This window comes from Draconibacterium orientale, assembly GCF_900111425.1.
GTDB classification, from domain to species: Bacteria; Bacteroidota; Bacteroidia; order Bacteroidales; family Prolixibacteraceae; genus Draconibacterium; species Draconibacterium orientale.
Window position 1 is genome coordinate 1 of the sequence record NZ_FOHT01000014.1, and the last position, 57671, is coordinate 57671.

Sequence of the window (57671 nt, forward strand, 5' to 3'; positions counted from 1 at the left end):
TGTGCTGTGAAAGTAAATAGGTTCATCTATATCGTTTTAACTACCTTAAAGATAATGAAATAAATCAAATTATGAGTATTTACGGATATTCAATAAAGATAATAAGTAAAAGGAGGGCACTTTTAATGATTTAGAAAATAAATAAGAATAAAAAACCCGGCAGTTGCGCCAACAATTACCGGGCAAATTAAATCTCGGGTGTAAAAACACCGTTAATTATAACTTTAATACTTGAATTTATGAAAAAAAATGCAACTTGTTTTTTTCTGTATTTTAACAGGAAAAAGAAATTATTGCTCGCGATGAAACTTGTATTAATTCTTCTGCTAACAAGTTTCACTCATGTTTCAGCCAGTACTTCATCGAATGTCAGCGATTCTGATTCAAATCGGGATAACACAGAGGTGTCTGATGTTCAGCAAAATGTAGTTTCTGGAAAAGTAACTGACAACAGCGGGGCGCCTCTCCCTGGTGTTACCGTTGTGGTAAAAGGAACAAACAATGGGGTAATTACCGACACCGACGGGAGTTACTCATTAAGCGATGTTTCGCCTGATAATACCCTGATATTTTCTTTTATCGGGATGCAGTCTCAGGAAGTAGCCGTTGGTAATCAAACGGTTATTAATATAACCATGGAAGTTGATGTAATTGGTATTGAAGAAGTAGTTACCATCGGGTACGGTGTACAGAAAAAAACTACCGTAACCGGTGCAATCAGTACCGTTAAAGGGGAAGAATTAGCCAAGGTACCGGTTCCAAATATTTCGCAGGCGTTGGCCGGTAAATTAGCCGGTGTTAGTATGCGTCCTAACGGAGGGCAACCGGGTTTCGATGACCCTGACATACATATCCGCGGTGTTGTTACCACAGGAAACAGCGATCCGTTGGTTGTGGTTGATGGGGTAAAGCGAGATAATATTCGCCAGGTTGATCCGGCCACCATCGAGTCGGTTACAATCCTGAAAGATGCGGCCGCAGTTGCTCCATACGGTATTGGTGGTGCCAACGGCGTAATTCTTATAACCACCAAGAAAGGTACAGCCGGCAAACCTGTGGTTCGCTTAACTTCGTCTTATGGAATTCAGAATCCAACCTATTTGCCGGAAATGCTGAATGCGCAGGATTACATGGCGCTACAAAATGAAGGTTATTACAACTTAACACCAAATGGAACAACTCCTCCTAATAATCCGGATTTAATTGCCGATTATCCGAATTTACACCGACAGGATCCGGATTTATATCCCGACTCAAAATTTATTGATCACTGGAATACAAACGTACCGGTACAGAATTACAACCTTGAATTTAGTGGCGGTTCATCAAAATTTAATTACCACGCAGGTTTGGGATATTATGATCAGGCAGGAATTGTAGATAAAATCAATTATAAAAGGTATAGCTACAATATCAGCCTTGGATTACAGGCAACCAATACTACCAAAGTAAGTATGTCAATTCACGGATCGATAGAAGATACGGATGAACTGGATCCCGGTGAAAGTACTCGTGGAGGGCACCTTTTCAGAACATTTTACAAATTTGTACCTATACAAACATTGCTTTATTCTGATGGCGAACATTGGGGCGAATCATCGGCAAGCTCTCCAATTGCAGCTTTAAAATCAGATGGTTATACGCTGATAAACCGAAAAACCCTTTTAACTTCCATAACCGTAGAGCAGGAATTGCCTTTTATTGAAGGTTTGAATTTTAAAGGCGTTTTTAGCTACGACCCTAATATTCAACGAACAAAACAATGGCACCTTCCATTTATTTATCATGTAATTGATTATTCCACAACGCCCTATTCATTTACCGAAGCACAAACAACACAGGAAGGATGGTCTCCGCTGTATAGCTACCTTAGGATTGAAGAAGAAAGGTGGTCTAATTTTACCTATCAGGCTTACCTGAATTATGCCCGTACATTTGGCGACCACAGTGTAACCGGTTTGCTTGTGGCCGAAGCGAGAGAGTCAACAAGAGATAATTTCTGGACACGCAGAAACAACTTTGCCATATTAATTGATGAAATGGACTTTGGTAGTTCCGATAAAAACGATTACGACAACGGTGGAGCTTCGGCAACCGGTAGCGAAATTGGTTACGTTTATCGTGTAGGCTATAGCTATATGGATAAGTATTTGCTCGAAGCATCGGGCAGATATGACGGGCACTACTACTTTGCGCCGGGAGAACGCTGGGGATATTTTCCAGCATTTTCTGCTGCATGGCGTGTTTCTGAAGAAGGTTTTATGGCCGACAAAGGAAATATCAATAACCTGAAACTAAGGGCATCATGGGGGCAATCGGGTATGCTTGCCGGTGAGGCTTTCCAGTATCTGGCAGGTTACAGCCTTCGCGGAAATGCGTATGCATTTGGAAATGGTTCGCTTGTTCAGGGATCGGCCAACGAAAGTGAACCGAACCCTGAAATTACCTGGGAAGTTTCAACCAAAATGGATATTGGTTTCGATTTAAATATGTGGGACGGGCTTTTGAACCTGGAATTTGACTATTTCCACGAAAAACGTACCGGTATGCTTCTGGCTCCGCAGGTAACACTCCCTGTGGAGTATGGACTCGATTTGTCGGAGGAGAATAAAGGAGAAATGAAAAATAACGGTATCGAAATAAATGCATCAAGTGTTTACAATGTAAACGACGATATGGTTATTGGACTTTCAGCCAACTTTAGTTATGCCAAAAACCAAATGGTAGAAGTATTCCAAAGCGATGCGCAGGCAAATAACCCCAACCGTACATTGGTTGGTCAACCTTTTGGAACACCTTACGGATATAAAGCGTTAGGCCTTTTTACCACCGCTGAAGATACCAATGGCGATGGAATAATAAATTCGGCTGACGGATATAATGTTGAACAGTTTGGCGAACTTCATCCCGGTGATATTAAGTATGCCGACTTAAGTGGCCCTGATGGAGTACCTGATGGAAAAATCGATTCGAATGATGAAACAAAAATTGGTTATCCGGTTTATCCGTTAATGACTTTTGGTTTTACCCCAACTTTGGAATGGAAAAACCTGGATGTTGCCCTATTTTTCCAGGGAGCTGCCAAAGCCAGTATCAGAACCTATCAGTTTATGACAGTGCCTTTTGAGAACAACGGAAGTAACACATCGTATGAATATTTTGATAACCGCTGGACTCCGGAAAATCAGAATGCAAAATACCCGAGGGCTACACCATCTCCTTACAATAATAATACCCAGCAAACCGATTTCTGGATGGTAAATACCAATTACTTACGACTAAAAACCGCTACCATTGGTTATACCCTGCCCAACAGGATAACTGATAAATTGGGTATTGGAGATGTTCGTTGTTATGTAACAGGCCAAAATGTGTTTACAATTAGTAAGCTTAAGCATGTTGACCCGGAGATGGGATACGATTTAAGAGAAACCGCCTATCCGGTAATGAGGTCAACTACATTTGGAATTGATATAACTTTTTAACTTATAATACGATACATCATGAAAAGAAATATAAATAATATACTCCGCTTAGGAATATTAACCTTGTTTATACTAAGTATATCCGCTTGCGATCAGGAGGATTTTCTGGAAAATATTGATAAAGCAAACCTTAGCGATGCTACACAATGGGCATCAGATGGCAATGCCGATATTTTCTTAAATGACGTGTACAGCCAGCTTCCAAATAAGTGGAACTCTGAAGAGAATTTAGATTATTATACCGATGATTATAATATAAGTCACTATTATACGTCATCTAACTGGAGACAGGGTGTATGTATAGCGCCATCATCAAGTACGACTAATCCCTGGGGCGGAACTGAGGGACCAACTGAAAGAAACTATTCGTGGGAAAATTTCTTTGTTTACATCAGAAAAGCAAATACTTTCATTCAAAAGATTGAAGAGAATAAAGAAAACTTTTCTACCGATTGGTACAATAAACGTATGGATGAAGCCAAATTCTTAAGAGCATTTTTCTATAGTGAAATGTTTATGCATTATGGTGGCTTGCCTGTTATTACTGTTCCACTCGACCGAAATGCGATGACAGAAGAAGAATTGCTCTATCCGAGAGAATCGTTTGGTGCTACATTTGATTTTATTGTTAACGAGCTGGAAGCAATCGTTAATAACGGATATTTACCTGTGAAATACAATGCAGGAGATGGAGAAGCCGGACATGCTACAATTGGTGCAGCTCTGGCATTAAAAGGTTGGATGGAACTATTTGCAGCCGGCGAACTCTTTAACAGCGGCACGCCTTATCTGCCAGATCCGGAAAACATCGTTCATTTTGCATCTCCAAGAGCGGGATTGTATGCCCAGGCTGCTGCTACAAATAAAAAGTTTATCGATCAGTATGGCGACGGTCAGTATTACGAACTGTTTGATGATATTGCCAACTTTTGGAGGGCTGCTAACGAATATAACTCTGAGGTAATCTGGGACAGGCAAATTGTTGCCAATGTTTCAGGTATGGGAGCCAATTACGAACGCCGGGGAGGCCCAACTTATGTGTTAGGCCAGTATATGACCTGGGGAAATTACAATCCAACACAGGAATTGGTTGATGAGTTTAAAATGGCAAATGGAAAAGATATCAACGATCCAACTTCGGGTTACGATCCACAAGATCCTTATGTTGACAGAGAACCACGGTTTTACGACTTTATCGTTTACGATGGTGCACCATATAAACTGGATTGGATGCCCGAAACCGACATTATTTATACCCGGATTGATGAAACCTACCCAAATCCGGATAAAACCAACCAGATTGATTTGGCCGGTAAAACTGATGCGGGCGACTCGGGCTATTATCAAAAGAAAAAGCTGAATCCTGATGCACCTCCTGCCGATGATGCCAGCGGACAAAACTTTGTTTATTACCGCTATGCCGAAGTACTGTTAAATTATGCTGAAGCACAAAATGAGGCTGTAGGCCCCGATGCGTCGGTTTACAGTGCTATCAATAAAATAAGAGCGCGTGGTGGTATTCCTGATCTCGAGCCAGGACTGTCGCAGGAAGAAATGCGTGAGGCAATTCGAAGCGAACGTCGTGTTGAACTTTGTTTCGAGAGTAAAAGATACCATGATAACAAACGTTGGAAAATTGCCGAACAAACAATGGGTACCCAGCGTCACAACATGGTGATTAGAAACACGGTTCCAAGCGATAATTCAGGTGTTTGGGTATATAGTGTTGAGGAAGAAGTAAAGTGGACTGCTGCTTTTAATCTGAAACAATATATGACACCTATTCCTCAGGATGTTATTGACCAAAATCCTAAAATCGTACAAAATCCGGGATATTAAACTTTTTTGCTCCAGCTGTAAAACAGCTGGAGCAAATTTTAATCTATACAACTAAACAATAAAAATTGAATTATGACAAATTTTTCAAGAAGAAGGTTTCTTCAAACCAGTTCAATTGGGGCCGCAGGTATAACTGCGTTGCCATTATTACAAAGTTTTAAGGCTGGAGCCAACGATACAATACGTGTTGGATTTATTGGCCTTGGTCAGCAAGCCATGAACTTATTAAACGGATTCCGTCACATAAAAGGAGTTGAAGTAGTGGCCGGAGCAGATGTGTATGGTATTAAAAGAAAACGGTTCGAAAAACAGGTTAAAGAATATTACCCCGATGGAGAGGTGACCACCTATTTGGATTACCGCCCTATTATTGATCGTAGCGATATTGATGCAGTGGTAATTGCAACTCCCGACCACTGGCACGCAATAATTGCTATTGATGCCTGCAATGCCGGTAAAGACATCTACCAGGAAAAGCCAATAACTTTTACCATTAAAGAAAGTATAAAAGTTGCCGAGGCTGTGCGTCGTAATAATGTAATTTTTGCCACAGGAAGTCAGCAACGTTCCGACAGCAATTATCAACATGCCGTTGGTATGGTGCATCGTGAAGCCTTCGGAAAACTCACAAAAGTACAAGCTTATGTAGGTCCGGGCCCCGATCCGTACGATTTACCCGCAGAACCAATTCCGGAAGATCTGGACTGGAATCGTTGGTTGGGGCCACTGCCGCATAGTATTCATTTTAATTCGGCACTTGCATTGCCAATTTCAATCGATCCGCCGGTAAAAGAAAGAGGCTGGGGGCGCTGGAGATATTACAAAGAAACAGGTGGCGGTTTTACCTGCGACTGGGGTGCACACAATTTCGATATCGGTCAGTGGGCACTGAAAAAAGATCACAGCGGGCCGGTTAAAGTGATACCTCCGCGCTACCAGGGAGCCAAATACCTGACCTATGTATATGATAACGGCCTTGAAATGGTAAATGAGCCTTACGACGATCGAAAAACACTTGGGCTTAAATTCTGGGGAGAAGACGGATGGATTGAAGTGTCAAGAGGGCAGATTGCAGCTTCCGACAAGTCCTTACTGCCTCCTGACCAGGGAGAAAAAGATGCAGGACTTTATGAAAGAAGCGCCGGACATGTGGAGGACTTTATCAATTCAGTACGGGCACGCCGCGATCCTATTGCACCGGTAGAAGTCGGTCAACGAACTGTTGCTTGCTGCATATTAGGAAATATTGCCTACGAATTAAACCGTCCGGTACTCTGGTCGCCCGAGGCTCAGTATTTTATCAACGATCCTGAGGCCGAAAAACATTATCACCGAGAATATCACAACGGATATAAATTATAACCATAAAATTATTCGAAATGAATTCTTTATCCAGAAGAAAATTTGTACAAACTACAATAGCAGCAGGAGCCGGAGGGATCCTGCTGCCTAAGAATATGGCAAAAGCAGCTGAGGCACAAACTACAGATTCGCTAAAAGGCAAAAAAGTGCTTTATGTATGGGGAGGCTGGCCGGGTCATGAGCCTGAGCAGTCTGTTGAGGTATTTGTTCCCTGGATGCGATCTGAAGGAGCTGAGGTTGAGGTTTCTAATTCGCTTGATTCCTACCTCGATAAAGATCTGATGGACTCCAGGGATCTTATCATTCAAATCGTCACCATGTCTCAGATTACCCGGGAACAGGAGAGTGGCCTTTTAGCCGCCGTTAAAGAAAACGGAACCGGAATTGCCGGGTGGCACGGCGGACTGAACGATTCGTTCAGGAACAATACCGAATACCAGTTTATGATTGGCTCGCAATGGGTAGCACATCCCGGTAACGTTATCGATTTCAGGGTTAATATTGTCGATCATGATGATCCGATAACCGCCGGCCTCGACGATTTCGATTTACACTCGGAACAATATTACATGCATGTTGATCCGAACGTGAAAGTACTTTCAACAACAAAATTTATTGCAGGTCATGCGCCGTGGGCCGACGGCTGTGTAATGCCGGTAGCTTACAAAAAATATTATGGCGAAGGAAGGGTCTTTTTCTCCTCTTCGGGCCATGTAATGGCTGATTTCGAAGTTCCTGAAGCTTTGGAGATTATGAAAAGAGGAATACGATGGGCCAGCGAAAGTAAATACCAGCCCAAAGAAGATTGGGTGAGTCCGGCCTACCAGTAGTTGAATAAGAACTTTAAAAACGTAATTAATGAGAAATATTGATAGAAGAAGGTTTCTTCAATCTGCTTCTGCTTTAGGTGTTGGTGCGGCATTAATTCCAAACTTATTGAGCTGTTCGCCTTCGCAAAAAGTTAATATAGCCATTATTGGAGTTGGTGGGCGAGGTCGTGAAAACTGGAGTAAAAGCAGGTATGAAAATATTGTTGCTTTATGCGATGTAAACGACGAAAGTGCAGCTGAAGGTTATACTGTCTTCCCGAAAGCCAAACGATATAAAGATTTCCGGAAAATGTTCGACGAAATGGCTAATGAAATTGATGCCGTTATGGTATCAACACCCGATCATAGTCATTTTCCTGCTGCAATGGCGGCCATGCAATTGGGCAAACATGTTTTTGTTGAAAAACCACTGGCTCATAATGTCTGGCAATTAAGAACATTGAAAAAAGCAGCAGAACATTACAATGTAATTACGCAGATGGGCAATCAGGGGCATACAACTGATGGTATCCGGAAAGTAAAAGAATGGTACGACGCAGGAGTAACAGGAGAAGTAAAAGAAATATTTGCCTGGTTTAACGGACCCGAATTTGGCGAAGGAAAATATTTCACCAAACCAGGGCAATACCCGCCTGCAGAACAAGCTATTCCTGAAAGTCTGGATTGGGATTTGTGGCTGGGGCCTGCTGCTGTTCGCCCTTATAACAAAGTTTATGTTCCGCGTTCGTGGCGAGGATTTTATGATTTCGGTAATGGCGAATTAGGCGACTGGGCCTGCCATACGCTGGATGCTCCGTTCTGGTCATTAGAATTAGGAATGCCTACTATTGTTGAAACTGAATTCCATTCGGGTTCTCCTGATGGTTTTGTGCCCGATAAATCGATAATCCGTTTTGAATTTCCGGAAAGAGGTAATAAACCACCGGCAGTTCTGAAATGGTACGAAGGTGGATTAAAACCGGAAAACAGACCTGAATGGGGAATTGATGAATTGCCGCCTTCGGGAATGATTATGGTTGGCGAAAAACAAAGTATAATTACCGGTGGCCGGCCAAATAACGCCATGCTGATTATGTCGGATGAAGAGTGGGAAGATTGGGTTGCCAACAAAATGCCTGCGCCTTCAATTCCCCGAATTGAGGGAGGGCCGGTTAAGGAATTTCTGGATGCCATAAAAGGTAATGGGCCAATGCCCGGTTCGAACTTCAACTATGCAACCGGCCTGACAGAAATGGCGCTGATTGGCGTTCTTGCTCAGCGATTTAATATACGTATTGAATACGATGCAACGAACATGAAAGTAACCAACCACCCTGAGTTGGATCAATTCATTAAAGAGCCCGTTCGTGAAGGTTGGGAATACGGTGAAGAACTTTGGTAAATTCTAATTAAATCTAAGTATATGAATAAAATCAGAACGTCTTTGTTATTTAACACCAGCTGTCTGGCACTGGTAGTTACAGCCCTTTCATTCGGAACCCGTGGTGGCTTTATTACTCCGTGGATGGAAGAATTTAATCTCGCGGGGGCAGAGGTTGGATGGATAGTTGGAACCGCTTTTTGGGGATTTACACTTGCCATGGTAATTTTTGGTCCCCTGATTGATATCTTAGGCATCGGAAAAGTAATGGCAATTGCTTTTGCCTGCCATATTATTGGCCTTACCTGGACCATTTTTGCTCAGGGCTTTTGGTCGCTTTTCTTTTCAACCATGTTTATTGGTATTGCAAACGGAAGTGTTGAAGCCGCAGCAAACCCGTTGGTTACGGCCCTTTATCCGAATAATAAAACGGCAAAGCTGAATCGCTTTCACATGTGGTTTCCGGCCGGTATTGTAATCGGAGGCCTTATCGTTTTCTTTTTAAACGAAATTGGTATTGGGTGGCGTATTCAAACAGCCGTAATGTTAGTGCCTACATTGGTGTACGGTATATTATTCTTCGGTCAGAAATTTCCGAAAACGGAAAGGGTTACCGTTGGAGCATCGTACAAGGATATGCTTAAAGCCTGTGTGTCTCCGTTATTTCTGTTTATGGCTTTTTGCATGTTGTTTACAGCTGCCACCGAATTAGGAACCAACCAGTGGATTGCGGCGTTGTTTAATAATTCGGTAAGTAATTTATTTGGCGAAGGAATTGGTGCAATCTTGATCCTGGTTTGGATTTCGGCAATTATGGCTTTAGCCAGATTAGTTGCGGGGCCGGTTGTTCACCGTTTATCGGGTATTGGAGTGTTGCTGTTCTCTGCTGTTTTTTCCGGAATCGGCCTTTATTTAATGAGCATCTCATCCGGTGCAGTATTATTTGCGTCGGCTACGGTTTTTGCATTGGGCATTGGATTCTTTTGGCCGAATATGTTGGGAGTAGTTGCCGAAAAAGTACCCACAAGCGGGGCTTTGGGATTAGCCATAATGGGAGGAATTGGCTTCCTTGGAGGAGCTATTGCTCAACCCGTATTGGGTAAAATTTATGATGTGCAAACTACCAAGTTTGGGGATGATTTAGCTGCAGGTGCAGCTACACTCCAGTATGTTATTATTCTTACCGCATTTCTTTCGCTGGCTTTTTTGTACTTGTTTTTAAAACATAGAAAAAAGAAAGTTGTAGAAGCTTAGAAAAATACTTGACTTAAATAGTTTGATTAGTTTAGTTAGTATTACTTCAGTATTGGCATTTGATTAACCATCATTATTGCCAATACTGTTTTTTTTAAGCCAGTGCTGAAATGAATGTGTCTTTACGCAATGTTTTTGTCATTAACTATTTAAGTTTTTATTCGAGGCAAGTCATTGTTGTTCAGCGAAATGTAAAAATAGAAAAAAATTCTTTCTCGTTGGCTGAAGGATTACAATGATGATATTGGCGGTGAGCGAGCTTTGAGAGGAGAGGCATAGTCACAAGCCAGCCCCTCCTATGTGAAACTCGTTAAATTCTGCTCCATTGCAAATAGCAAGAAACATTTGTATGTCTAGTCTTTTTTCTTTTGTTCTAAACTTCAATCTTTCTTAAAAACCCGGTACGAATGCGGCATTAAAGTAATACTGAATTTGCTGGTTTTTTCAGCATCTCTCATCCGGCGGCTAAAGAAGCTTGGTATTTCTTCGGGGAGTTTTTCAATCGTAACTCCTTCGGAAATATCGGAGATGGCGGAAAGATCTTCGGTGCTAACCAGTTGAATGGTTACAGGTTCATCCAAAAACGACTCAATTATAAATGTATCATTGTCGTAAACAAAAAGGCTTACTTTGGCCGGTCCTTCAATGTACATTCCCAAATCTTTGCTCATAATCTGGCGAAATATATTCAAAACACCATCGGGCAAATCGTAAAGGTTTCCAAAATCGTCGGGAATAGTTATCACATACAGGTTTCCTTTAGAATATTGCGTGCGAAGCAGCATTGGATAACCGCTAACACCATTTGTCAGCGGACGTCCGGCACTAACAATTTCCCAGGCATCGTTGGTTTGATACAGCACCTGAGGAATCAGGATGTCTTTTTCGGTTTTTCCGAAGAAGCCAAAATCGTTAATAAGTGCGTTCTTATCGCCTGCACGCAACTCGGCAATGTCGGCAATGTCGTTTTCTATGGCTTTTAACAAGCTGCTGGTAATTACTACATCGCCGCCTTTTTGCAACTGCTTTTTCATTTGGCTTACAATATCGCTATCGTATTTGGCTTGTTCAGTAAGCAGTATTACTTTCTGGTCTTCCGGAAATTCGGAGTACATATCCATAGGCAGGCCAATCATTCCGAGGTAATTTTGCAGGAAATCGTCGCCCAGAGAATGATAAGGTTTGTATGATTTAATCCCGATTGGCTTACCCAGTTGGCCAACAACTTCATCAGCTTGTTCCAAAGCTACAGCGGCCACACGGGCTATGGTCGATGGTGTTACGGTTTTACCATCGGGCAACTGAATGGGTTTCATCATTTCGTCGTAATCAAAACTGGTGCCCGTACCTTGCCACTGTTTTCGGTGAATTTCGGGACGCAGTTGCACGTCGGTTAGTTGATTGTAGGCAAACAACATAATTTCCGGTGCTTTGGCAAACATCGTAAGCCAGAGTTGTTCGGCGTAGCGGTCCATTCCCATGTTCGAGCCGCCGGCATCAACCCATCCACCAAAGTTGTAGCCCGGGCGTAAGTTGTCGAAATAGCGAATAATGTTGTAGCTCAGGTAGTTTTGCAGATGTTGTGCATACGACGGATCGCGTGTTTCTGTGCCTGTCCACACTCCATCAAACAGGTGTGCCCCGTTTTGCAGGTCAAACCCAAGCCCCTGAAAATGATCGTACCAATTGGGGTATTTGATGATCACTTTTACATTGGGATTCACTTTTTTAGCCGGTTCCAGAACCAGTTCTTTTCCGGCTTTAGTCATTAGTTTTGTGCGGTACTCCGTCCAGCTCATGTCGCCTTTGGCTTCAATCTCGATATCGGATTTACAGCTGGTAAAAAAGAAATCGTCGAGAATAAAATCGTCAAAATGACGGGCAGTGTGTTCGGCAATTTGTTGCACAATTTCCCGGTGTTCAGGATTGGAATAGCAAAAGGTTTCAAAATTGTTCGATTCGTCGATGGTGTAGGTAATTCCTCCTCCAACTTCCAGACCTTTATCCAAAAAATATTGCTTTGCCTGCTCCAGTGTTTCATCAGGAACGATTAGTAAATCGCGATGAGTTTCCAGGTAAATTTTATCGATTTTTACCTGGTTCGAAATGATGGTCCAGGTGGAGTCGAGCCAGTTCAGGTCTTTCATTTTTTCTACCTCGTAAGCCCTGACATACACCGACACTTTATAATTTTTGTAGTTCCCGGCTTGCGAAAACAGTGTAACACCGGCGAGTACAAGTAAAATAATAATTCGTTTCATAATAGGTTTTTATTGGTTTTAAATGCGGAGCTTTTTAGCATCCATGTTATTTTCAGCTTATTCTTCTTTCAGAAGTTGTTGAGCAGCCAAAGCCAAAAACATATAATGCGACGAGCCGCCGCCAAGCACATATTCAACCTGTTGCCACAGGTATGGAAACTCCAGCAGTTCAGGGAAATCGGGGCGAATAAGTGCCGTACCCGACACAACGCCACCCGGAATGTACGACCAGTCGGCACGATTTAAACCATAACCAACAGTTGCCGAGCGCGCACCAATTCCCGAAGCAAACGACGAAGTGTTGGAACCCGGATGGCATCCTAAAATAAAATTCAGCGCATTATAAATGTATTCCGGGCTAAAAATATCGGGGTAGGCCGTGTGTAAAAAGTATTGCTTGAAACCGAAGGACTGGATATCCCATCCTGCTCCCCAGATACGCGGGCGATAAGGGATTCCGTAAGGCGTTTCGGCACCTTGCTTTTTAATTTGTTCGTTGAGGCCACTCATGGCTTCCCTGATTGCTTTGGTAAAATCAGGATCGTTGATCTTTTTCTCGGCGCGGCCAATGTACCAGCCAACAAATCCTATTGCTTGTGTAATAAATTCGGTTTCGGAAAGCAGGTAATTTTTGTACAGGTCATCGCCGGTGGTAAGGTATAGTTCGGTGGCGGCGTGTATTTTGGCTGCTTTGGAACGTCCGTTGGCATCAGTAACCTCAAATAAGGTTTTGGCACAATCAAGGGCCTGTGTGCTGAGCGTATCGTTAAATCCTTTCAGCACTCGCGCTGTAGCAGCCATTTGTGCGGCAGTGGTTAATTCGCGGTATGGATTGTCTTCGGTAAACACCCAGCGGTCGTCGTCGTTGCCCGGCTCGTTGTCGGTCATTGCCGCCGCATCGCCCAGCATAACATATTGCCGTAGGTTGTTGCAGATAATACCGCGGTAAAGACGGCCCAAAGCCCGGTATCCGCCAATTACGGTAAGTGCGCCGTTTTCTATCTGTTGTAAAATGTCGGCTTTCCCATCGGGCTGGTGGATTTCAGTAATTCGCTTTTGCTGATCGATAGAAGTTACATCATAATCCACCCCAAATGCTTCGTAAGCCAGTGCCAGAATATAAGCTTCGCCAGCCTGCGATTCTACACGCAGATCGAAGTCGCCGGCATCGTGCCAGCCACCAATATTTAATCCCGGAACAACGTCGCCGGGTGCATAATCAGTTAAAGTTGACGCTCCCTGCACATAACCATCGATGTGGTTAAAATTAACCGGTGCCATTCGTGCATCGTCCATGTGGCAGTCGTCGTGCCAAACACGGTATTTTTCATTTACCCGCATATGACACATCTGAACGGGCAGAAAATATTCCAGAACAGGCTGCCAAACCCCGCGGTCGTAAACCGCATCATCAATCCGAAAAACCGGAGAAGCAGCATTGCCGTAACGCACCTGGTAAAGTCCCGGAGCATCTATTTCCGAGAAATCGAATTTCAGGTAATTATAACGCAGAAACTGTCCCCATTCTTCACCGGGTTTACTGAGTACTTCTTCTTCTTCCGAAGCCGTAATTTTAAACAGCACCGGAATTTCTGTTTTTTCAGTGCGTTTATCGAGCTCAATAACAGCTGTTTTTTGTTGATTGCAGGTGTAGCCAATTTGCGAAGTTTGAACCACAGGTGTGTACTGCCAGTCTTCAACAACATTGGGTGTAATGATCCATTTTATGGCGGCTGTTGTTTTTCCTGCGGGAATTTCGCTGCGAACCACAAACCAGCCGTTGTTGTGATTCATACGACCGTCGTAGAGCTTTAAGGCCGCTCCCTCACTTGTAATGCCGAATTTCCCGTAAGGATCATCGGGGCGTACCACAAAGTGGTGCCCCTGAGCATAAGGCTCAGCAACAATGTCATCGGCAATAATCGGGCTGTATCCTTCGCCGGCAAGGTGTTCTGCCGAGGCTTTTCCATCAGGATTAAAATTGCCCGGATGTTTAAAGTTCGATGGCTCGTAACGGGTTGGTCCGTTGGCTTGCATAGGGAAAATTCCGGTTTTATCGTCCATAATCCAGGGCTTTCCGAATAATGCTCCCGGAAACAATTCCATATTAAAACCCACTTTCCCCAGGTAGTTTTGCGGAACGGGCTGCTCCAGGTCAACGGTAACGATAACAGAACCGCCTTTGCCTTCAACATTTACCGTGTAGTTGATTTGTAAATCGGGGTAAACCATTGGATTAAATCCGGTAATGTGGCGCGATGAGTCGGGGAAACTCAACTGTGCAGTAATTGTATTTTTTTCCTGGTTCGTAACGCGGTCGTGTTGTTTCGGCACCGGCTGCCATTGTCCGGGCATAGGCTCCAGTCGGATGTCGCCATTTGTGGCAATCCGGTTTCCGTGCATAATAAGCGATACGCCGCCCTGGTGGCCTTCCGGATAAATATCATCGAAAGCCATTACATCAACTCCCTGGTTTTGAAAATAACCGGATGAAATAAGTTTAAATTCCTGCGCGTTGAGGTTCGTAATCGTAAATACTACCAGAAAACAAAATAGGAAAGAAAGTTTCTTCATAATTCAGATTTTAGGTTATTGGTTTTTTACACTAAACAGATTTATTATTTGTTCTGCTTAACAAATTTATAAAAAATTGTAAATAGTACAATAAGGGGCGTCGAAACTAAAAATGAATCGAGGTAACTATATTGTATATAAATAAAAACAGATCATATGTTTTGAATTGATAATTTATATTGTAGTTGTTACAAATAGGCGCAAAATACAACTTTTTAGAGGTGGTTAGTTGTCAGTGGTACAGTTGTTTATGGTTTATTGGTAAAAGATGCCTGGTTGGCGGGTTTACAGGAATGGAAGCGCAAATAGCATTTCTTAATGAGAGGCCTAAATGCTGTTTTGATACACTGCCAGCAGTCAAATTTATCTAAACTTAAAACTAAAATATCTAAAATTATAAGTCGGATTTACACTGATAATGTAGTTTTGACAATTACTAACAAACGATTTATCAAACTTGAAAGAATGGACTGTAAAAAACTATTATCATTAACCGTATTTTCTCAAAATACAAATTTCGCTTGTGATTTCCGGTTATTCAATAAAGAAGGACAAGTGATACCTGGCTGTAAATTTAATTCGTTCATATTGTCGTTCACCTGATTTGTTCTGTTAGGGGTGTTAAGCATATTATAACACAACCATTGTGCAAATTATGCGTGTTTAACGAAGTAGAATGAAAAATCGGGGTTTTAATCTTTTTGCATCAAATTTATTACTCCTGTTTTTCCGGAAATTTCATTAAGCACCGAAGTTTAAAAAGGTTTAGTTGAACGTACGATGCAGTGTTGGTGATGTTTAGACTCCTATCGTCAGATAAAACTCAGAATGAATGAAAATATAACTAAGAGCTTGGGGCTATTTTAGGGTGTATTCCGCCTGTATAAATAACCGCTATCTTCTTGGATTTAATTCAAATTTATTAATCAAAACTATTTATTTATGAAAAAAGGCAAATTATTTCAGGTTGCACTAATGATGCTGCCTATGATGCTCCTAACTCTCTGGAGTTATGGACAAAACGTCAATTTACGGGGTACTGTAGTTGATGGTTCCGGAAGTCCGCTTCCGGGCGTTACCATTGTTGTAAAAGGCACCATGGAGGGAACTATTTCAAACACCGATGGAAGTTACTCTTTTTCAGATGTTCCGGGTGATGCTACACTTGTATTTTCTTTTATAGGAATGAGAACTCAGGAAATTTTGGTCGATGGGCAAAACACGATTAATGTTACCATGGAAGAAGCGGCAATTGGTATCGAAGAAGTAGTTGCAATTGGTTATGGGGTTCAAAAGAAAAAGTTAACCACAGGTGCCAATATTAATGTTGGTTCCGATGATCTCATTCAGCAAAGCACAAGTGAAGCGCTTGATGCAATTCAAGGCCAGGCTCCCGGTGTTAATATTGTCCAGAATTCCGGTATGCCTGGGGAAGGATTTAAAGTAAATATTCGTGGCCTGGGTACAATTGGTAACTCTCAGCCATTATATGTAATTGATGGAGTTGCAGGTGGGGATATAAATAATCTGAGTCCTGCCGACATTGAGTCGATTGATATTCTTAAAGATGCTGCATCGGCTGCAATTTACGGTTCACGTGCTGCAAATGGTGTAATTTTGGTTACAACAAAGCAGGGCCGCAGAGGTGATATGCAAGTAGCCTATGACGGTTATTATGGATTTCAGCAAATTGAAAATCTGGAACAGCCACTCAATGCGCAGCAGTTTATGGATATCTATAATGAAGAAAGAGTTGTTTCCGGTAGAGATGCGATAGACTTTGCAAGTACAATTCCCGATTTGTATCAGAAAATACAAAGTGGGCAGTGGAATGGTACCAACTGGTTAGAAGAGGCATACAATAAAAATGCGCCAATACAAAACCATGCGGTAAATATTAGCGGTGGTTCTGAGCAATCTGTTTTTTCAATGGGTTTCTCTTATGCTTCTCAGGAAGGTGTTTTGGGTAAGCCGGTTGAACCTAACTACGACAGGTACACTGTGAGGTTAAACAGCGACCATACAATTTACAGGAAAAATGATCTGGATATAATAAAAGTAGGTCAAACCTTCAATTACAGTTACAGCAAAAAAGGCGGTATTGCCATTGGTGGAATGTATTATAATGATGTACGTAACTTGTTAGTAGGAAGCCCACTGGTTCCCGTTTATAATAGTGAAGGAGAATATTATGCTTCTGATGATTTGGCAGCCTCGGGTTTGGTTGGATTATCATCAAGGATCTATAATCCCATTGCACAGATGCATCTAAACAGAGGGATGAATGAGTCCAGAAACTATAACATCAACAGTAATGCATATTTGGAAATTCAGCCGATAAGAAACTTAATATTCAGAAGCAGTTATGGATACCGGTATAACGGGAATAGTTATCGCAGCTATCAGCCGGAATACAACTTGGCCGGAGACGTATCCTTAACTCCCGGACGCATCACGCAGTCTTCAGGAAACGGACACAGCTGGACCTTTGAAAATACCTTGAATTACAGGTTTAATTCGGGCAATCACAATATTGACGTTCTTGTGGGACAGTCTATGGAGAAATGGGGCCTGGGAACAAATATGAGTGCAACAAACGCCAATCCAACATTTCTTGGATTTGAGCATGCTTACCTGAACAATACCGATGGATTAACTACTGGTGTTACTAGTATTTCGGGCGGCCCGCTTAGCAGAGGGCAGCTTGCTTCTTTCTTTGGCAGGGTAAATTACGACTATGCCGAAAAGTACTTGTTGACCTTAGTAATGAGAGCTGATGGTTCTTCTAATTTTGCAAGTGGAAATCGTTGGGGTTATTTTCCATCTGTTTCAGCAGGCTGGGTAATGACAGAGGAAGGATTTCTTCAAGATAATGGTTTTGTAGATTTTCTGAAGTTGAGAGTCAGCTGGGGACAAAATGGTAATTCCCAAATCGATCCATTCCAGTATTTGGCACTCGTTGGATTCAATAAAGACAACAATTATCGCTTTGGCAGTAACAGAGACGTGATGCAGCTGGGGGGATATCCATCTATATTACCTAATCCTGATGTTAGCTGGGAAACTTCAGAACAATTGAATGTTGGTGTGGATGCAAATTTTTTGGATTCACGACTTCAGTTGGTTTTAGACTATTACAAAAAGACAACAAAAGACTGGTTAGTTCGTCAACCGTTGCCTGCAATTTTTGGAGCACAGGCTCCTTATTATAATGGTGGAGATATTGTGAACAAAGGGGTCGAGCTTTCTTTGCGATGGAATGATCACATTGGTGAATTTAACTATGGAGCACATTTTAACATCGCCGAAAATAAAAATGAAGTTACCCGATTGGGTAATGCAAGCGGATTTATACAAAGTGATGGAAGTATAATTTCACAGGGAACGGATCCAGTATGGCGCGTTGAAACCGGATTTCCTGTAGGTTATTTTTATGGTTACAAAACAGCCGGAATATTCCAAAACCAGGAAGAAATTGATAACTGGACACAAGGTTATCTGCAAGAAAACCCACAACCTGGAGATGTAATTTTCTTAGACACTAATGGTGATAATACTGTAACTCCTGATGATAAAACAATGATTGGTAATCCTCATCCTGATTTTAGAATAGGATTTGGAATCAACTTTGAATACAAAGGGTTAGATTTTGCCGTTACGGCCAAAGGTGCATTCGGTCATCAGATTTTGAAATCGTACCGCTCATTTGCCGACAACGAATTTCATAATTACACCGATCGTATTTTAACCCGGTGGAATGGCGAAGGTACTTCCAATCTTCTGCCACGCTTAACTGCCGGTAACACTACGAACAGAATCAATATCTCGGAAATTTATATTGAAGACGGAGATTTTGTCAAAATCCAAAACGTAACGCTGGGATATGATTTCAAAAAATTGATGCCAAATATACCTTTAGGACAGGCACGTTTATATGTTACCGCACGTAACCTGTTTACATTTACCGACTATTCAGGCATGGATCCTGAAGTAGGATACGGCAATGAGCAGCCTTTTGTATCAGGTATTGATTTAGGTTTTTATCCTTCACCACGTTCATATATGATTGGTGTAAATCTTAAATTTTAAAAACTAATAAATGAGAAATGTTATGAAAAAAATAATATATTATTTGATTGCAGTTTTATTGCTTTGGGGGTGCGAAGATTTTCTGAGCATGGATCCGCTTACTGATAAAACGTCAGCCAACTTTCCTCAAACAGCAGACGATGCTGAACAAATGATGGCTGGAATTTACACTATAATGAACAATATACAGAGTCAGGTCGACCGAAGCCCATTCTTCATTTGGGAAGTTGCAAGCGACGAAAAGCTTGGTGGTGGAGGAATGAATGATATTCAGGCACAGTCGTATGAAACCTTCCAGTTCTCGGACAATGAAATGTTGTTAAATTCCTGGAGTGTTTTGTATCAGGGAATACACAGGGCCAACTTTGCTATAGAGAATATGCCGTTGCTCGGAGATGAGGTTGTTAGTCCTGAAAAAAAGGCCCAGTTTACCGGAGAAGCAATGTTTCTACGCGCCTGGTACTATTACCAGTTAAATACGGTTTTCGACGAAGTTCCACTGAAAATTACCACTGAAAATGTGAATTTGCCCGCAGCTTCTGTTGATGAAATTTACGGACAAATTGCTTCTGACCTGAAAAATGCCATTGAAATGCTTCCGAATGTACCCTACAGCCAAACCCAGCAGGGAAGAATAACTAAATGGGCTGCACAAGCCTTAATGGCCCGGGTATTTCTTTTTTATACCGGTTTCTATAACAAAAATGATATCGCATTACCGGAAAGCGGAAGCGTTACAAAACAAAACGTTATTACATGGCTGGAAGATTGCTATGCGAATAGTGGTCATTCTTTGGTCGATGATTTTCATGAACTTTGGCCTTATACCAATTCATTGTCAATAAATGATTATCAATACATTCAGGATTACATGGCAGAAACAGGCAAGAGTCTCACTTATGCAAGTGATAATGGCGCCAGAAATCCGGAATCAGTTTTTGTTCTTCAGTTCTCAAATTTTGCAGGATGGGGTATTGACAGAGGTTATTCTAACACCTACCAGTTATTTTATGCTTTAAGAGGGCTACAGAATCTTGAAAATACCTATCCGTTTGCCGGTGGCTGGGGACAAGGCAACTCCGTGCCGGAGTCGTTGGTTGAGCAATGGGAACAAGACGAGCCCGACGATGTAAGACTTTGGGCTTCTGTAATGGATATTGAGAAAGAAGTTGTTCCATTAGGCTATCAAAGAGGACAATGGGACTTTGTTCTCGAAAGTAATTACTGGGGTAAAAAGTACAATGGAGTTACTGCCAGAGGAAGTGATGGTAATTTGAAAAATGATTATGGCGTAATTATGTATGGAACATCTGACAACAATCAGCTGTCTCATACCGATGACTTGGTCTATATCCGTTTTGCTGATGTCCTTCTCATGTTGTCAGAGCTGAAAGAAGATGCAACATATATGAATGAAGTAAGAGAACGTGCTGATTTGCCTCCTGTTACCTATTCATTAGAGAATATTCAGAAAGAAAGACAGCATGAATTGGCATTTGAAGGCATAAGATGGAATGATATGAGGCGCTGGGGTGACAGTTACACGAAAACTGCCCTGGAATCACAGGTAGGAGTAGCAGTTTATAACTTTGGAGCTCCAGCTACACATTCAGCCTTACATCCTGACGGATACAGTTCACGCTACGATGCAACAAAAGGCTTCTTCCCAATTCCTCAGAGTCAAATCGACCTTTCCGAAGGCTTACTCGAACAGAATGAAGGGTATAGTCAGTCAGGAGAAGGATTGTATAGAGGTTGGCAAAATTAACCGGAGAAAGCGATATGGTTAGTGAAAAAAACATTATGTGATAAGAATTTTGCCTACAAATAATTAAGAACTTGATTCTTTATATAGCATTGTAATTATATGATTTAATTATAAAAAGCGTCACCAGTATGGTGGCGCTTTTTTTATAACAGGCTTTGCATTCATTTGAGATCAACCGGCTAAATTCCCTCAATTTATCTAAAATTAGAAACAGAATATCCATAATCAGAGGTTCATCTACCCCCCGATGCATAATTTTACCTAAACCAAAACCATAAGACCAGAATGTTGTGTGTAATAGTAAAATGTACAGACAAAATGATTTCCGAGATAGTATCATTCAATATAAAATCGAAGCAGCAGGCCACTATGTTGTTGAAAGAACACCAGAAGTGAGGTAGTGCAGAAATTATAAACCTTATAGAATCTAATTAAAAGAACTTAACAATATCATGAAAAAAATTACTTCCTTATTACTTCCAATTTTTGTAATCATTTTCAGTTTTGGAGTACATGCTCAGGTTGAACAGGCTCCGGCCGGATTCGACGTATTGCAAAATTCCATCGCACATGGAAAAATAGACACAGTGGTGTACACCTCAAAAACAGTAGGTACTGAACGAACCACGCTGGTTTATACCCCTCCCGGCTATTCGGCCGAAAAAAGCTACCCGGTTCTTTACCTTTTGCACGGAATTGGCGGCGACGAATTTGAATGGCTGAACGGTGGCCATCCCGAGATTATATTAGATAACCTGTATGCCGAAGGAAAAGTGGAGCCTATGATTGTGGTGCTACCAAACGGGCGTGCCATGAAAGACGACAGAGCTGAAGGTAATATTATGGCTCCGGATAAAGTACAGGCTTTTGCCACTTTTGAAAAAGATCTTTTGAATGATTTAATTCCTTTTATAGAAAATAAATACCCTGTTATTGCAGATCGTGAACACCGCGCCATTGGCGGTTTGTCGATGGGAGGCGGACAGTCGTTGAACTTCGGGCTCGGAAACCTCGATGTGTTTGCCTGGGTTGGCGGATTTTCTTCGGCACCCAATACCAAACAACCTGCTGAGTTGGTTCCCAATCCAGAAGAAGCCAAAAAGCAACTGAACCTGCTGTTTATTTCGTGTGGCGATAAAGACGGACTGATTAGTTTTAGCAAGCGAACACACGATTATATGAGCGAAAATGATATTCCTCACTATTACTATGTGATTCCCGACGGTCAACACGACTTTAACGTTTGGAAGGATAGCTTGTATAATTATGCGCAGTTGCTGTTTAAGTAGCCAGTCAATGTGCCGCACAAATATTAACCGAATAAAAAAGTAGAATAAATCGATCCATTAAAATGAAGAAAAGAAATTTCAGAAAAAGTTTAACTGCTCAGCTAATTGCTTTAGCCATGTTGTTTTCATTCGTTGCAAGTGGTGCTCAGCCCACAAAAAAAGCTAAAAGCACAAATTCACCTGTGTTTTCCAATTTTGTATATCAGGGCGATGATGATGTATATAAAAAATACCCCTTGGAAGAAGGAGAGTTTTATAGCCCGATTTTGCAGGGCTGTTATCCCGATCCGGCAATAACGCGCAAAGGCGACGATTATTATTTGGTTTGTTCGTCGTTCGCCATGTTTCCGGGCGTTCCGATTTTCCACTCAAAAGACCTGGTAAACTGGACCGACTTGGGAGGCGTACTCGATAATCCTGAAACATTCGATACACACGATTGTGGCATTAGTGCAGGTGTTTATGCTCCGGGTATTACGTACAACCCGTATAACGATACATTTTATATGATTACCACCGCATTTACAGGTGGTTTGAATAACATTATCGTAAAAACAAAAGACCCTAAAAAAGGGTGGGGCGACCCGATTAAGCTGGCTTTCGGTGGTATCGATCCATCGATTTTTTTCGACGACGATGGTAAAGCATATATCGTGCATAACGATGCGCCCGATCCTGGAAAAGAATTGTACAACGGTCACCGTGTAATCAAAATCTGGGAATACGATGTGGAGAAGGATCAGGTTATTGAAGGAACCGATAAAATAATTGTTGACGGTGGTGTTGATTTGTCCAAAAAACCAATCTGGATTGAAGCACCGCACCTGTACAAAAAAGATGGAAAATACTTCCTGATGTGCGCCGAAGGTGGAACAGGCGGCTGGCACAGCGAAGTTATCTTTAAAAGCGACAGCCCGAAAGGACCATTTATTCCTGCGCCAAGTAATCCGATTTTAACGCAGCGCCATTTTCCGAGAGAAAGAGAGAATAAAGTGGATTGGGCCGGTCATGCCGATATTATTGAAGGACCAAATGGCCAGTGGTACGGCGTGTTTTTGGCTGTTCGACCTAACGAAGAGCAACGCGTAAATACAGGCCGCGAAACCTTTATTTTACCGGTCGACTGGTCGGGAGAATTTCCGGTGTTTGTTAACGGGCTTGTTCCCCTGGAGCCCAAACTGGATATGCCAAAAGGTGTAGAGAATAAAACGGGCAAGGACGGCTTTTCCCCGAATGGAAACTTTACTTATGAAGAAGATTTTTCGTCTGACAATTTGGATAAGCGCTGGATTGGCTTGCGCGGACCTCGCGAAGCTTTCATCGAAAAAGCAAAAAACGGTATTCAGATAAATCCGTTTGAAGCGAATGTAAAAGAGGTAAAACCAACTTCTACTTTGTTTTATCGTCAAATGCACAACAGCTTCTCGTATGCTGCTACCCTTGATTATAAGCCTGAATCGGAGAAAGATTTGGCAGGAATCGTGGCCTTGCAGAGCGAAAATGCAAACTATGTATTTGGCGTTACCAAACAAGGTGACGACTATGTATTGGTTTTACAACGCAATTTTAAACGACGTTTCCGTGGTGAAATGGACTCAAAAGTAATTGCAAGCACAAAAATCGAACTCAGCCAACCGCTGCGTTTGCAGGTTTCGGCAAAAGGCGATAAGTACGAATTTTCGTATTCTACCAACGGTGCCGATTTTGTGCGCCTGGGAGAAACTGTTTCGGGCGATATTCTTTCTACCGATGTAGCAGGTGGTTTTACAGGTTGTTTACTCGGATTGTATGCAACTTCGGCTAACGATGCCATTCCTGAATAGGACCATAAATTTGTATGAATAAATAGTTCTGGTGTTGGGCCAAAGTTCGTCTTTGGCTCATCGCCGGAATAGGTTTTTTAGAAAGGCAGTTTAATACTTAACTAAACAAGATGCAAACCAATAAAATTATATCAACCGGACTAATCCTGTTGTTTTCTGTTGCAGCTTTGGCACAACAAATGACTGTAGTATCTCCCAATCAGAAACTTAAAGTTGAGCTTTCGCAATCAGAAAACAGCGCGTTTTCAGCATGGTTTTTAAAAGTAGATTACCGGGCTGATGAAGATTTTACTTCCGTTCTCCCAAAAATCGATTTGGGTTTACTTCGCAACGATCAGGATTTTTCAAAGAAATTGCGCCTTACAAAAGTTGAATCAATCCAATTAATTACCGAAGAATATACCGCCTTACACGGAAAACGTTTGCAGCGAAAAAATACGGCCAACGAAATTACCTTCTGCTTCGAGAATGAAAATAAATCGAAGCTGAACGTAGTTGTTCGGGCCTGGAACGATGGAGTTACTTTTCGTTACGAATTTCCTGAAAAAGAAGGGGCTTTTGTTATTCAGGATGAGTTAACCGCCTATACCATTCCCAATAAAACAAAGCGCTGGCTCGAAGAATTTGACCTTTCAAATGAACGGCTTTATGCCAACAGCGACAGTGCTTCGGTTCAGCAAAACTGGTCGTACCCGGCACTTTTCGAAAGCCCGGAAACGGCTTGTTGGTACCTCATTCATGAAGCCGATGTGGATAGAACGTACTGTGCAACAAAACTGAGCAACTACAGTGTTGCCGAACAATATAAAGTTACGCTTCCGCATCCCGGAGAAGGCGAGGGCGAAGCTTTGCCACAGATTACATTGCCCTGGAAATCGCCCTGGCGCGTAATTGTTATCGGCAGTTTGGCCGATGTGGTTGAATCAACGCTGGTTGATGATGTGTCGAAACCTTCAGTTCTTGAAAACACCGATTGGGTAAAACCCGGTGTGGCTTCGTGGAATTACTGGTCGCATAACCACGGAACAAAAGATTTTAAAACCGTTTGCGAATTTGCCGATCTGGCTGCCGAAATGAACTGGCCATACACATTGCTCGATTGGGAATGGGACCAGATGGGAAATGGCGGTAACCTGGAAGATGCGCTCGAGTATATTCATGCGCTGGGCATTAAACCGCTGATGTGGTATAATTCGGGCATGTTTAAGTGGATTACTTCAACTCCTGTCGACCGGATGAAAACGCATGAAAACCGGATGGAAGAATTTGCCAAACTAAATAAACTGGGAGTTTACGGAGTGAAAATTGATTTCTTTTTAAGCGAAAAGCAATACATGATCGACTACTACCTCGATATTTTAGAGGATGCTGCGCAGTTTAATATCATGGTTTATTTTCACGGCTGTTTGGTGCCGCGTGGCTGGCAGCGTACTTACCCGCACCTGATGACTTACGAGGGAGTTCGTGGTGCCGAATGGTACAACAATGGCCCGGAATTGACTGCTGCTGCGCCCGAACACAACAACGTATTGCCGTACACAAGAAATGTGGTCGGATCGATGGATTATACCCCGGTAACATTTACCAATTCGCAATATCCGCATATTACATCTTATGCACACGAGCTGGCATTAAGTGTTGTATTTGAATCGGGCATCCAGCATTTTGCCGATCGCCCCGAAGGATTTCAAAATTTACCCGATGCTGCACGTACCTTCTTAAAAGAAGTGCCGGTGGTTTGGGACGAAACAAAATTGCTTGATGGTTATCCCGGTAAATTTACCGTAATCGCGCGCAAAAAAGCCGAAAACTGGTACGTTGGCGGCATTAATTCAGATGGAAGAAGAGAAAGACATCAATCGCTTGATTTTGATTTTTTGCCCGACGGGAAAAAATTCAGGTTAACCCTAATTACTGACGGAGAACACGATACCGTTTTTTCAACGCAATACATGGTGGTTGATAACACCAGTTCTATAAATGTGAAAATGCTTCGCAGAGGCGGTTTTGCCGCTGTGCTTAAACCTATTAACGACTGATTTTCAAAAGAAAATGATTACAAATAGTATCAAAAAAACGATTTTGCTTGTGGCCATAACGCTGGGCGTATTTTCAGCATGGGCCCAACAATACCCCTATCAAAACCCCGAATTAAGTTCGGAAGAACGTGCAAAAGATTTGGTTTCGCGATTAACGCTCGAAGAAAAGGCGATATTGATGTGCGACCAGTCGGATGCTATTCCGAGGCTCGGGATTAAAAAATTTAACTGGTGGAGCGAAGCTTTACATGGTTACGCCAACAACGATAATGTAACCGTTTTTCCGGAACCCATTGGAATGGCGGCATCGTTTAACGACGAATTGCTGCTTGAAATTTACGATGCTGTTTCGGATGAAGGACGGGCCAAATACAACGAATGGATCAACGCCGGAAACGAAAACAAACGTTTTCTGAGCCTTTCAGTGTGGACGCCAAACGTTAACATTTTCCGCGATCCGCGCTGGGGACGTGGCCAGGAAACCTATGGCGAAGATCCATATTTAACTTCCAGAATGGGCGTTTCGGTAGTAAAAGGATTGCAGGGGCCGGCCGATGCCAAATACCGGAAACTGCTGGCTTGTGCCAAACACTTTGCCGTGCACTCGGGGCCGGAATGGAGCCGCCACGAGCTTAACCTCAATAACATTAGTCCGCGAGAATTGTACGAAACCTATTTACCCGCCTTTAAAGCACTGGTTCAGGATGCCGATGTGCGCCAGGTAATGTGTGCCTATCAGCGCCTCGACGATGAACCTTGTTGCGGAAGTACCCGGCTGTTGCAACGCATTTTGCGCGACGAATGGGGCTATCAGTACATGGTAGTTTCGGATTGCGGCGCGGTTACCGATTTTTTTACCACACACAATGTGTCGTCCGATGCGGTGCATGCTGCCTCAAAAGCTGTTTTGGCTGGTACCGATGTGGAATGTGTGTGGGAGAATTATCCGTTTATGAATCTTCCCGAAGCGGTTGACCGTGACCTGATAAAAGAAGAAGATATCAATAAAAGTGTAGTGCGTTTGTTAACCGGGCGTTTTGATCTGGGCGATTTCGACGACGATGCCATTGTGCCTTACGCTCAGATTCCGCCATCGGTTTTAAACAACGAGAAACACCGCCAACTTGCACTCGACATGGCCCGGCAAACCCTGACTCTTCTTCAGAATAAAAATAAGGTGTTGCCTTTATCAAAGAAGTCAAAGAAAATTGCTGTGATTGGCCCCAACGCCAACGACGAGCCTATGTTGTGGGGAAATTACAACGGTACACCGGTGCGTACCATTTCAATTCTGGAAGGCATAAAAACCAAACTTCCTGAGCGCAACATTGTGTACGATAAAGCTTGTGATTTGGTAGAAGATAAAGTCACCGAAAGTTATTTCGACCAATGTAGTTTTGAAGGCTTACCGGGAATTAAGGCAAGGTACTGGAACAACCCCGACCGAAAAGGAGAGGTGGTAACAACTGACCAAATTGTAAATCCGATTAAAAAGACCACAGCCGGACAGCACGAATTTGCTTCGGGTGTTAAGCTTGAAGGTTTTTCGGCCGTTTATGAAACGGAGTTTGTCGCCAAATCGAGCGAAGAAATTGTGTTTAAAGGTGGTGCCACCGGACATTATGAATTGCTGGTAAATGGCGAAACAATTTCGGAGTACGACAACTGGCGGACACTTTCTTCTCGAATTCCTTACCCGGTGGAGGCCGGGAAAAAATACAAAATAGAAATCCGCTACGCACAATTAAATAACTGGCAGGCCAATATCGAATTCAACTTTGGAAAAGAAGTGGATGTGGATTATACCGAACTCATCAAAAAACTACACGGTATTGAAATCGTGGTGTTTGTTGGCGGGCTTTCCGGAAACCTGGAGGGCGAAGAAATGCCGGTTTCGTATCCCGGTTTTAAAGGAGGCGACCGCACAAATATAGATCTTCCTGCGGTTCAGCGAAACTGTTTGAAAGCTTTAAAAGAGGCTAGCAAAAAAGTGGTTTTTGTAAACTGCTCAGGTTCTGCAATCGCTTTAACACCCGAAACCGAAACCTGCGATGCTATCCTTCAGGCCTGGTATGCCGGCGAATCGGGCGGACAGGCCATCGCCGATGTGCTTTTTGGCGATTACAATCCTTCGGGAAAACTGCCTGTTACTTTCTACAAAAGTTCTGATCAGCTGAACGATTTTGAAGACTATTCGATGAAAGGACGCACTTACCGCTACATGGAAGATGCCTTGTTTGCCTTTGGTCATGGCCTCAGTTATACCGATTTTGTGATTGGTGAAGCCAGCCTAAGCAAATCAACGATCAGTGCAAATGAAAGCATTCAAATAACAGTTCCGGTTGCCAATAAAGGAACTTACGACGGAACAGAAATCGTTCAGGTGTACGTGCGTAAAGTAGATGATATTGAAGGCCCCATTAAAACGTTGAAAGGCTTTAAACGCCTTGAAGTAGAAAAAGGAAAATCGAAAGATGCCGTGATTGATTTACCGCCATCTTCTTTCGAATTTTACGATTGGGCACAACGCGAAATGACTGTTACACCGGGAGAATACGAGATTTTTTACGGCACCAGTTCGGATAAAAAAGATTTGAAGACTTTAAAAGTGAATATACTTTAGAAAATACCGCAGATGATGAATTCAAAACAAAAAATACTTACAAGCTTTATTGCACTTACGCTGTTTTTTTCAGCGCATGTTTTTGGGCAAAATCCCATCGTTCAAACCTATTACACTGCCGACCCGGCACCGATGGTACACGATGGAACTGTGTATTTATATACAAGCCACGATGAGGATTCAACCGTAAATAACTTTTTTACTATGTACGACTGGCGTTGTTATTCGTCAACCGATATGGTAAACTGGACCGATCATGGAGCAGTGGCTTCGCTGAAAGATTTTGCGTGGCTCGATAAAACAAATGGCGCTTGGGCCCCACAGTGCATCGGGCGTAACGGAAAGTTTTATCTGTACGTTCCCATTCACGGAGAAGGCATTTCGGTGCTGGTAGCCGATTCGCCAACCGGCCCCTTTACCGATCCGCTCGGAAAACGATTAATTGAAACGGATCATATCTGGCAGGACATTGATCCTACCGCGTTTGTCGACGATGATGGACAGGCTTACCTCTACTGGGGAAATCCAAAGTTGTGGTACGTAACGTTAAACGACGATATGATTTCATACGACCAAAGCATTGGGCAAAACGGAGTAGTTTCTGTTGAAATGACTACCGAAGCGTTTGGTTCGCACAAAGGCCGCGATGGTAAACCCGGCCCTTCTTACACCGAAGGCCCGTGGTTTTACAAACGCAACAATTTGTACTACATGGTGTATGCCGCTGCCGGAATTCCCGAATACATTGCTTATTCCACAGCTCCTTCAGCTGAAGGGCCCTGGACTTATCGTGGATTTATTATGGAACGGGCACCACACCTGGCTTTTACAAACCATGCCGGAATTATTGATTTTAAAGGGAAGTCGTATTTCATTTATCACGATCAGGCTTTGTCGGTTAACCAGGGCTTTAAACGTTCGGTTAGTATTGAGGCCTTCGAATACAATCCCGACGGAACTATTCCTGTAATTGTTCCCACAAAAGAAGGTGTTACCGAAAGTGTTGAAAACCTGAATCCGTTTAAACGTGTGGAGGCCGAAACCATCGCCTGGTCGGAAGGATTAAAAACCAAATCGGATGAAACGCTTGGGGTTTATGTCAGCAACATCGATAACAACGATTTCATAAAAATTCGAAGTGTAGATTTTGCTAAAGGCGCTAAAAAGTTTTCCGCAAGTGTGGCTACTGCTAAATCAGGAAGCATCGAAATACGTATCGATAAAATAGACGGAGAATTATTGGGAACTCTTGCTGTTCCCGGCACCGGAGGCAAACAAAACTGGAAAACACTTTCAACCAAAATAAAAGAGGCCAAAGGTGTACACGATGTTTACCTGGTTTTTAAAGGAGATGACAAAGGCTTATTCAGTTTTGATTGGTGGCAATTCAAATAATATTGGGAAAGTGACCTGTAAAATATAAAACGAAGCAAAAACAGACAGAGGATATTTAGATGAAGAAGAGTATAGTGTGGTGTGTGGTGTTGATGATTTTTATGCCAATAAATCAATTGTTGGCATGGGAGGGAATGCCTATGCCAAAACTTCATGTTGAAGGGCGTTATTTGAAAGATTCTACCGGGCACATTGTAAATCTGCATGGATTTGCACAAACCTATTCGCCCTGGTTTAACGAGCAAAATACGCAATGGAACAACTACGATGTTCAGGCGTGCTTAACCTACAATCAGCAAATTATCGATGATATTTCAACCGCCGGATGGGAAATGAACTTTGTTCGTTTACACATGGATCCATACTGGAGCAATACTCCCGGTTGTTCGGGACGATACGAAGGCGAAGAGTGTTTTAGCGAAACGCGTTTTGTAAAATACCTCGACGAAGTTTTTGTACCCATGGCCGAATATGCAGTTACAAAGGGGCTGTATGTGGTTATGCGGCCTCCCGGTGTATGTCCCGAAGACATCGAAATTGGTGGTGTTTACCAGGAATATCTGCTGAAGGTTTGGGACATTGTTGCGCAACATCCTAAATTGAAAAATAATCCGAACATCATGTTCGAGTTGGCCAACGAACCAATTCATATACTTGGTCCTGAGGGAACATACGGATCAGGAACGCAGGGGCATTTCGATAACCTGAAAACCTATTTTCAGGCCATTGTTGATACCATTCGGGCCAGTGCAGATAATATTCTTTGGATACCGGGGCTGGGTTATCAGTCGCAATATTCGGGGTATGCCATTAATCCGATCGAAGGCGAAAATATTGGTTATGCCGTTCACGTTTATCCGGGCTGGTTTAACAGCGGAAACGGATACGAGCCTTTCCAACGAGGCTGGGACGAGCAGGTTCAGCCGGTGGCCGACTTTGCCCCGGTAATGGTAACTGAAATGGATTGGGCACCGGAGAAATATGAATCGTCGTGGGGAAAAGATATTACCGGTACTGCGGGCGGCGAAGGTTTTGGTGCCAACTTCAAAAAAATTACCGATGAATGTGGCAATGTAAGCTGGTTGCTTTTTACGGATCCCAATTTACTGGCCGATTTTACAGGCATTGCTCCGGCAGCCGGCGAAGAATATACGTTTTTGAACGATCCTGAAGCGTGCCCCTGGCCAATTTATCAGTGGTTTAAGGACTACAGACAGGAATACGATTTTGAAGGGGCATCAACTGATTATTTAACACTTACCGATCTGATTGTTGAAAATGGTGAGTCCTTATCGGTGATGACGAGCAGTTCAACAAGTTTAACAGTAAATGCTGTTTTTGCTGATGGACACACGGAGAATATCAGCTCTCTTGCAGAATACACAATTGACAAACCCGAAATTGTGCAGGCGTTTAGGGGCCGGATTCATGCCCTGAAAGATGGTGACGCAAACATTACGATTTCTTACACCGGACCGGGCGGAAACAAAATGCAGGCAACAGTGCAGGTTAATGCCAGCACATTTCCGTTAACCAACGAGGTGTTTAACCCCAATATCTGGGAAAACGGCACCTTCGACGAAACAACCGGAACGCTCGTTACCGGGCAATATGGTTTTGGAGGCTGGTACTACAGTAGCGGTGTCGATCTTTCAAACTATAAATACCTGGTAGTAAAACTGGGAAATGCAAATGCCTGTGGTTTTTCGTTCCGTTTATACGATGAAAACAGCTACTGGACAACACCCGGAATATTTGATATTGGTAACGAAGACCAGGTAGTGGTTTCGCTCAACAATATGTACAAAGACGGAACAACCACTAAAATGGATCCGTCGCAAATTTATTACGTTGGTTTCTGGTCAAGTGGTGGTTGCCCGCTAGTCATTGATGATGTTTACCTCACTAACGACGAAAATTACGCAAAACCTACCGGAATAGATGATCTTTTCCCGATCGATTCAGAACCCGAATTTATTGACGTTTACACCATTACCGGTGCAAGAATACGTTCGCAGGTAAAACGCTCTCAGGCAACAAAAGGGCTAAAAGAAGGGATTTATATTGTTGGCAGAAAGAAAGTTGTTGTGGTAGGAAACAATTAAAACATAAGCTTATGAACTTTAACTATTTTAAAAATATAGCAGGAACAGTAACCCTCGCGCTGCTGCTTGTTATTGCTGTAAATGGTTTTGCTCAGAACGGCAATTCTGATGAAAACGAAAGCATTTACCGTGATTTTAAAACCGAATTGATGTGGAAAGCCAATGTGAAAATTGGTACCATGATAAATGTTGGCGAAAGTAAACGCGGAACACGTCGTGTGATTCCGATTACCGGTGGCACATTTAGCGGACCAAAAATAAAAGGCGAAGTTTTGCCCGGCGGGGAAGACTGGCAGTTGGTTCGCCCCGATGGCGATACCGAGCTGTATGCCCGTTATTTAATGAAAACTGATGACGGCACGGTATTTCAGATTCTAAACAAAGCATTAATGCATGCTCCTGCACCAAGAGAAGAAGGTGGCTTTTATGTGAAATCGGTAATCGACATTGAAGCGCCCGTAGAAAGTCCGTACGACTATTTAAACCACGCCATATTTTTAGGAACACTCGAAATGCCCCAGTTAAAACCCAACGAAGCGCCTTATGTGATTATTGGGGTTTACAAAGTGTTGTGAAAAAAGTGGGGATAGTCGGGAGTTATGGGTAATAGAACGAAAATGCAAATATTGATAAAAAGACATATAGAAAGTGGAGTGATAATAGAAAGAGAAAAATGTTTAAAATCTCTTTCTGAGTCTGGACTTATTATTACAGATACTGAGAATATGTGTTTTAAGGGGAAACATAATCTCACAACTGACATGAGGCAAAATTGGAGAAAACTGTTTTATATTTCTTTGCAAGGACAAGTTCAAATTGATAATAACAATGGTATAATCAAGTGGTATTTGAATATTGACTCAATAATTTTAAAAATACTTTTAACATGGGGTATTACAACGATTGGAATGATACTCCTCATCCAAATAGGATGGAAAAGCGCACTATTTGCTGGAGCAATAATTGGGTTCATACTTTTTGTTATAAATCGAATTAGTGCAGGTAGCCAAATCGATATGATTACTGAGAAATTAAAAAAGAATTAAACTACAGTTCAACAAATTGTAATATGGCAGGCGGGATTTCAGCGGTCTGGCAAGTCAAACCTTGCGCCCGCTTTCCTGCGGGTCTGACAGGATTTCACTTCGACATCCCGCCTGACCATTTACAAGTGACCGGTAAAGTAAGAACTAAAGAACAGATTAAACCATGAATAAACTTTTATACATATTGCTAATTGTATCAGTTGTAATCACTGATACGAAGCATTTGTGTGCCCAAACAAAACTGTATTCCAATGAATTTCCTTTAAGCGACGTTCAACTGCTGGATGGCCCGTTTAAAAAAGCACGCGACCTGAATATAGAGGTTTTGTTGCAATACGATGCCGATCGCTTTCTGGCACCCTACCGCAAAGAAGCCGGTTTGGATCCCCGCAAACCAACCTATCCGAACTGGGAAGGACTCGATGGCCATGTTGGCGGCCATTACTTGTCGGCTATGGCAATGAACTATGCGGCAACCGGTAACAAAGAGTGCAAGCGCCGAATGGATTACATGTTGAAAGAGTTAAAGGAATGTCAGGAAGCCAATGCGGTAAATAACCCGGAATGGGGCGTTGGCTATGCCGGCGGTTTCCCGAATAGCGCCAAACTTTGGTCAACATTTAAAAAAGGCGATTTTGGAGTGTATTTTGGTTCGTGGGCGCCCTTTTACAACCTGCATAAAATGTTTGCCGGTTTGCGCGATGCCTGGTTGTATGGCGAAAGCGAAGAGGCCAAAAATATGTTTCTGAAATTCTGCGACTGGGGAATTAACCTGACAGCAGATTTGTCGGATCAGCAGATGGAAACAATGCTGGGGATGGAACATGGCGGAATGAACGAAGTTTACGCAGATGCCTACCAGATTACCGGCGATGAAAAATACCTGACTGCTGCAAAGCGCTTTTCGCACCATAAATTCCTGGAGCCCTTATCAAATGATATCGATAATCTTGATAATCAGCACGCAAATACTCAAATTCCAAAATTTATTGGTTTCGGGCGTATTGCCGAGCTTAACAACGATGAACAATACCGTGAGGCGGCACGCTTCTCATGGGAAACCATTACCCAAAACCGTTCGCTGGCTTTTGGCGGAAACAGCCGCCGCGAGCACTTTCCAAGTGAAAGTTCGTGCATCGATTTTGTGCATGTAAACGACGGACCCGAGTCTTGCAATTCGTACAACATGCTCAAACTCACCGAAGATTTGTTTCGTATTTATCCCGAGGCGAAATATGCCGATTATTACGAACGTACCCTGTTCAATCACATTCTTTCCACACAACATCCCGAACATGGCGGCTATGTTTATTTTACGCCGGCGCGCCCGCGTCATTACCGTGTGTACTCGGCGCCAAACGAGGCCATGTGGTGCTGCGTTGGAACCGGAATGGAAAATCACGGACAGTACAATCGTTTTATTTATACGCATTCAGATGACGACTTGTACCTGAATTTGTTTGTGGCCTCGGAACTCAACTGGAAAGAAAAAGGCATTCAGCTAAAACAGGAAACAACATTTCCTTATTCAGAACAAACAAAACTTACCATAACAAAAGGTACTTCAGTGTTCCGTTTAAAAGTAAGGTATCCGGCTTGGGTAAAAAACGGAGCGCTGAATATTAAAGTAAACGGCGAAGCGCTTGAATATAATTCTCAACCTTCTTCCTACATCAATATCGACCGAACATGGAAAAAAGGCGATGAAGTAGTAATTGAATTGCCTATGCAAAGCACCATCGAGCATTTGCCAAATGTGACCGAATACATTGCTTTTATGCACGGGCCAATTCTGCTGGGAGCAAAAACCGGAACCGAAGATTTGAGAGGATTGATTGCTGACGATGGCCGCTGGGGACAATATTCAAGTGGTCAATATTTACCGGTCGACAAAGCACCAATTTTGGTGGAAGACGATATGGAGAACCTGGGCGACAAACTGGAGCCGGTTGATGGGAAGCCGCTTCATTTTAAGCTGAATGTGAAAATGGTGAATCCAATGGATTTAACACTTGAACCGTTTAGCCAGATTCACGATGCAAGATACATGATGTATTGGCTCGCTTTAACCAACGATGGTTACCAGGCATATGTGGATTCGCTTGCTGCTAACGAACAGGCCAAACTGGCCATCGAAAAGCGAACTGTTGATTATGTGGCTACCGGCGAACAACAACCTGAAACCGACCATGCCATGCAGCAGGAAAGATCAAGATCGGGAAATAACCAAAATCAATTTTACCGCGAAGCCGCAAGTGGCGGTTATTTCAGTTACGATTTTGCAACCAATTCCGAAACAAACCTGAGCCTCTTTGTGCGTTACTGGGGAGCAGAGTGGGGAGGCCGCAAATTCAATATTTATATCGACGATGAAAAGGTGGTAACCGAAGACAATACTGGTCGCTGGGAGATTTCCGCCTTTCAGGATATTGTGTATTCAATTCCCAATTCAATGGTAGAAGGTAAAAGCAATGTACGGATAAAGTTTGAAGCGCTTCCCGGAAATACAGCCGGTGCAGTGTATGAGATTCGCTTGTTACGGACTGAACTAAAAGACTAAGAAATTTGATTGAAAAATAAAATATAAGATCATGAAACGAGTCCCGAATTATCGGAGCGAGTTCCATGTTATACCTTTAAAACAAACAATTTTAACAGAATGAAAGGAGCATGGTCTAAGGAACACAAAAGGACATAAATAAATTGTCATGTGAGTTCCACGGGTATCGACCATCAAATATTAAGCAGATATCATATGTGTTTGAAATACAAAATAATAACTTAATTATATTCAAGTGAAAAAATACACTACTATTCTACTGATTCTTGTGCTGGTCGCCTTTCAAGCGGGTCTGGCGCAGGCACAAAAAGCTATTAATCCGGTTATTTATTCGGATGTACCCGATATGTCGATGATACGTGTTGGCGATAATTATTACATGAGTAGCACCACCATGCACATGGCGCCCGGCGTGCCCATTATGAAATCGACCGACCTGGTAAACTGGGAAATGGTAAGTTATGCTTACGATACACTTGGCGATGTTGATGCGCTTAATCTCGATAACGGCCAGCGTGCTTACGGAAAAGGTTCGTGGGCCAGCTGTATCCGTTCCCACAACAACAAATTTTATGTGTCAACCTTTTCAAGTACCACCGGAAAAACCTACATCTTTTCAACAAACGACATTGAAAAAGGTAAGTGGGAACAAATTTCGTTTCAGCCAAGTTTGCACGACCATACCCTGTTTTTCGACGACGATGGGAAAACTTACATCATCTGGGGAAATGGCAAATTAATGATGGCCGAACTGGAAGCTGATCTTTCAGGGGTGAAAGACGGTACCGAACAGGTATTACTTGAAAATGCCAGTGCTCCGGCCGGCGAAAATATAATGCTGGGTGCCGAAGGTTCGCAACTCTTTAAGGTGAATAACAAATATTACCTCTTCGATATTACCTGGCCGCGAGGCGGAATGCGCACGGTTGTTGTTCACCGGGCCGATAAAATTACAGGTCCCTGGGAAGGTCGTGTGGCCCTTCAGGACAAAGGCGTTGCACAGGGCGGTTTAATCGACACTCCCGATGGAAAATGGTTCGCTTACCTCTTCCGCGATAATGGCTCGGTAGGCCGCATTCCGTACCTGGTACCTGTAAAATGGGAAGACGGATGGCCTGTTTTGGGTGTTGATGGAAAAGTTCCCGATGAACTGGATTTACCGGCAAGCAAAGGTTTAATCCCCGGAATTGTAAACTCCGATGAATTTACCCGCAAAAAGAACGACGCTGATTTGCCGTTGGTTTGGCAATGGAACCACAACCCGGTAAATGAGCTTTGGTCGGTACACGACCGCAAAGGATACCTGCGATTGACTACCGGCCGCGTGGACGAAAGCTTTGTGTATGCAAGAAACACACTGACTCAGCGAACTTTTGGTCCCGTAAGTTCGGCCAATACTTTAATGGATGCTTCGAACATGAAAGATGGCGATTATACCGGATTGTGTGCTCTGCAAAGAAAGTACGGACAAGTGGGTGTAAAAATGACCGGCGGCGAGAAATTCATTTACATGATAAGCAACGAAACCGAAACACCGGTGGAATTGGAAAGTATTCCGCTAACACAAAACGAAGTGTATTTTAAAATCGACTGCGATTTCCGCGAACGAAAAGATATTGCCCGTTTTTATTACAGTCTCGACGGGAAAAACTGGACAGCAATTGGCGGCCCGCTAAAGATGGAATATACCCTGATGGAACATTTTATGGGCTATCGTTTTGGGCTGTTTAACTACGCTACGAAAAATACAGGAGGATACGTCGATTTCGATTATTTCAGAATCACTGATAAGATTTCAGCTGACACTCAGAATAAATAAACTGTATGATCAAAAAAACTAAATCAAAAATGTAAAACAATGAAACTTAAAACTTATGTTCTTCTACTGGCTGCCCTGTTGGTAGTTCAGTTAAAAGGATTTTCGCAAGATCCGAATTTCCATATTTATCTCTGCTTCGGGCAGTCGAATATGGAAGGAAATGCACGTATTGAAGCGCAGGATACTGTTGACGTAGATCCCCGCTTTCAGGTGATGTCAATCATCGATTGTTCCGAACTGGGCAGAACTAAAGGAAACTGGTACACGGCAGTACCTCCTTTGTGCCGTTGCAAAACAGGTTTAACGCCTGCCGATTATTTTGGCAGAACCCTGGTTGAAAATCTGCCAAAACACATTAAGGTTGGTGTAATTAATGTTGCCGTTGGCGGTTGTAAAATTGAATTGTTCGATAAGGATAGTTGTGAATCGTATGTGGAAACAGCTCCATTTTGGATGAAGGGCATGTTAAAACCATATGATAATGACCCTTATAGCCGTTTGATTGAAATGGCCAAACTGGCTCAAAAAGATGGTGTGATTAAAGGTATTTTGTTGCATCAGGGCGAGTCGAATACCGGCGATTCGTTATGGACTGAAAAAGTTAAAGTTGTATACGAAAAACTGGTTGCCGATTTGGGGCTTCAGGCCGAAAATGTGCCTTTGCTGGCCGGTGAAGTGGTTGGCGATGATCAGAATGGACAGTGTGCAAGTATGAATAAAATTATTGCCACGCTGCCCGACGTAATTCCCAATGCACATGTAATCCCATCGGTTGGATGTCCGCAACGTGGCGACGGCCTGCACTTTACCGCTGAAGGTTACCGCATGTTAGGAAAACGCTATGGTTTACGAATGCTTTCACTGCTTGATTATAAAAGTGCTGCGCCAAAAGTTATCAGAGGCGAGGGTGCTCCCCGGGCAAATGTGGGGCAACGAAACTTCGGAGGAATGATGCTTCCCGGTGGTCAACGCCCACCAAGACCTCCTCGTCCGGAACCCGAAATAAAAACTGTTTCGCTGGATGAAATTTCCATGAGCGACCCTTTTATTTTTCCTGATAAAACAACACAAACGTATTATTTAACCGGAACAGGTGGCCGCCTTTATAAAAGTAAAGACCTGAAAATGTGGACCGGCCCGTATTCTATAATCGACCTCACCGGAACCTGGATGGATGGCAACTTTGTTGCTGCAGCCGAGATTCACCAGTTTGGCGATAAATATTACCTGGCCGGAACCTGGAACGACCACGGGAACCCGATCGAACATGTTGCGCGCCGTTATACAGTGCCTACCAACCAATCTCAGCTTTTGGTTGCCGACTCGCCCGAAGGCCCTTACAAACCACTGGTTCAGGAGTATGATTTTTGCCTTGGTCCACGCGATTGGGATATCATTGATGGAACGCTTTACGAAGAGAACGATACCGTTTACATGGTTTTTGTGCACGAGTGGACACAACTGATTGATGGTACAATGGATTACATGCCGCTTTCAAAAGATCTGACGCACCGGACTGCAGAGCCAACCACCATGTTCCGGGCCAGTGAAGCGCCCTGGTCGAAAGAAATGAACAGCATTGGTGAAGCGACTTTTGGTATGAAAATGCCGGGCTGGGTAACCGACGGACCTCAATTATTCAAAACACAAACCGGAAAATTGGGAATGCTTTGGTCGAGCTGGGGCGATAGTCGCTATGCACAGGGTATTGCCTATTCTGAATCGGGAAGTATAAAAGGCCCCTGGGTTCAGGAAGAGGATTCGTTTAAAGGCGATAACTCCGGCCACGGGATGATCTTCACAACGTTCGATGGCGAGCGGCTTTTTATCATTCATCATGCCGAAGAAAAAGGCCCTCGAAAACCTCAGGTTTATAAAATCGACGACTCAGGAGATAAACTCATTCTGGGTAAAAGATACAAACTGTAATTCAAATCAATAAACCAATAAAATAATCATGAGAAAATTATATATAACATTGGCTGCAATCTTGCTTTGCAGCGTGGTTTCAGCCCAGTTTGCGGGCATGCAGCCTGGACAAAAAACCGAACCACTACCCGAAGGTTTCAAACCGTCTTCAACAAATACTTTTTTGGCGCGTTATCCGGCGGTAAATGCCGAAACACGCGAAGCTATTTTTAAAGTGGTGGCACCTACAGCACAAAAAGTGCAGGTAGATCTGGCCGGGAAAAAATACGACATGACCAAAGATACCAGTGGTGTTTGGACCTGCAAGTCGGATCCGCAGGTGGTTGGTTTTCACTACTATGCTATCTTGATTGACGGAGTGGCTGTGATGGATCGAAATAGCGAAGCATTTTTTGGAAGCAACTGGGAATCGTCGGGTATTGAAATTCCCGAAGGCCCCGAAGGCGATTATTACCGTTTCAACAAGAGTATTCCGCACGGACAGATTCGTTCCATTCATTACTGGTCGGATATTAACGGTTTGGAGCGCCATATTAATGTGTATGTTCCTGCCGAATACGAAGCCAATCCGAACAAAAAGTACCCGGTTTTGTACCTCGTTCATGGCTGGGGCGAAGATGAAAATGGCTGGTCGGTACAAGGTCACATGGCCAATATTATGGACGGATTGATTGCTGCCGGAAAAGCAGAACCTATGATTGTGGTGATGCCAAGTGGCGATATCAAAACCAATTCCGATGTACGCGAAGCTTCAGGAAACGTAACCGAAATATTTGCCAAAAATCTGGTGCCATATATCGATAAAACCTTCCGCACTAAAACCGACAGGGAAAACCGTGCTATGGCCGGATTATCCCGTGGTGGTTTCCAAACCACAATGACCGTATTCAGCAACATGGATATGTTTGGATGGATGGGAACATTCAGCGGATTTTTTGTTCGTGGTGATGCCGTTGATGCTTTTAACGGTGTGTTTAAAGATGCTGAGGCATTTAATTCAAAAATGAATCTTCTTTTTATTAGTACTGGTACTGAAGAACGGAATCCGAAAGATCAGGTACTCGAACTCAAAGAACACGGTATTGATAATATCGTATTTCACGAATCTCAGGGCACAGCTCACGAATGGCTGACCTGGCGACGGGCATTGAATGAATTTGCACCGCTACTTTTCAAATAATTGAAACATTCAATACTCAGGAAAATGTTTAATAAGAACAACAAATTCATAAAAAGAAGCCTGTTTGTTTTTGCGGGAGTTTTAGCCATTGGACTATTTATGGCCTTAAAACCTGCTGATGATAAAACGCTGGTTTCTAAAATGCCAATCTACCTGAATACGGCATATTCGTTTGAGGAACGTGCCGCAGATCTCGTTTCGAGGCTGACACTGGAAGAAAAACAAAGCCAGCTTGGAAACAATATGGCACCCGTACCAAGGTTGGGGGTAAAAGCTTATAATACCTGGAGTGAAGCACTACACGGTGTATTGGGTTTTGCTGATCCCGGTGCCGGGATTCAGGGACCAACATCCTTTCCCAATAGCGTGGCGCTGGGTTCTGCGTGGGATCCCGAGCTAATCCAGCGAGAGGCTAAAGCTATTTCTGACGAAGCCCGTGCTATAAATGCCACCGGAACAAAAGGACTTACTTATTGGTCGCCGGTGGTTGAACCGATTCGCGACCCGCGATGGGGAAGAACAGGTGAGTCGTATGGCGAAGATCCGTTTTTGGTGTCACAAATTTCAGCGGGTTTTGTTCGAGGTTTGATGGGGGATGACCCGAATTACCTGAAAACCGTGCCAAGTGCCAAACATTATCTGGCTAACAACAGCGAATTCGACCGGCATGTAAGCAGCTCGAACATGGACAGTCGCGATATGCGCGAATTCTACCTGGCACCCTACAAAAAACTGATTGAAGAGGACGATTTACCTTCCATTATGTCGTCGTACAACGCGGTAAACGGCGTGCCAACTTCGGCAAGCCCGTATTATCTGGACACGATTGCCCGCAGAACCTACGGAATGAAAGGTTACATTACCGGCGACTGTGCTGCCATTGAAGACATTTATACCGGTCACTATTATGTTGAAACCGGTGAAGAGGCAACTGCAGAGGGTTTAAAAGCCGGCGTTGATTCCGATTGTGGAAATGTGTACCAGCGCAGCACTATCGATGCGTATAATCAAGGCCTGATTTCGATGGCCGATATCGACAGGGCACTGCTAAACATTTTTACTATTAGAATGAGAACCGGGGAGTTTGATCCGCCGTCACAGGTTCCGTATGCGCTGTTCCCGCCAACAACCGTTAACTCGGAGGCGCACCGACAGCTGGCGAAAGAAATTGCCACAAAAACTCCAGTGTTGATGAAGAACGATGTGTTGGCAGCAACCAATAGGCAGGCGCTTCCATTATTCCCAAAAGAGTTAAGTAAAATTGCTCTGATCGGGCCACAGGCCGACGAAGTGGAACTTGGCCCTTATTCCGGACGACCGGAAGCCGATAATATGATTTCTCCGCTTAAAGGAATTGAAAAATACCTGGAAGAAAAGGGATATAATACCGAGGTGGTGCATAGTTCAGGAGGAAATACTTTAAGTAAAAGTAACCTGTTGTATGTGGCAAATTTTGAGCTTTATAAAAGTAACGGTTCAGTTAGTAAACATGATGCTACAAAATACTCTGCAGCCTCAGCAGGAATAACCGTGGGCTCAGGAATGGGCGAAACCGTGCAGGTGAGAACCATTGACGATGGCTCGTGGACAGCCTACGAAAACATTGATCTGGCGGATGTCGACAGCATGGGAATTGTGGTGAATATTCCAACAGAAGGTGGAATTATTGAAGTTAGAGTAGGTTCGCCCGACGGAAACCTGGTGGCTACTTTAAACGCTACCGTTGCTTCAGGAAAACGCGCCGGGGGTGTATATGGCGGTGGCAGCATGATGAAAATGAAGGTGAATAAACTGGGTGTTACCGAAGCGCAAACCTTATATTTCTGTTACTCGGCACCCAACGATGCTCCGATTGATGACGCAACCATTGAAACGGCTAAAAATGCCGATGTGGCTGTGGTGTTTGTTGGTACCGATGAAAAAACAGCTACGGAAGAGGCCGACCGTCTGACCTTGTTGCTTCCGGGTAACCAGGTTGATCTGATTAAAGCGGTGGCAGCCGTAAATCCGTATACCATTGTTGTTATGCAAACGCTGGGATGTGTGGAGGTTGAGGAATTCAAGCACCTGCAAAATATTCCCGGAATTATCTGGGTAGGTTACAACGGACAGGCGCAGGGCGATGCCATTGCAAGCATTTTGTTTGGCGATGCCAATCCCGGAGGAAAACTCAATGCGACCTGGTACAAATCGTTGAACGATCTTCCGCCAATTACCGATTATACACTTCGCGGTGGAGCCAACAAAAATGGCCGGACATTGTGGTATTTTGATAAAGATGTTTCTTACGAATTCGGATACGGATTGTCGTATACCACGTTTGAATACAGTAATTTCAGAATCAGCAAAAATAAAATTACACCAAACGATAAAATTACCATCAGCGTTGATGTTAAAAATACCGGGATTTACGATGGCGACGAAGTGGTTCAGGTTTACATGACAACTCCTGAAAGTCCTGCAGAACTGGAGCGCCCGATCAAACGACTGAAAGGATTTCAGCGTGTTACCATTCCGGTGGGGCAAACCAAAACTGTTGACATCGACATCAACTGTGCCGATCTCTGGTTTTGGGATTTGGAAAAGGATAAAATTACCTACGATCAGGGAAATTATGTCTTCGAAATCGGAACATCCTCAAAAGCTATTAAGGGAACAGTTAGTGCCACCATGAGTGGAAAGGCAATTCCCGAGATTAAAACCGTAGTCGCTGATTGTGGCACGGTGGTACTCCGAAAAGGCGAGAGTGCACAAACCAGCGTTACCGCAGCTTTGACCGACGACAGTTTCTACGACATTTCGAAGGCAAAAGTGGTGTACAGTTCCAATAATCCGCTTGTCGCTGAAGTGGATAAAAACGGAAAAGTTATGGCAACAGGAACCGGCGTTGCTACCATCTTCGCCCATGTTACGGTTAACGGAAAAACAAAATCCGACGGTTTCCCCGTAAAAGTTATGCCCGATCTGAAAGCGGCATCAATTAAAGTAAACAACAAAGCGGTGAAAGGATTCAGCCCGGAAACGAAACAATATAGTTTCCTGATAAAAAGCAGTTCTGACAAAGCGCCTGTGGTTGAGGTCTCGGCAAACGATGCCAATGTTGAAGTAAAGATTGAGCAGGCTGTTGGCGTGCCGGGAACCGCAGTCATTTCGCTGATCGATCACATTACTTTCGATAAAAATGAATATGCCGTGAATTTTGGCGTGGCCTCAGAAAGCGACGAGTTTGAAGCAGCAGAATTGGGCAAGCAGTGGAATATTGTTCGTAAAAAAGCGGACAACCTGAGCTTAACAAAACAAGGAGGCTCGCTGGTGATCACCAGTGCCAAAGGTGGAATTGCAGGCGAAAGTAACGATGCTGAAAACATGATTTTACAAAGTGCCAACACCGACTGGATCATAGAAACAAAAATTGTTTGCTCGCGAAAACCAACAGGATTTTCTGAAAATGCAGGCTTGGTTGCCTACCAGGACGACGACAATTTTGTGAAAATGGTGTACAAAGCCAGTTTTGGAAGAAGAGGGTTTGGACAAGGGGCAGGTGAGCAACCCGGTGCTGTTGAACTTTCGGTTGAAAATGGTGGTGATGAAAAATCGACAGTAAACATCAGTATGGCTGACATTATAAAAGATGACAACACACTGGTGCTGAAACTGGTGAAAAAAGGAGATGCCTACACCGCTTACTGCTCGGCCGACGGAAAGAAATTCGAAGAAGTTGGAAAGGCCCATGTTGTGCTGAAAAATATTCAGACAGGGATGTTGGCTTGCGACGGCGTGATGCCTGCCCGCATGGCACGTTTCAGAAGGTTTATGCCGCAAAACAATCAGCCAAAATCACCGTTTGAAGTGGCATTTGATTATTTCAGAGTTGAAAACAGTGGGTTAAAATAAACACTTTTTACATATTATGAGACGAAGAAACCTGATATCAAAACGATTACAAGCGCTGATAATCGTGCTTGCTGGTTTTGGTATTGGGTTTTCTTTTCCTTCTGATTTTAATGTAAAAAAAGAAACGGACAACATCTCGGTTGTAGCCTTCGGCGATGGATTCATAGCTGTTTCAGAAAAAGGTAGTATTAACTGGATTTCAGGTGATGGCAAGATTGTGCAGTCTGAAACCATTCCGGATGTAAAATTCAACACTGTTACTGCCAACGAGAAATACCTGGTTGCTGCGGGTCGCAATGGGGCAATTTATTGTGCAAAAGAGGATAGAGTTTTTAAACCAATTCGCTCGGAGACAGTCAAAAACGTTAATTGTCTGACTTTATTCAAAAACAAAGTTTTGGCAGGCTATAATTCAGGAGAATTACGAATCGGGTCTTTAGACCAAAAACTGGAATTTGCCAACGTGGAATTAACAGGAAACATTCAATCCTTATCATCAAACGAAGCTTATTGTTATGGACTTACCGACCATGGCGAGATTTTTTATACCAGCAACGGAACAGAATGGAACGTAATTGATTTTAATGAAATGTACATAGGGTATTACCAAACGTGTACGTTCAGTAAAATACTGGTTACCCAAAATCAAATTGCAGTGGTGGGTGAAAATACCGATGGAGAACCTGTTTTGTATTTCTCATCAAAAGGAAGCGTTTGGAGCGAACGCCCGCTGTTATACACTGATGAGGATGGTTTTAAAGCAAAACTAAATGAAGTGCCCCGTGATATTTTTTATGATGCAATGCACGATCAGTACCTCTTATTGCTGGCACAGGGCAAACTAATGACCATTCCAGCCTGCTCGCATTGCCATCAGTTATACAGAATTACGGACGCCGAAATTTATGTAATCTCGGGAAACAACAAAAACATAATTCTTGTAGGGGAGAATAACTATGTACAACTACTAAATACTGAATTACTGTGAGTTTAGAAGAATGAAAACCTAACAATAAACAATAATTATTCGCCGGCTACATACCGTCGAAGCAATAACCAAACAAATGAAAAAAATAGTAAAACTTACCTTTTGTCTGATGGCAGTTTCATTGCTTTCAGCAGCAGCATCTGCGCAACAAAATGCCCGTATCAAAATAGATATCGACCGGCAGATTGACACCATCGACCCAAACATTTACAGTGCTTTTGTTGAACCGATTCGCACTGTGGTGTACGGAAGTATTTACGATCCTGAATCGCCGTTTGCAGACGAAAACGGCTTTCGTCAGGATTTTATTGATTTGTTAAAAGAATTGAATGTTCGCAGTGTTCGCTGGCCCGGCGGAAATTTTGTTTCGGGCTACAACTGGGAAGACGGAATAGGGCCAAAAGACCAGCGTCCGGCAAAACGCGATTTGGCCTGGAACCAAATTGAATCGAACCAAATGGGAACCGACGAGTACGCCAAATTATGCAGCCTGATTGGGGCTGATAATTTCCTTTGTGTAAACGGCGGTACCGGAACGCTCGATGATGCCCGCCATTGGGTGGAATATTGCAACGGCGAAGCCGGAACTTATTATGCCGATCTGCGGATAAAATATGGCAACGAAAAACCTTTCAATGTAAAATATGTGGGTCTGGGGAACGAAATCGACGGCCCGTGGCAAATGGGACAGAAAAGCGCCGAAGACTACTGTAAATGGGCGTTGGAAGCCGGAAAACTGATTAGCCTGCTGGATGAAGATGTGAAATTGGTGGCATCGGGCGCTTCCTTGTACCGCCCCGGAAACGATTGGGTAGATTGGAACGAGTATGTTCTGGATAAAATGATTGGAAAAATTGATTATTTATCGGTACACCGCTATGCAACCGAAGCGCTGCCTGGTGGTCGTGCTAACAAAGTTTTTTCCGACCACATGTCGTTGGGATTGGATATTGATGAGAAAATTGAAACCACACAGGCACTCATCAAAAAAGCCATGGTGAAATCGGAATCCGAACGTCCGGTTTATATTTCTTTTGATGAATATTCGCCCGGTTTTGGCGGACTGCTCAGTTCGCTGATGTTGGCGCAGCATTTGAATTCTTTTATCCGTCATGCCGATGTGGTGAAAATGGCCAACATAACCATGATTACCAACCTGGTGGGCAATTCTCCGGAAGGCGATTTTAAAAACTCAGTATTCCATACTTTTTCGCTTTACTCGCACAATGCCCTGGGCACCGCACTCGATGTAAAAACCATTTGCGATGATTACGACAACGAGGTTTTCAATAACATTCCTTACCTCGATGTAACAGCGGTTTTAAACGAAGCAGACAATAAAGTGATTATAAATGTGGTAAACCGCCACGAAACCGATGCCATTGAAACCAATATCGATTTGCAAAGTGGTGAATACACCGGAAAAGCAACGGCAAACCTGATCAATGCTGAATCGATTGACACCAGAAATACAAAAGATGCGCAACCTGTTCAGGTAGAATCAGAACAGGTAAGTTTTAAAGGAAATACCTTGTTATACAGTTTCCCGGCGCATTCATTTACACAAATCGAAATTCCTATTAAATAATTAATACTCCAATATTAGATTATGAATTTTAAACGATCAACATCCATCATTTTAATACTGTTTTCGTTGTTTGCACTGGCTTTTATTCCACAAAGCCAAATGGCAAAGCAACCTATTTATCTCAACACGGCGTACTCGTTTAAAGAGCGCGCCATCGACCTTGTTTCGCGGATGACTCCCGAAGAAAAGCAAAGTCAGTTGGGAAATACCATGCCACCTATTCCGCGGCTTGGCGTTAATCATTACGATGTTTGGGGCGAGGCACTTCACGGAATAATGGGCCGAAACAACAACAGCGGAATGACAGCCACTTCGTTTCCAAACAGTGTAGCCGTAGGTTCCACCTGGGACCCGGAGCTGATTAAACGCGAAACAAAAGTAATTTCCGACGAGGCACGTGGATTTAACCACGACCTGATTTTTACTCTTACCTACTGGTCTCCGGTAATTGAACCGGCCCGCGATCCGCGTTGGGGAAGAACTGCCGAAACTTTTGGCGAAGATCCTTTTTTGGTTTCTGAAATCGGGAAAGGTTTTATTCAGGGTTTAATGGGCGACGACCCCACATACCTGAAAACGGTACCTTGCGGAAAACACTATTTTGCCAACAATACCGAGTTTAACAGGCACTCGGGCAGCTCGGATATGGACGACCGCGATATGCGCGAGTTTTACCTGCTTCCGTACCGAACACTGATTCGCGATTACAATTTACCTTCGATAATGACGGCGTACGGCGCTGTTAACGGCGTTCCCATGTCGGCCAGTAAATATTTGGTGGATACGGTAGCACGAAAAACCTACGGAATGGACGGTTACGTTACCGGCGACTGTGGTGCAATTGACGACATTGTGCGTGGCCATCATTTTACGGAAAGTTATGAAGAAGCAGCGGCGCTGGGGCTAAAAGCGGGCGTTGACACCGACTGTGGCGGCGTGTATCAGGCTCATGCCCTGGGTGCTTTGGAAAAAGGTATGATGACGCAAGCCGATATCGATAAAGCGCTAATTAATATTTTTACCATAAGAATGCGTTTGGGTGAGTTCGACCCAGCTGAAATTGTTCCGTATGCAGGTATAAAACCGGATATTGTGAATGATCCGGCGCACAACGATCTGGCCATTGAAGTGGCTACAAAAACACCGGTTCTGCTAAAGAACGAAGTAACGGTTCAACCCGCCGAAAAAGCATTGCCGCTGAATACCAAACACATCAAAAAAATTGCGGTGCTGGGGCCACAGGCCGATAAAGTGGAACTGGGCGATTACTCAGGGCCAATTGAACCGCATTTGAGTATTTCACCACTTTTGGGAATTCAGAACTATATAAAAGAGCATAATCTGGATATTGAGGTGGTTTCTGCATCAACTGGAAATACGGATCGAAACACCGATTTTCTGACCATGAATGCTTTTTCCACCGTGCGCAACGGCGAAGTGGTAGCCGAATTCGAAGCTACAAAATACGACGATTCGGCACCTGGATTGATTGTGGCAGCTCGTTTTGGCCGGACCTCAATTCGCGGAGTAAAAGATGGCGACTGGACAGCTTACGACAATGTGGATATTACCGACGTTGATTCCATTCGTTTTAACGTGGCAGCCTCGGGTAACGGTGGTTTGCTCGAAGTGCGTGTGAGTTCGGCAACCGGAAATATTCTGGCAACGCAAAAAATTGAGGCCGTTCAGCAACGCGGTGGATTCCCCGGATTTGCACGGCCACAAAATGTTTCGGTAAAAATAAATACGCTGGGAATTACCGGGCCGCAAACGCTGGTGCTGGTTTACCGCGAAGCCGAAAGCCCTGCAACCGATGCCGCAACACTTGAAATGGCTGCTACTGCCGATGTGGTACTGGTTTTTGTGGGAACCGATCAAAGTACCGGCCGCGAAGAATCTGACCGCTTCGCCATTACCTTACCTGGAAATCAGAACCAACTGATTGAGGCTGTTGCCGCCGAAAACCCAAACACCATTGTGGTGATGCAAACCATGGGAATGGTGGAAGTGGAACAATTCAAAAACAACCCGAATATTCCGGGAATAATCTGGACTGGTTACAACGGACAGGCACAGGGAACTGCCATGGCCCGCATTTTATTTGGCGATGTAAATCCCGGCGGAAAATTGAATGTTACCTGGCATAAATCCTTAAACGACCTGCCCGGATTTAACGACTACACCTTGCGTGGCGATGGCTCGAATGGAAGAACGTACTGGTATTTCGACAAACCGGTTTCTTACGAATTTGGCTATGGTTTGTCGTACACTACTTTTGAGTACAAACGGTTCAGTATCAGCAAAACAAGGCTAACGCCAAATGATAAAGTAACCATAAGTGTTGATTTGAAAAATACAGGCGCGGTTGACGGCGACGAGGTGGTGCAGGTATATGTAAAAACACCCGACAGTCAGGCAGAACTGGAGCGCCCGATTAAACGTCTGAAAGGATTTAAACGTGTAACCATTCCGGCTGGACAAACAAAACGCGTTTCCATTGATATCGATTGTAACGACCTTTGGTTTTGGGATGCCGAAGCCGGTAAAATTACCTTCGATCAGGGAAGTTATATTTTCGAAGTTGGGGCATCGTCAAAAGATATAAAAGCTGAACTGGAAGCGGTTATGAGCGGCGAATACAAACCGTTGTTAACAACTGTTGTTGCCGAAAGCGACAAGATGATATTGCGCCCAGGAAATACAGCTCAAACAAGTGTAACTGCTGCAATGTCGGACGATAGTTTCTTCGATATTTCGAAAGCTGAAATTGAATACAAAAGCAACAACCCTGCGGTGGTAAGCGTGGATGAAAATGGCAAAGTAACCGCTACCGGAGTTGGTGTAGCATCGGTATTTGCTTATGTAACCATCGACGGTGTAACCGAATCAAACAGCTATCCTGTAAAAGTTATGCCCGACCTCAATCCAAAATCAATTTTGGTAAACGGCAAATCCATCGAAGGATTCAATAAAGAGGTAAAAGCATACAGCTACCTGTTAAAAGATAAAACCAAAGTGCCGGAACTGAAAGCAACGGCTGCCGGAAAAGGAATTACTGTTGATATTCAGCAGGCAAAACAAATTCCGGGAACTGCAGTGGTGAAATTCATCGACAACATTACGCTTGAAACCAACACCTACTATTTCAATTTTGATGTGGAAGCAGTGAGCGACGAGTTTAACGGCGCTGTTGGAAGCCAGTGGCAATGGATCAGGGAAAATGCTGCGACACAAAGCCTTTCGGCAAACGATGGCAGCCTGACCATTACCAGCGAAGTTGGCGATGTTTCGGAAGGTACCAACAATGCCAAAAACATTCTGCTGCAAAGTGCCAATAACGATTGGACCGCGGAAACAAAACTGACAGCATCACGAATGCCTTCTCAACCTGAAAATGCCGGAATTCTGGCTTACCAGGACGATGATAATTTTGTGAAACTCATGTTCCGGGCGGTGATTAAAACCACACGTCAAAGAGGGCCGCAACCCGGTACCATCGATCTGATGATGGAAGAAAACGGGATTGCAAAATCGCTGGCTTCGTTCAACCTGAAAACCGAAATTACCGGCGACCAGTCTTTGGTACTCAGACTCGATAAAAAAGGAAGCATTTACACCGCTTCGTATTCCTTGGATGGTGAAAATTTCGAAATTCTGGGAACAGCAGATCTGGCAATAAAAGACATAAAAACAGGCTTAATGGTAGGCGACGGAATCATTACCGGGTATATGAAAAGTACGTTCTGGTTCGATTCCGACACGACCAAACCGGATTCTCTGTTCAACGTGGCCTTCGATTATTTCCGGATTACAAATAGCGGACTAAAACAGTAAAATATAAACTTTCAACAAACAAATTATGATGAGTAAAATTTTAAACGTAATCGTTATTCTTTTGATGGTTAGCGGGCTTTGTTCTGCACAATCATCATCAGAAGTAGTTGAGGATTTCAAACCCTCTTCCGTAAATCAACCCGGAAAGGAATACCCGATGGTAAATTCCGAAGGACGGGTGCGTGTTCAAATTTCTGCTCCTGAAGCTGAAAAAGTGCAACTTGATATTAGCGCCGTAAAATACGATTTGGTAAAAGATGAAAACGGAGTGTGGACCGGCGAATCGGCACCGCAAGACGAAGGTTTTCATTACTACCAGCTTTGGGTTGACGGAGCTGCCGTTCCCGATCCAAACAGCTTGTATTTTTACGGCGCCAGTCGTTGGGGAAGTGGTATTGAAATTCCGGCACACGATCAGGAGTTTTATGCCCTGAAAAATGTTCCGCACGGCGAGGTGCGCGAGCTTCAGTATTTCTCGGAAAGCAATAAGACCATGCGCAGATGTTTTGTGTACACACCTCCGGGGTACGACGAAAATCCTGAAAAACGTTACCCGGTGTTGTATCTGCAACATGGTGGTGGCGAAAACGAAACAGGTTGGTCGAGCCAGGGTCACGCTGGTTTAATTATGGACAACCTGATTGCCGAAGGTAAATCCGTTCCGTTTATTATTGTTATGGACAACGGTACCTGGGCAATGCCAAGGCCACCGCGTAACCGCGAAGGTGCCGAACGTCCGGCACAGTGGCCACCCCAGGGTTGGGCCGATGGTTTTATGAATACTTTGCTGAAAGACATTATTCCGATGATTGATTCGAAATACCGCACACTGGCCGATCCCGGAAACCGTGCCATGGCAGGTCTTTCGATGGGAGGTATGCAAACACGTGTTATAACACTGGCCAACCCCGATGTTTTTTCGAATGTGGGAATGTTTAGCGGTGGCAGCATCACCATGGAAGACATTGAGCAACATCCTGATTTTAAGGAAAAAGTAAAACTACTTTTCATCAGCTACGGAAGTCGCGAGATTGAAAATCCACGCCCGGGACCATGGGGAAATCCAAAGGAAAATACCGAAGCACTTAAAAAAGCCGGTATGAACACCCATTTTTATGTGTCGCCTGAAACTGCCCACGAATGGCAAACATGGCGCCGCAGCCTTTATCAGTTTGCACCTTTATTATTCAAAAATTAAAACATGCTGGTAGGATTAGTAAAAAAAGCTAAAAACCAGACTTCCCTGCCTGTCGGCAGACAGGGACTTCGCTCAGCCTGACTGTCACAGTGAGCGGAGTCGAACTGTGAACCAATAGCTTCTGAATTAATTCTGCCTTTCAATAGTTAACTATCAACTGTAAATAAATAATCTTAAAAACATGAAAAAATACATTTCAACATTAATCGTGTTCTTTGTTTTCTCACTTACGCTGTGTGTCGCTCAAAGCGAAAAACCGGCAGTAAAAGAAGATTTTAAACCATCAACATTAAACCAACCCGGAAAAGAATATCCCATGGTAAACTCGCAGGGCTACGCGCGTTTCCGCATTGAAGCTCCCGAAGCACAAAGTGTGGTGGTGAGCCTTGGTTTAGGTGGAACAAGAGGCGGAACTCCGCTTGCAAAAAACGACGAAGGCGTATGGATGGGAACCACTGCCGGCCCAATGGACGAAGGTTTCCATTATTACCATGTAACTATTGATGGTGGTGTTTTTAACGATCCGGGAGCGTTGAACTATTACGGATCGGTACGTTGGGAGAGTGGTATTGAAATTCCGGCACACGACCAGGATTTTTATGCCCTGAAAAATGTTCCTCACGGACATGTTCAGCAGATTCTTTTTCCTTCGGCAAGTACAGAAACCTCGCGCAGGGCTTTTGTTTATACACCTCCCGGTTATTATAAAAATCAGTCAAAAAGTTACCCGGTGCTTTACCTGCAACACGGCTGGGGCGAAGACGAAACAGCCTGGATGAACCAGGGACGTGCCAACCTGATTATGGATAACCTGATTGCCGAAGGTAAAATTGATCCGTTTATCATTGTGAATACCTACGGAATGACCAACGAAATCAAATTTGGCGGCCTGCGTAATTTCGATGTTACTCCGTTTCAAACGGTTTTGGTAGATGAGCTGATTCCATATGTTGATGAGCATTTCCGCACTATTCCTGATCAGGCACACCGCGCAATGGCCGGTCTTTCGATGGGTGGCATGGAAACAAAAGATATCACATTGAACAGACCGGAAGTGTTTTCGTATTATGCGCTGTTAAGTGGTGGTATTTATGCACCTGAGGATATCAAAGATCATTCGAACCTGAAGCTGGTATTTATCAGTTGTGGTAGCAAAGAACGTCCGGATGGAGTGAAAAATGCGGCAAAAGCATTAAAAGATGCCGGTTACAACGCGGTTTCGTATGTTTCGGAAGGCACTGCACACGAGTTTCAAACCTGGCGCAGAAGTTTGTATCAACTGGCTCCGCTACTGTTTAAAGAATAACTTATGAAGAATATAGTCATATTAATTGCGGCTTTATTCATCAGCGGAATTTGTGCCGCTCAGGATGTGGTTGAGGATTTTCAGCCGTCATCTGTAAATCAGCCCGGCAAACAATTTCCTCAGGTGAATTCTGAGGGCCGGGTTCGTGCGCAGATTTCAGCACCGGAAGCCAACAATGTCAGACTCGATATTGGCGGCGTAAATTATGAAATGAAAAAAGACGAAAACGGCGTGTGGACCGGTGAATCGGAACCTCAGGATGTTGGTTTTCATTATTACCAGCTGAACATTGATGGCGCATCAGTTCCCGATCCCGGAACCAACTATTTTTATGGTGCCGGCCGCTGGGGAAGTGGTATTGAAATTCCGGCTAAGGATATGGACACTTATGCACTGAAAAATGTGCCGCACGGTTTGGTTAGCGAGCAGCCCTATTTCTCTGAAATTACGCAGTCGTTTCGCCGTTGTTTTGTTTATACACCTGCAGAGTACAACGCTAATCCAAAAAAACAATATCCGGTACTTTACCTGCAACACGGAAGTTTTGAAGACGAAACCGGATGGGCAAGTCAGGGACATGCCAACCGCATTTTGGATAACCTGATTGCAGCCCAAAAAGCGGTGCCTATGATTATTGTTATGGACAACGGCTATGCCTATAAACCACAAAGTTCAGGCGGCGGTCGTCCGGCGATGGTTTTCGAAGAAGTTATGATGAACGAAATCATTCCGATGATCGATAAACGCTTTCGAACAATTGCCGATCGTGAGCATCGCGCCATTGCGGGCTTGTCGATGGGCGCCAATCAAACCATGCGCATTTGTATGAATAACCTTGATAAGTTTGCGTATTACGGCGGTTTTAGCGGCACTTCAAATTACCCCAGTTCCGATGAAATTAATGCGGAAACGTTTTTAAACGGAGCCTTTAAAAACGGGAAATCTGTAAATAAGCAGATGAAAGTTTTCTGGCTGGGTTTGGGAACCAAAGAACCAGAACCTTTTCCCGGCTCAGTTGGTGCTTTCCGAAATATGCTCGAAAAACAAGGCATCGATTATGTGTATTACGAGTCGCCCAGAACCGCCCACGAGTGGCAAACCTGGCGGCGCAGTTTACATCAGTATGCACAGTTGCTTTTCAAATAAACACTGAAGAATGAACTACTTACTCAATAAATCGATTTTAAAACGAACAAAGCTGTTGCTGATGTTTTGTTTGCTGACAGGTTTTGTTTCGGCGCAAATGCCCGAAAATGGCATTCCGGCACCTACCAACAACAATGCCAGCCAGTGCCCGTGCATTATGCCCGATAACTCGGTGGTGTTTCAGGTAAAAGCGCCCAATGCCCAAAAAGTGCAGATCGACCTTGGTAAAAAGTACGACATGGAAAAAGGTGCAGATGGAATATGGTCGGTTCAAACCGAGCCTATTGTTCCCGGCTTTCATTATTACTTTTTGGTGATTGATGACGTACCGGTAGCCGATCCGGCCAGCCAGTCGTTTTACGGAACCGGAAAAATGACCAGCGCCATTGATATTCCCGAAAAAGGAGCTGATTTTTATGCAATTAAAGATGTTCCGCACGGCGCTTTAAGTTCGAAATACTACTATTCGGAATACACCAAAAGCTGGAGGCGGCTGTTTGTTTATACGCCTCCGGGCAACGATAAAAATACCCGCGAAAAGTATCCGGTGGTGTACATTCAGCACGGTGGTGGTGAAGATGAAACCGGCTGGGCTGTGCAGGGAAAAACCGATATTATTCTGGATAACCTGATTGCCGAAGGAAAAGCAAAACCAATGATCGTGGTGATTTCTAACGGAAACGTAAGGGCACCGGGCGGAGGTTTTGGCGGTTACAGCAGCAAGGGAATGGCTCCTTTCAAAGAAGAAATGACGAAGAACATTGTTCCGTTTATCGATGCAAATTACCGCACACTGGCGGATGCTGATAATCGTGCCATTTGCGGACTGTCGATGGGAGGCGGGCAATCATTTTATGTGGGCCTCGAAAGTTCCGAATATTTTGGCTCTGTAGGAGTATTTAGCACCGGACTGTTTGGTGGAATCAGAACTTCGGGAAGTGGTTTTGATGCCGAAAAGGAAATTCCGGGACTTTTATCCGAGTCGGAAAAATTTAATAAAAACCTGGATTTGTTCTACATTTCGTGTGGCGAGCAGGACATGCGTATTGAACATACCAAAAAGGCGATAAAAACTATGCGCGAAAACGGCCTCAAAGTGGAGTTTAATTCATTTCCCGGCGACCACGAATGGCAGGTTTGGAGAAAGTCCTTACACGATTTTGCATCAAGGGTATTTCAGTAAAATAACTAAAATCTAAATTATGAAACGAATAAAACATCTGTTGCTGGTTTTTATAACTGCTTTGTTTGTGTGCCCAATTCTTTCACAAGCGCAGCAGGCCAATGTTAATCTCGATTATAATCCGCAGAAGGACACTGAAGGATTGATTCCTTTTAGTGCGCCTTTAAATTCGCCCGAAGTGCACGACGACCATATGGTAACTTTTCGCTTAAAAGCGCCTGAAGCCAAGGTGGTTACAATTACGGATGGAACCATTCTTACGGCTCTTGGCAGAGGGCGTGAGCCACTTCCGCTTGAAAAAGGTGAAGATGGAATCTGGTCGGTAACGGTGGGGCCTTTCGAACCCGATATGTATGCTTACCATTTTAATGTTGACGGCATGCAAATTTGCGACCCGAGCAATACAATTGCTGCTTTTACGGCCATGCCGCCTTATAGTCAGTTGATTGTGCACGGCGACGGCCCGGCGTATTACGACGCCAAAAACGTACCTCACGGAAATGTTACGCGCCACATTTATCATTCGGATGTTACCAATGGCGAGCGCGAAATGTATGTATATACACCACCGGGTTACGATGCTGCTAAAGAATATCCGGTGCTTTACCTTGTGGGCGGTAGTGGCGAATTGCCATCAAACTGGATTTACGACGGCCGCGCCAACCTGATTCTGGATAATTTGCTGGCCGAAGGGAAAGCCGAACCGATGATTATCGCTATTCCAAACAACCAGGTGATTCACCGAAATCATCCGCAGCATACCGAACTCACTTTCGATATTTTCGAAAAAGAACTGCGCAAACATGTTATTCCTTTGGTGGATGAAAGTTACAGCACCATCCAAAATCCAAAAGGACGCGCCATCTCCGGTTTGTCAATGGGTGGACGCCACAGTATGTTTATCGGCTTCCGTTCGCTCGATTTGTTTGCGAATTTTGGAATCCTTAGCGCCGGAGATGTAACAGCTGAAACTACACTTTCACAATTTCTGACCGATCCGAAGGTGAACGACAAAGTAGATTATCTTTTTATCGGGCAGGGTACTGAAGAAGCAAAAGGGTTTTTTAGCCGGCGGGTTGATGGATTGTGTAAGGCACTTGATAAGCACAACATCGAATACGATTATTATGTGGGCGGCAGTGGTGGCCACGATTGGTCAACCTGGCGGCACTTGTTGTATTACCGGTTTTTGCCAAATCTTTGGAAAACTGAATAACCCAAAATAGTTTAAACATGAAGAAATTAATGTATTTATTCGCAATAGCGATTGTTTTTATGGCCAATGCTTGTTCTCAGCTTCCTCCCGAGCAGGTAAAAGTGGAACAGGGAATTGTAGAAGGAACCATTGAGGATGGGCTTCGGGTTTTTAAAGGCGTGCCGTTTGCAGCGCCTCCGGTAGGCGATTTGCGCTGGAAAGCACCACAACCTGCCGAAAAATGGGAAGGCGTAAAAGAAACCAAAGAATTTGGGCCTTCTCCCATGCAGGGTGGAAATCCTCCGGCCGGAAAAAGCGAAGACTGTCTGTACCTGAACATCTGGACTCCGGCCATGTCGGCCGAAGAAAAACTGCCCGTGCTGGTGTGGATTTACGGCGGCGGTTTTAGCGGTGGCGCAACTTCGTATTACGACGGAACCATATTGGCAAAAGAGGAAGTTATTTTGGTAAGTGTTGCTTATCGTGTAAATCAGTTTGGCTTTTTGGCACACCCCGAACTGAGTGCCGAAAGCCCGAATCACGTTTCAGGAAACTACGGAATTCTCGACCAGATTGCCGGTTTACAATGGATACAGGATAACATTGCTGCTTTTGGTGGCGATCCTTCCAAGGTGACCATCTTTGGCGAATCAGCGGGTGGTATATCGGTAAGTATGTTATGTGCATCACCTTTGGCAAAAGGTCTGTT

Annotated in this window: 32 protein-coding genes (1 of these 32 running past the window's edge); 30 read left to right on the forward strand and 2 right to left on the reverse strand. The window is 43.7% G+C overall.

The window, feature by feature from the left end:
- Nucleotides 1–302: 302 nt before the first annotated feature.
- The 6 genes from BMW53_RS09235 to BMW53_RS09260 all read left to right on the forward strand — a co-directional run bounded on the left by BMW53_RS09235 (nucleotide 303) and on the right by BMW53_RS09260 (nucleotide 10130).
- Nucleotides 303–3485: a SusC/RagA family TonB-linked outer membrane protein gene (locus BMW53_RS09235; protein WP_081804933.1), complete on the forward strand. Its 3183-nt coding sequence runs from the start codon at nucleotides 303–305 to the stop codon at nucleotides 3483–3485.
- 18 nt (nucleotides 3486–3503) lie between these two features.
- Nucleotides 3504–5324 carry a RagB/SusD family nutrient uptake outer membrane protein gene (locus BMW53_RS09240; RefSeq protein ID WP_038555124.1) on the forward strand — a complete coding sequence of 607 codons (1821 nt, stop codon included), beginning with the start codon at nucleotides 3504–3506 and terminating at the stop codon, nucleotides 5322–5324.
- A gap of 72 nt (nucleotides 5325–5396) precedes the next feature.
- Entirely contained in the window at nucleotides 5397–6686 is a 1290-nt protein-coding gene (locus tag BMW53_RS09245; RefSeq protein ID WP_038555121.1) for a Gfo/Idh/MocA family protein, read from the forward strand.
- Between the two features lie 17 nt (nucleotides 6687–6703).
- Nucleotides 6704–7516: a ThuA domain-containing protein gene (locus tag BMW53_RS09250; protein WP_217642920.1), complete on the forward strand. Its 813-nt coding sequence runs from the start codon at nucleotides 6704–6706 to the stop codon at nucleotides 7514–7516.
- A 28-nt stretch (nucleotides 7517–7544) separates the two neighbouring features.
- Nucleotides 7545–8897, forward strand: coding sequence for a Gfo/Idh/MocA family oxidoreductase (locus BMW53_RS09255; RefSeq protein ID WP_038555119.1), 1353 nt, complete (start codon nucleotides 7545–7547; stop codon nucleotides 8895–8897).
- Between the two features lie 21 nt (nucleotides 8898–8918).
- Nucleotides 8919–10130: an MFS transporter gene (locus tag BMW53_RS09260; protein WP_038555116.1), complete on the forward strand. Its 1212-nt coding sequence runs from the start codon at nucleotides 8919–8921 to the stop codon at nucleotides 10128–10130.
- Nucleotides 10131–10510: 380 nt separating this feature from the next.
- Here the strand turns inward: BMW53_RS09260 and BMW53_RS09265 are convergent, their stop codons facing one another.
- The gene (locus BMW53_RS09265; RefSeq protein ID WP_051567545.1) at nucleotides 10511–12391 is read right to left on the reverse strand and encodes a putative glycosyl hydrolase; all 1881 of its coding nucleotides are present in this window, start codon (nucleotides 12389–12391) and stop codon (nucleotides 10511–10513) included.
- 57 nt (nucleotides 12392–12448) lie between these two features.
- Entirely contained in the window at nucleotides 12449–14965 is a 2517-nt protein-coding gene (locus BMW53_RS09270; protein ID WP_038555113.1) for a glycoside hydrolase family 9 protein, read from the reverse strand.
- A gap of 942 nt (nucleotides 14966–15907) precedes the next feature.
- On the opposite strand from BMW53_RS09270, the gene BMW53_RS09275 reads away from it, so the two are divergent.
- The 24 genes from BMW53_RS09275 to BMW53_RS09395 form a co-directional block, all read left to right on the forward strand.
- A complete protein-coding gene (locus BMW53_RS09275; protein ID WP_038555110.1) occupies nucleotides 15908–19054 on the forward strand; it encodes a SusC/RagA family TonB-linked outer membrane protein in 3147 nt (1048 codons plus the stop codon).
- Between the two features lie 22 nt (nucleotides 19055–19076).
- A complete protein-coding gene (locus tag BMW53_RS09280; RefSeq protein WP_038555107.1) occupies nucleotides 19077–20822 on the forward strand; it encodes a RagB/SusD family nutrient uptake outer membrane protein in 1746 nt (581 codons plus the stop codon).
- A 452-nt stretch (nucleotides 20823–21274) separates the two neighbouring features.
- Nucleotides 21275–22111 (forward strand): alpha/beta hydrolase, encoded by an 837-nt coding sequence (locus BMW53_RS09285; protein WP_038555104.1) that lies wholly within the window; start codon nucleotides 21275–21277, stop codon nucleotides 22109–22111.
- 62 nt (nucleotides 22112–22173) lie between these two features.
- Entirely contained in the window at nucleotides 22174–23934 is a 1761-nt protein-coding gene (locus tag BMW53_RS09290; RefSeq protein ID WP_038555101.1) for a glycoside hydrolase family 43 protein, read from the forward strand.
- Between the two features lie 110 nt (nucleotides 23935–24044).
- On the forward strand, nucleotides 24045–25973 hold the full coding sequence (locus BMW53_RS09295) for a glycoside hydrolase family 97 protein (RefSeq protein WP_038555098.1): 1929 nt from the start codon (nucleotides 24045–24047) through the stop codon (nucleotides 25971–25973).
- Between the two features lie 13 nt (nucleotides 25974–25986).
- On the forward strand, nucleotides 25987–28596 hold the full coding sequence (gene xyl3A / locus BMW53_RS09300; protein ID WP_174416365.1) for a xylan 1,4-beta-xylosidase: 2610 nt from the start codon (nucleotides 25987–25989) through the stop codon (nucleotides 28594–28596).
- 12 nt (nucleotides 28597–28608) lie between these two features.
- Nucleotides 28609–29991 carry a glycoside hydrolase family 43 protein gene (locus BMW53_RS09305; protein ID WP_245749031.1) on the forward strand — a complete coding sequence of 461 codons (1383 nt, stop codon included), beginning with the start codon at nucleotides 28609–28611 and terminating at the stop codon, nucleotides 29989–29991.
- Between the two features lie 59 nt (nucleotides 29992–30050).
- Complete coding sequence (locus BMW53_RS09310) at nucleotides 30051–32096, forward strand: glycoside hydrolase family 5 protein (RefSeq protein ID WP_081804747.1); 2046 nt, start codon at nucleotides 30051–30053, stop codon at nucleotides 32094–32096.
- Between the two features lie 11 nt (nucleotides 32097–32107).
- Nucleotides 32108–32671 carry a DUF3237 family protein gene (locus BMW53_RS09315; protein ID WP_051567544.1) on the forward strand — a complete coding sequence of 188 codons (564 nt, stop codon included), beginning with the start codon at nucleotides 32108–32110 and terminating at the stop codon, nucleotides 32669–32671.
- A 42-nt stretch (nucleotides 32672–32713) separates the two neighbouring features.
- Nucleotides 32714–33142 carry a hypothetical protein gene (locus BMW53_RS09320; RefSeq protein WP_139178071.1) on the forward strand — a complete coding sequence of 143 codons (429 nt, stop codon included), beginning with the start codon at nucleotides 32714–32716 and terminating at the stop codon, nucleotides 33140–33142.
- A gap of 163 nt (nucleotides 33143–33305) precedes the next feature.
- Complete coding sequence (locus tag BMW53_RS09325) at nucleotides 33306–35702, forward strand: glycoside hydrolase family 127 protein (RefSeq protein WP_038555091.1); 2397 nt, start codon at nucleotides 33306–33308, stop codon at nucleotides 35700–35702.
- A gap of 235 nt (nucleotides 35703–35937) precedes the next feature.
- On the forward strand, nucleotides 35938–37521 hold the full coding sequence (locus BMW53_RS09330; RefSeq protein WP_038555088.1) for a glycoside hydrolase family 43 protein: 1584 nt from the start codon (nucleotides 35938–35940) through the stop codon (nucleotides 37519–37521).
- Nucleotides 37522–37560: 39 nt separating this feature from the next.
- Nucleotides 37561–39450: a sialate O-acetylesterase gene (locus BMW53_RS20945; RefSeq protein ID WP_081804746.1), complete on the forward strand. Its 1890-nt coding sequence runs from the start codon at nucleotides 37561–37563 to the stop codon at nucleotides 39448–39450.
- Nucleotides 39451–39478: 28 nt separating this feature from the next.
- Nucleotides 39479–40630: an alpha/beta hydrolase-fold protein gene (locus BMW53_RS09345; RefSeq protein WP_038555086.1), complete on the forward strand. Its 1152-nt coding sequence runs from the start codon at nucleotides 39479–39481 to the stop codon at nucleotides 40628–40630.
- Between the two features lie 24 nt (nucleotides 40631–40654).
- Nucleotides 40655–44524, forward strand: coding sequence for a glycoside hydrolase family 3 C-terminal domain-containing protein (locus BMW53_RS09350; protein ID WP_139178075.1), 3870 nt, complete (start codon nucleotides 40655–40657; stop codon nucleotides 44522–44524).
- 16 nt (nucleotides 44525–44540) lie between these two features.
- The gene (locus BMW53_RS09355; protein ID WP_038555083.1) at nucleotides 44541–45512 is read left to right on the forward strand and encodes a hypothetical protein; all 972 of its coding nucleotides are present in this window, start codon (nucleotides 44541–44543) and stop codon (nucleotides 45510–45512) included.
- A gap of 76 nt (nucleotides 45513–45588) precedes the next feature.
- Nucleotides 45589–47100, forward strand: a complete 1512-nt coding sequence (locus tag BMW53_RS09360; RefSeq protein ID WP_038555080.1) for an alpha-L-arabinofuranosidase family protein — start codon at nucleotides 45589–45591, stop codon at nucleotides 47098–47100.
- Between the two features lie 21 nt (nucleotides 47101–47121).
- Nucleotides 47122–50934: a glycoside hydrolase family 3 C-terminal domain-containing protein gene (locus BMW53_RS09365; RefSeq protein WP_038555077.1), complete on the forward strand. Its 3813-nt coding sequence runs from the start codon at nucleotides 47122–47124 to the stop codon at nucleotides 50932–50934.
- A gap of 25 nt (nucleotides 50935–50959) precedes the next feature.
- A complete protein-coding gene (locus BMW53_RS09370; RefSeq protein ID WP_038555074.1) occupies nucleotides 50960–52132 on the forward strand; it encodes an alpha/beta hydrolase in 1173 nt (390 codons plus the stop codon).
- A 181-nt stretch (nucleotides 52133–52313) separates the two neighbouring features.
- Nucleotides 52314–53438, forward strand: coding sequence for an alpha/beta hydrolase-fold protein (locus BMW53_RS09375; protein WP_038555071.1), 1125 nt, complete (start codon nucleotides 52314–52316; stop codon nucleotides 53436–53438).
- A gap of 3 nt (nucleotides 53439–53441) precedes the next feature.
- On the forward strand, nucleotides 53442–54584 hold the full coding sequence (locus tag BMW53_RS09380; protein ID WP_038555069.1) for an alpha/beta hydrolase-fold protein: 1143 nt from the start codon (nucleotides 53442–53444) through the stop codon (nucleotides 54582–54584).
- A gap of 10 nt (nucleotides 54585–54594) precedes the next feature.
- Nucleotides 54595–55767, forward strand: a complete 1173-nt coding sequence (locus BMW53_RS09385) for an alpha/beta hydrolase (RefSeq protein ID WP_038555067.1) — start codon at nucleotides 54595–54597, stop codon at nucleotides 55765–55767.
- Nucleotides 55768–55786: 19 nt separating this feature from the next.
- Nucleotides 55787–56983, forward strand: coding sequence for an esterase (locus BMW53_RS09390; protein ID WP_038555064.1), 1197 nt, complete (start codon nucleotides 55787–55789; stop codon nucleotides 56981–56983).
- A 17-nt stretch (nucleotides 56984–57000) separates the two neighbouring features.
- Nucleotides 57001–57671: the beginning of a carboxylesterase/lipase family protein gene (locus BMW53_RS09395; protein ID WP_038555062.1), read on the forward strand. 895 nt of this gene lie beyond the right edge of the window; only the first 671 of its 1566 coding nucleotides appear in the window; its start codon is at nucleotides 57001–57003; its stop codon lies off the right edge, out of view.

Coding starts and splice junctions, on each gene's coding strand:
- BMW53_RS09235 (WP_081804933.1), top strand. CDS start 303: ATGAAACTTGTATTAATTCTTCTGCTAACAAGTTTCACTCATGTTTCA.
- BMW53_RS09240 (WP_038555124.1), top strand. CDS start 3,504: ATGAAAAGAAATATAAATAATATACTCCGCTTAGGAATATTAACCTTG.
- BMW53_RS09245 (WP_038555121.1), top strand. CDS start 5,397: ATGACAAATTTTTCAAGAAGAAGGTTTCTTCAAACCAGTTCAATTGGG.
- BMW53_RS09250 (WP_217642920.1), top strand. CDS start 6,704: ATGAATTCTTTATCCAGAAGAAAATTTGTACAAACTACAATAGCAGCA.
- BMW53_RS09255 (WP_038555119.1), top strand. CDS start 7,545: ATGAGAAATATTGATAGAAGAAGGTTTCTTCAATCTGCTTCTGCTTTA.
- BMW53_RS09260 (WP_038555116.1), top strand. CDS start 8,919: ATGAATAAAATCAGAACGTCTTTGTTATTTAACACCAGCTGTCTGGCA.
- BMW53_RS09265 (WP_051567545.1), bottom strand. CDS start 12,391: ATGAAACGAATTATTATTTTACTTGTACTCGCCGGTGTTACACTGTTT.
- BMW53_RS09270 (WP_038555113.1), bottom strand. CDS start 14,965: ATGAAGAAACTTTCTTTCCTATTTTGTTTTCTGGTAGTATTTACGATT.
- BMW53_RS09275 (WP_038555110.1), top strand. CDS start 15,908: ATGAAAAAAGGCAAATTATTTCAGGTTGCACTAATGATGCTGCCTATG.
- BMW53_RS09280 (WP_038555107.1), top strand. CDS start 19,077: ATGAAAAAAATAATATATTATTTGATTGCAGTTTTATTGCTTTGGGGG.
- BMW53_RS09285 (WP_038555104.1), top strand. CDS start 21,275: ATGAAAAAAATTACTTCCTTATTACTTCCAATTTTTGTAATCATTTTC.
- BMW53_RS09290 (WP_038555101.1), top strand. CDS start 22,174: ATGAAGAAAAGAAATTTCAGAAAAAGTTTAACTGCTCAGCTAATTGCT.
- BMW53_RS09295 (WP_038555098.1), top strand. CDS start 24,045: ATGCAAACCAATAAAATTATATCAACCGGACTAATCCTGTTGTTTTCT.
- xyl3A (WP_174416365.1), top strand. CDS start 25,987: ATGATTACAAATAGTATCAAAAAAACGATTTTGCTTGTGGCCATAACG.
- BMW53_RS09305 (WP_245749031.1), top strand. CDS start 28,609: ATGATGAATTCAAAACAAAAAATACTTACAAGCTTTATTGCACTTACG.
- BMW53_RS09310 (WP_081804747.1), top strand. CDS start 30,051: ATGAAGAAGAGTATAGTGTGGTGTGTGGTGTTGATGATTTTTATGCCA.
- BMW53_RS09315 (WP_051567544.1), top strand. CDS start 32,108: ATGAACTTTAACTATTTTAAAAATATAGCAGGAACAGTAACCCTCGCG.
- BMW53_RS09320 (WP_139178071.1), top strand. CDS start 32,714: ATGCAAATATTGATAAAAAGACATATAGAAAGTGGAGTGATAATAGAA.
- BMW53_RS09325 (WP_038555091.1), top strand. CDS start 33,306: ATGAATAAACTTTTATACATATTGCTAATTGTATCAGTTGTAATCACT.
- BMW53_RS20945 (WP_081804746.1), top strand. CDS start 37,561: ATGAAACTTAAAACTTATGTTCTTCTACTGGCTGCCCTGTTGGTAGTT.
- BMW53_RS09345 (WP_038555086.1), top strand. CDS start 39,479: ATGAGAAAATTATATATAACATTGGCTGCAATCTTGCTTTGCAGCGTG.
- BMW53_RS09350 (WP_139178075.1), top strand. CDS start 40,655: ATGTTTAATAAGAACAACAAATTCATAAAAAGAAGCCTGTTTGTTTTT.
- BMW53_RS09355 (WP_038555083.1), top strand. CDS start 44,541: ATGAGACGAAGAAACCTGATATCAAAACGATTACAAGCGCTGATAATC.
- BMW53_RS09360 (WP_038555080.1), top strand. CDS start 45,589: ATGAAAAAAATAGTAAAACTTACCTTTTGTCTGATGGCAGTTTCATTG.
- BMW53_RS09365 (WP_038555077.1), top strand. CDS start 47,122: ATGAATTTTAAACGATCAACATCCATCATTTTAATACTGTTTTCGTTG.
- BMW53_RS09370 (WP_038555074.1), top strand. CDS start 50,960: ATGATGAGTAAAATTTTAAACGTAATCGTTATTCTTTTGATGGTTAGC.
- BMW53_RS09375 (WP_038555071.1), top strand. CDS start 52,314: ATGAAAAAATACATTTCAACATTAATCGTGTTCTTTGTTTTCTCACTT.
- BMW53_RS09380 (WP_038555069.1), top strand. CDS start 53,442: ATGAAGAATATAGTCATATTAATTGCGGCTTTATTCATCAGCGGAATT.
- BMW53_RS09385 (WP_038555067.1), top strand. CDS start 54,595: ATGAACTACTTACTCAATAAATCGATTTTAAAACGAACAAAGCTGTTG.
- BMW53_RS09390 (WP_038555064.1), top strand. CDS start 55,787: ATGAAACGAATAAAACATCTGTTGCTGGTTTTTATAACTGCTTTGTTT.